This window comes from Spirosoma aerolatum, assembly GCF_002056795.1.
GTDB classification, from domain to species: Bacteria; Bacteroidota; Bacteroidia; order Cytophagales; family Spirosomataceae; genus Spirosoma; species Spirosoma aerolatum.
In genome coordinates this window covers 4,690,880-4,744,765 of sequence record NZ_CP020104.1, presented here as the reverse complement: position 1 = coordinate 4,744,765, position 53,886 = coordinate 4,690,880, and the positions used below count along the sequence as shown (strand labels likewise).

The window sequence follows — 53,886 nt, the reverse complement described above, 5'->3', positions numbered from 1 at the left end:
TTTAACAAATCGCTTAACAAGTACCCTTATGGAGTTGCCGAAAAACAACTCTCAATCAATACCACCCTTCCGACTTTGTAAACTTTACCACTTCGATTACGACACCTCAAAAACATGGCTTTTAGAGTTCTACCAATGGAATGTTAAAACCCAGCAATGTGAACGCCGTTTCTTTAGTCGGCACTTCAATAAACTAAAGAAGAAAGACGACCGATTAAAGGAAGCTCAGAAGTGGGAACGCTTCATCAATCAGCAGTTAGAGAATGGCGCGGTTTACAACCCCGATATTAAGCCGGGAGTGAAAAAGCCTACCTCAGTAACCAAGCCGGATACGCACTTACTGCTAGATGATTTAAAACGGTATTTGGGGGATAAGGAAACGTCGCTTAGTACGCCCGAATCGTATAAGGTTTACCGTAACTTCGGTGATAAGCTGACAGCCTTTGTTCAGAAGAATAAGCTAGGCCAAATAGCTACTGAAGACTTTACGCCCGAACTGTGTGAAAAGTATCGAGACTACATTTTAAAGCTCCACAGCCACCCAACTACACGACGTAAAGAAATAGGGCTGGTAAAATCCTTTTTCCTGTATTACACCAAGAAAGGCCGTAAACGTTTCGATGTTAGCCCGGCTAATGATTTGGAATTAGTGCATAAGCAGGAATCGGAGCTACACGAACCGTACACCGACGAACAGGCAACACAGATTTTTGCAGAGATAGAGAAACGGCAGGATTATACACTACTGCTATTCATCTACTTCGTGCATTACTGCTTTGCCCGGCCCGGTAAAGAAGTCCGACTAATGAAAGTTGGCGATTTGCGCGAACGGTCGGTTATGATCCGGCCCGGTCGGTCGAAAACCAGCATTACCAAAACGCCAACCTTGCCTAAGCCCTTAACTGAGTTAATCGACTTTTTAGAGCTTCGTTCGTTTCCGGCTGAACACTATGTTTTTGGTCAGGATGGTAAACCCGGCCCGGTTCCGGTTGGTAAAAACCACTTTTACCACCGACACAAAAAAATCCTTACAGACTTAAAGATTACGGGCAAATATACCGTCTACGGCTGGAAGCATACCGGCAATATTAAAGCTATCCGGCTAGGTATTAATCCGAAGAAACTGCAATTACAAAACGGCTTTACGGAGTATAGAACGATGGAGATTTATACCCGTCGTTTGGCCGCTTTTGCCGATGATGAGATTTATGAAAAGTTTATTTAATCCGTTCACCATAACCCCCGTTCACTATGAAGTACTTATTAGGCTTATGCCTTGCCACTATTTTATTCTGTTGTGCTGATGACAAACAACAACAAAGGATTGATGATTTAGAAGCTGAAATTAAAGAGCTTAAAGCTGAACGAGTAGAAGCTAAGGCAAGTAAGCAGCCGCATAATTCCCCCAAACTTAAGCAGGACAAGGTTGAAGAGATGACAAGTGATAGCGCGTTGGACTATTCCCCAGAGCGATTACGGGTGCAAAATGAAGTAAGAAAAATAACTGTTACCATTGACGACTATAAATCGGATGGAGTAGGCTATTTAGGAGAAATAACAGTAAAGTTGCAGAACCCTACGAAATATAGATTTGATTTTTTAGCCGCAAATGTCAACTACATTAAGGCAAACGGAGATTTATACAAAACCGAAAAAGTCTATTTCTACAATGTTGAACCTTTCTCTGAGCGAATTGAAAAAGCGCCTGAGAGTAATCGAGGTGTAAATCTTACAGTTCACCTTGTTGATGCAAAGAGTGATGTATTAGAACGAGACCTAAAAAAATAAGCTTTAACTAGCTCGATCACAAAGCCCGACTTTAATGGTTGGGCTTTTTTACATCTTAAAAATAGATTTATTATATTAGCATGAAGAAATAAACAGAATAAACCAATTATTTTAGTATGCCAGTATACGATTTATACTCAAAGAGACAAAAGTTACTTCGCGAAGGGCCAATCGACGTATTTACCTACGATGAAATATCACAAAAATTACGAATGCAAATAATTTTTATTATTCAAGATGTTGTAGGAGAAGCTGAATATTCAAGCGAGTTGGAGTCAGGCGATATATATATATGGGTTCACAATACTCTTTGTCGAGAATATGGATTAGAGTCATTGGTAGGTAATTATAATCTCTCTTATAGCGATAGAATTTTTCTATTTTTTAAGCAAGAATCGAATGTTGATAGAGTTATTGATGTTGTAGAGCTATTTTTTGGACTCATTAATGGGGTCATAAGAGATGATGATGACTATTCCACGAATAATAAAATTAAATGTTCGCCTGACGCTGCAATAAATGAATTGAATTGCAGATTAAAGGAAAGTGGAGTTGGTTATCAATTTGAGGGTAACGAAATTATTAGAGTTGATTCTACTTATGTTCATTCTGAGATAGTTAAACCTGTTTTGGGCTTATTGGCAAATTCAAAATTTGAAGGAGCTAACGAAGAGTATCTCAAGGCACATGAGCATTACAGACATAATAGAAACAAGGAATGTTTAACAGAATGCCTAAAAGCTTTTGAAAGCACAATGAAGATAATTTGTAAAGAAAAAGGTTGGAACTATAAAGAAACAGATACTGCTAGTACTTTAATTAACATATTATTTCAGAATAATCTTGTTCCTGCATTTACACAAAATCAATTTACTGGACTACAAAATATGTTGATTAGTGGTGTGCCAACTATTAGAAATAAAACTAGTGGACATGGACAAGGACAAACGCCAATTGTTGTTAGTGATGATATGACTAGATATGGCTTAAACTTGACAGGTTCTAATATAATTTTTTTAGTTGAACAGAGTGGGATAAAGTAGAATCTGTCTTCATAGTGATTTATCAAACGAAGGGGGCTACTATTTGAAATAGCTCCCTTCGTTTGATAAATATAAGATAAGTAACTATTTACTGTTGCTCATTCAGCTTATTAAAGTCAACGGGCAAGCTAGATACGGCACTGGCTACCGTTCCGGCTGTGAGCAGATACCCGCCAATGGTGGCAATGATCGGAGCTACCGGCGCGGCTATTACGGCGCCACCGACAGCCGCTAACGTTAGCCCGATTGTACGGAGCGTTTTGAAGAATTTAGGCGTAGGAGCCGCAAGCCGTTGGCTTAATGTAATATTGTCTTGAGTAATCATATAGAGGAAAGTTTAAGTGAAACTAAGGAAGCAGAATTAACAGGTTGCCGTCTGTATCGGTCGAGTAGCGCGGCCTTTTACGTTCTTCGATATAGAACACCACACAAGCCAGTAGTAAGCAGTATAGCGCGGCATGCCGCCCAACTTTACCCAGCGCAAACAGGATAAGCAGAATCCCCCCGGCAACAAACAAATAGTACTTTTCGGCATCGCGTAACGCCCGTAACGACATTGGCGCAATAAATCCACTGTACAGGCTTATATGGGTGCTGGTGGCATCCTTATTATCGCCAACTAACAAAGCCGATGGCATTACGACGGTACGGCCTTCGATAGTAATTGGTAAGTACGAATTGTGCCTATCTGCCGAACTGGTACGGTCATAAAACTTTATACCTTGACTATCATAGGCTGTATCACCTGTGTCGGTTACAGGGTGCGTATGGAAGGTAATCGGTAAAGCCCCCGAATTGATGCAATCCGATAAAACAGAGCTTAACGCGGTTTTGCTGGTTGCATAGGCTTTTCGTGGATCGTCTAGCAGGTTCGGTAGTTGTACCCATTTGGTAATCCTGAGCGTTCGGGCCTGAGCATCGGGATAGGCAAACAGAACGCCCCCGGTTTCTGAGCTTTTGGGATAAGCCTTATGTAAAGATTTCAGAACAGCCGGTGTAACGGTAATCAGCAACGGAGCCGCTAAGACCAACGTAGGCCGGTTTTCGGTCGTTATCTGCCGGAATATCCCTGCCTTTTCTAAATCTGCTATCATACGAATAGGTGGTTTAAGAAACAGCCAGAGCAACGCCCCGGCTGTTATCTGCTTCATGGAACACTACCGGACTAATCGAGCCAAACACAGGAGAGCCAGCAGTAAAAAACTTATACCTATCGTTCGGTTGCGTCGGATGTAGAACAGCACGAACACGATACCCGTAAAGATCAATAGTACCCAATCAATGGCCTGTATGCCAGTCGGTGCGTTGGCTACGGCATCGGTACTACTGTCGATCATGGCCGGAACATCTTTAGCCAGATAGGGTATAGATTGGGCAAAAAATGAAGGGGTTAGGCTATCGGCCCATTGTTGGGCAAACAGATCAATCATATACCCGTATAAATGGTCATGGTTGGTAAATAGCCCGTCCCATGCCGAACCGTTAAAATCCGGCCCTTTCCAAACGGCTGGAAAGGTTGCCATAAAATCTTGCTGTGCCTGCGCGGTCGGAATGTCATACAAGGAGCCAGGAACGGCGGTTAACTGTTCTTGTACCATCACAATCGGCAAACGGTCTACTTGCCAATGTTGGCGCACATAGCTAAAGAACTCGTTCAGTTCGCTTAGAAAGGTTTCCCGGCTGGTTCCCCGGTCGTTATATCCATGCTCTACCAGAATGGCACGAACGCCAGTTTTAGGCACGTAGTTGGTTAGAACGGTTTCTAAGGGTGCAAAGGGTTGGCGGCTTTGTGGCCCGGCATAGCCCGGTGGTTCGTGGGTAAGGGGTAAACCGTGAATAACTTCTAAATTCATCTTCAGGTTAGAACCGCCATACGCACAACCGTAGATCAGTACCGGCACGTTGAGCCGTTTTACCAGCAGATCGCCAAATTGTCCCCAAGCATCAGGAGTGCCGTTCATTGGCCCAACCTTTCCGGTTAGCTTACCAAACTGGTAATTGCGGCTTACCATGTCATCGAGCAAGGTAATTACCCGTTCGTCGTTGGCTGGTAGCTGGTGGGTAGCATCATGCCCCCCGTCCATATAGCTGTGTCCGAATTTTATGAACACTTCGCCAACGCCTACCCGACTGATAACTGCCTGTTGACTGCCAGCCGAAACGGTGAGTTTGTACCAGCCGCCCGGAACCGATACGCTGTTAGAAAACGAACCGTCAGCATTTACCGGAATAGTAGCCGTAATCGGAACGGCATTGGCTAACGTCTGAACGTCGCCAACCAGCACAGCCTCAAAGGTTGCTGTTACTTCGCTTGCCCCCGGTGCATTGCCTGTTATCGGAATTAAGGCACTGTTATCGGCATTGCGCTGGTAAACGCATTGTTCATACGGTGCGGTTAGGGTTAGGTTAGTTGCCATGAGTTGCCAGCGTTGCCAGAACGAACAGAATGGAAAAGAACAAACCCAGCAGGAGGGCAAGCCGAACCGTTGGTCCAGCCTGTTTAAAATCGGCGCGAACGTCCTTTAGAATGTACTCGGAAAGGAACGGAGACAATATGGAGTAAGCCAACCATGAACCGCCCAAGGTAATCGTAACGGCATAGAAAATAGATGTTACGGACTTGAGCGCAAAGGACAAAAAACCCTGTTCGACGATAGCACTACCGTAGTCGCCTAGCAAGTAGGTCAGGTAGAAAAACAGAGCTTTACGGAGCAGATCAGTTAACCGATACCGGGTCTTTTTTTGTTTGTCGGTTTCATCATCCTGCAATTGTTCAGGAGTCACTAAACCTAGCTCTTTTCGTAATTCTTGGGCCTGTGTTTCGGCATCATCGGCATAGCGGTAAAGCCGTTGTTTGTCATCGTCGGATAAGGCTTTTACGGCCTGTTGGCGGTAGATTTGGGCCTGTTCTTCATACCCGGCAATCTGGTCTAGTTTCTCTTCCCGTTCGCGTTCGGCCTGTTGGGTTTTCTCTAACGCAAGCCGGGCTAATTCGGCCTTTAATTCGGCTTCTTTATCTTCGATTTCGTAGGTTCTCATGTGTAGGACTGATTAAATAGTGGAAGGAACCAACCGCCGTATCTGGCTCTTTACATCGGCTATGGTAATTAGCCCGTCGCGGTTGGTATCGAGCGTTTTGTTATAGCGGTATCGCCTACGGTCTAAAGCCGTTGGCCCATCAGCGCGGTACAATACTTGCCGGTCAGGTTTACCCAGATAAGCCGGGGCAAATACTACGATATAGCAATCGTAAACGCTGTGCATTTGCCCGGCATAGGGGGCAAAATATCGCTCTACCCAAACAAGCTGTTCGATGGCATCCATCCGGCCTAATTTGCCAACGGTGGTATCTAAACGTCGGATACCGTATTTGGTAAACTGGATCAGACCAACGGCCCCGGAATAGGGATTTTTGATGTTTGCCCGAAACGTTCCCGCCGTTTCAAAGCACATCACAACCATCAGCCATTCGGGTTTAACCTGCAATCGTCCGGCTATTTCCGTTACCTGAGCGACAAACGCGGCCCGGTAGGGAGCTGGTACTCTATCGGCATAGAGCAAGCCGTTAGGGGCATTGGTTGGCGGATGGGCAAATAGAAGGGTAGGTACTGCCAGCAGTACGAATAGAAACGGTTTCATAAAAAGAGGAAGGTTGAACAGAGAAAAGGCCGGGACGGTGGCCCCGGCCTGTGAAGGACTAAGCGGATGAACCGGCCATTAAGCGGCTATCATGTCAGCCGGAACGTAGTGAACCGTTTCAATCAGTATCCGAACGTTTGCAGCCCCGGACGCCGAAGAAGGATGAATGCGCAGGCTTATCTTTTCCTTATAGCCGTAAAGTGAAAAATTAGGGTCGATATTATAGCCAATTGCCGCTGATGCTGCGTCTACTGTCGTGCCTATGGGGACACGTTTATTCGCATTGGTCATGTAGATTTCAGTAAACGCGTTGTTGGCAGTTATGCTATTGGCGGTTAGGAACTTTTGAAATTCCAGTTCTCGCGCCGTTGCAAAAAGAATGGATGCGGTTGATGCATGGTCAACCGTAATATAGACTTCGTCGCCTTGTACATCGAGCGTTTGAGCAACCCCCGGCGCAAGCGTAATGAACTGAAATTGACTGCGTTTTACAAATTGTTTTGTCATGATTTGAACCTGTTAGACAGTGAGAGGAAAGTTGTTGATTAACCTATCGGGTCAGTGCTGGTGCGGCTTAACTTTCAACCAGAAAAACGGCACTGCCACTCCAATCTAAAGTGAGATTGTACGTACCTGCCGCTAGGCTTTTAGCTTCGCCTGGCTTAATGCCATAGAGTGCATTCTTTACGCCTTGTTTGGCTTCGTCGGATAAGCCACTTAACGCCGTATCGGTTTCGGTAGTAGTTAGAAACATATTCCGGCTACCCGTATTGATGAGCGTTGATTTTGCCGCAACGGGTGCCACAACCTGCCCGGATTCAGTAATCGAGGTGAACAATTTTGCCATTTTATGAACGGTTAAAAAAGAGGAAAGAAACTACTATGAGTGCCAGAATTGGCAGGACTTTGTTTTCGGGACTTACGCCCGAATCGACCGTAATAGGAACCCGGTTTCTGATTACCTGTTTGATTTCCCAAATGGTAATGTTTCCGTCTCCATTCGTGTCTAAGGCTTTATTTAACTCATACCGACGTTTACCAATGTCGGTGGTTGCCGATTTCGTATAGACGATAGTTGCATCAGGTTTACCCAGATAAGCCGGGGCAAACACCGCTAGGTACACATCATAGACCGTTGCAAACTTTGACTTGTAGGGCGTTAGATACTTCTCTACATAGTCCAATTGTTGTACGGCGGTCATGGCCTTCAATTGCGCCAGCGTAACCCCTAAACCACTAATGCCGCTTTCGGTAAACTGGATTAAACCAACGGCCCCGGAACCTGAATTGGTTACGGTTGATGTGAATTTGCCCGCACTCTCAAAGTCCATCACGATCATTAGCCAATCTGGATTTATCCCCAGCCTTAAGCAGATCGCCTTAACCTTTTCGACAAATGCCGCCCGGTAAGAAGCCGGTACTTTGCTTTCGTATGCCAGTGCCATAAGTCGTTATTTAATCGAGACTGCGGTTTTAACTATCCAGTGATAGGAGGTAACTAAACCGCCTAATGAGGTTTCGGCATAACGAACAAAGGTGTTTCGGTTGCCTTTGTTGGGTACATCGGGAATGACTTTTTCCGAGACGTATTTACCAAGTACCTGTCCTTTCTTAGCCTGAATGTTTCGGCCTAAGAAGTCTGTTTCTACGGCGTAGGGAGCTTTATCAATTCGGATATTGGCTGTAGTAGTAGCTGTTACCGTTTTGCCCGTTGGGGTAGTGGTTGTGGGTTGGCTGGTGGTCGTGCCGGATGTTGTTCCGGTGCTGGTTCCCCCGGTGGTCGTGGTGGCCTTCGTTCCGTTGATGATTGCCCATAATTGGGCCAAATCTTCCCGGCTCAACTCGTTCGTTAGATCGCTGGTCAGATCGTCACCGTACAACGCCCGGTACGCCTGTGACACATCGGCAAAACTTTTGATTTGTGCCGCCGTTGCCAGAATGGACGCGGTATCGGTTCCGTCAAAGCTCATTAGCCAACCTGAACCGCTTGGGTTCATGGCTTGCCGAAATTGGATAGCCTGTTGGGTAGACAGATCAGAACCGGCATTCTCCGAATATACCTGCGTTTTGCTCTTATCCCAGCCGCGTTTTATCTGCCAGAACAGATAAAGCAGTAGTACCCAGAACAGCACTTTGTTAACGTCGATTTGCGATTTGAACGAGTTAGTTTCCATTACTTTTTGAACGGGTTAAACGATTGCTTGACAGCGTTGCCGATGTCGGGGAAAGCATTGAAGAAGTCGAGAATGCCAACGCCCCCTTTTGCTTGTTTCTCCTGCAAAGATTTCAGAGCGCGTAGGTTGTTTTCGGTCAGAACGGCCTTAATCATGGTCGGGTCTTCTTCGATCATATCCGCCAGATTTTCAATTATTTCAATAGCTTTTACTGAACCTTCGCCCGGTGCATCGGGATTACTAAAGGATTTCTCTAAGGCTTTATAGAGTCGCTTTAATTGACTCAAAACGTATTCCTGGGTAAGTTCGATTTGCTTAGTAGTTTGTTCCATTTTTGAGGTTATAATAGGCTTGTAGGGCTTTGGCTAGATCAGTCACCAAAGACACTTGAGCCGGTGAATACTTTCTTGATTTCGCCAACCTTTTGCACCGTGTCGGCTGCATTTTTAGCGGTCTGGAAAATGTCGGGTGTACCGTCTCCGTCTGCATCTTCTTTAAGGTATTGTTCGATTTTTCGAACTGTTTCCTTTAATTCCCGAACCTCATTGGTTAGCTGTTCGAGCATAAAGTCTTTACGGGCCTGTGCTTCAATTTCCCGCTTTACGTGGTCAGGAATTCCGTAAGCATTGGTAGATGGAGCCTGAAACGAATTTTGTTGCATAGCCGGGCTGTTTTGGCCTTTGGTGAAGGTGGTTTCAAATGCCCCGTTGTACTTATCGGGTTTGTCTGCGGCTTTGAGCTTGTACGTGCCAGCCGGAAGGAAGGTTAAGGCCGTTTGAAAGTCTGCAATCGACTGTTCTAAGTTGTCGTTTGCGGCATACTCGCCAACCTTAGCCGAACCGTTCATTATCCGCCAAAACGGGGTTTTGTAATGGCGTAAGTAGCTGATTGCGTCCTGTGTATTGTCCATCGGCTTAGAGGTTTAGCCCGGCCCCGATGATAGAGCCGGGCTATTGACTTACTTAGAGTGCTTCTTAATCAGCGCGTCTTTTTTTCGCTTGTCCTTATCGAACTGAGCCTTCTTTTCATCATACCGTTCCCAAGACGAAATAGGAGCCGATTTTTTAGGCTTTTTAGGTGCTTTTGCCATTGCTGTAAGAGAGGTTAAAAAATGAATGAGGTTGATATATGGCCGGGTCTTATTGACATTGCCCGGCTCCGTTGTTGGGCCTTATTGACGTTGCCCTTGTTGGTTCTTACCGATAGGAGCGTTTACGCTTTTTACCCATGCCCAACGCTGGAGCAATGATTGGATTCCAGAGCAGGAGCAGAGCCAGAATAACCACTACCCACCAGTAGTTCGATAGGAAGGTCGTTATCTGTTCGCCAATCGTTGCGGCTTGGTAGGTCACAGTTCCGCCCGTATCGGTCGAGCCACCCGAACCCGATGAACCGGAGCCAGACGAACCACTACCCGAACCCGACGAACCGCTACCTGAACCCGACGAACCAGAGCCAGAAGCCCCCCAAGTTGTCGTAATGGTATCTTTAGGGTAGCCAGATGCCCAGCCCGTTGTACGGTCGTAACCTGTAACCATTTGGAAACCATCACCCAGACTAGCAACCGGGAAACGGCTATCTAAATTGGTGGTGTTGCTGGCACTCAGTTTGAGAGCCGCTTTAATATCGGCATCGGCCCCGTCTTCAAACTGGTTTGCCAAAGCCTGAGCATAGCCCATGTTCAGGAGCCATTGCCGGGTTTTAACGAGCATAACCCCGCCACCATCGCAACCGATAACATACTTTCGTCCGGTTGTTGTCAGCACCGCTTCGTAAAAGGGTAAACTAGCGGACTGTTGCCCCATCTGGGAAATCTTTACATCTGCCATTGTATTTGTTGTTTACTGGTAAAAAAGAGGAAAGAGAAGGTGATTAAATAACCCGATTTACGAAGCTGGCCGGGTTAAGCGATTTCCAACCCAGATACGGCAGGAAGTCCGTAACAAAGGCTAGTCCGGTGCCTATTTGCTGATACGGAAACCGGCTATCGTAAAAGGTCTGCGAACCCGTAAAACCCAGCGCCGAAACGATTTCGGTGTTTAGGGAGCGTTCGAGCGTATCGGCGTAAATCGACGAAATTCCAAGACTTCGGATAACTGCCGGGCCTGCAAACTCTACCTGATTCGCGTAGTTCACAATAGCCGCGAATTTGCGCCCATTCAATGCGATTTCGTAGATAGGTCGGTTGGCCCGTACCTGCCCAATCTGAGCAATTCTAACGTTTGCCATTTTTAGATTTTGGTTTAAAAAAGAGGAAGTAAAAGAGCAGGACAACAACCCCGAAAACGATAATCAACGTGGTCGGGCTGGTAAAGTCGATGTTAAAAACGCGGTTGCTGGTATCGGGTGCGTTGTCGGTGTTGGTGGTGTCGGTCGAACTGCTACCGGCCAGATTGCCCAGCGTAGGGTAGGTGCTGGAAAGCTGTTGTTTGCCGATTATCCCGTTTTTCGACAGTACGCCAATCTCGGTATTGATAAAGCCTAAGATTGTGTTGACCGTGTTGATGAGCTTAGAATTGCCCGTTTGTTGCGCGGTCGTTTTGCTTTGTGTAATCGTGGCTTTATCCGAATCACTTAACGCCTTATCTGGGTCGATACCCATGTCGAGCAGATACGCCCGTATGTCTGCATCGGAAATGCCTGAAAGGTCTACTTCTTCATTCATCGTTAGAAAATTTTGGTGAAGTTTTTCAGCAAGTCGCTTTGCAGGTCAAAGGACTGTTTTACAGGGAATTGGAACAGTTCGGCATAAACTAGCCCGTCTAAGGTCAGATTAACTTTTCCGGCCTGTAACGACGCCCAGATAGTACTGGCTGCACTGATAGTGTCCAACAAACCGATGGTAACACTAACAGGCATTACCGTTACGGCTTTTGGCGCGGTTGTAATTGCCTGAGTGACCAACGCCCGGCCAATCACTTTACCCGACGATAACACATCGAAATCAGCCGATTTGATACGGATAGAACCGCTTGAGTTGTTGGTTATCCGAACCGGCAAAATGAACGTCAACGCCCCCGATTGTATGGAAATCTGTTGCGGTACTCCCAAGTCAAAAATGAGTCGTTGGGCTGTGTTGACCTTGTAAAGAATCCAAAGGACTAGTAAAGCGATAGCCGCTATGAGTATGAAACCTTTCTTGTTCATCGCTTACGACGGTTGCGTTTTTTGAGATAGACAAACAGCAGGAACAGGAGCGCGAAACCAGCCAGCCAGTAATAAATAGCGTTCGGGTTTGGTGCGCCAGCTTGTCCGGTAAGGTCTGGTTTGGTGGTTGTCGATGGAGCCGCTTTTAGCTCCTTCACCAGTGCGGCCCGGATTTCCCCGGTTTGGTACAGGTCTGCCGTGTACTCCTTTATAAGTTGCTGTACTTGAAGCTGTTGAATAGCTTGCGCCGTTTGCTGCTTACCGACGAAGTAATTGACCACTTGTCCCACAACCGGAACCGTCGAAACAGCCGCATTAAACGTTTTTAGCAAGGCATCATAGGTAGGATCACCCCAATTCTTTAAACTGTTAAGCAGTTGGTTAACCCGGCCTTTTATGAAGGAAACCCGGTTATCAATAGCCGTAATCCGGTCGGTTAACCACTGGTTTCGTTCGGTCTGAGTCGTACCCGTATAGGCTACCTTAACCGCTTGAATGGTTGAACTAGATGCTTTATTGATTGCATCCAGTTCAGACCAGAACGGCATTTCTTCGAGCCATTTATTAGTACCTTCTGGATTGAAGATATTCCCGTTAAAGTTTGGGACACCACTATCAGCCTTTGGGTCGAAGTATTCCAGTATGCCAGCGTAAACAGTATTAATGTCAGCCATACTAACCTTGCTGTGTTGAACGACACAAGATTAGTATTGATTTTGCTATTGATTTAGGTATAAGTAACTTAGTCGGACAATTCGCCCGAAAACCCTAGTTAGTACCAATATGAGCGAGAAAACCGGAGTTAAGACCCAAGCCAAATTTTGCAAACAGGATTTTTTGACGATGTACGACGGGGTTTCTATCGAAGTATTTGAATCGTGGATTGAGGAGATAAAGCAGGAGATTGGTTGGAAAGCGAAAGGTAAACAGGTATTCCCGCCCAGAGTAGCCCGGCGAATCATTGAACACATCGGCCAACCCATAAGCCTGAAAGTGCTGAATCAATAATATTCTTTAAATACAAACGGTGGCTCATTTGGCCACCGTTTGTATTTTGTATAATTTCCAGACGGGTTTTATAACTAATTTTATGTAAAGGGATATTTTTGATTATTCTAATCTTCTCCTTTTTAAACTTAGTCATGGAAAAAGTCAAATTACTTAAATTTCAAGATTCTCTTGATTATCTTATCAAGACTGGTTTCACTTCATATGTTGAAGAAACATTATTCAATATTCCAATCACAATATTTTCCTTAAATAATGGGAAAGTAATGGCTATGGCGAGTGGATATGGAGATAGCTTGGTTTTTGAAGACATAACTATTTTCAATAAAAATAAAGATGCTATAATAAAGCTATTGAAAATCACAAAAGATGTTCCATTAGACAATAAAATGAAAGATTTAGAGAAGTATGCTCAATATTATATCGATGTCTTAAATAATGCCATTGGCTTTAACATTGACGAAACCGATGAAACTTATTATCAAAACTTACACCAAAAAATAGTGTCATACATTAAAAACAAAGGTTTAATTGACATTGCTAGCGAACTTGGAGTATTGTTAGGGGAGCTTGTGAAAGGAGAGATTAAAGCAGAGTGGCGTTATTTGAAAAAGGGAAACGACGAATATATTGATCTATATGACAAAACTCGAAGGTTACGATACTCCATTTGGAACAGCACCCACGAGTATTTGGAGGCATGTTTGGAAGGCGAACATATAGAAAACGATCTACTGATTCTTGCTATTGAAAAGATAAAGATACCGCGAAATGATTATTGAAGTCATATAGATACGATGTTTAAAATTGTTTTATAAGTGCCGTTATGTTAATCTACTCCTGCCAAGTTTCATTAATTCAAATATAACGCGACTTGAAGCAGCCCAGATTAAAGCATCACAGATCAAACGTGTAAAAATGTATTCTTCAGGCCAAGGCAACAGAGCAGAGGAAGGACAGAGTATACTAGCTATAACAGTCTGCCATTTCGGTGTAGGCCCAAAATTGAAGAACAAAAAAGATAATAATAGAACCGTAAAGAGATGCAGAACGGTGACTACAGCTACCCACAGTAATCGCCGAATCCAAATATTCATGCTTTGTTATATAATCTATTATATGTAAAGCTAGCTAAAAAAGTTGTCGAAAAGTCCTACCCGAAAAACAGCCCTATTGTCGTAAAGTCCTTAGAAAGTCCTCAAAAAGTTGTCGAATAGTAGTACCCGTTTCCCTTTACAGATCGCCCGGTATAGGCCGAATAGATAAACCCCGCTTATAGAAAATTTGGACAACGGATAAGACAGACAAGACAAGCGGATATATATATAAGGGAAAGTTGTCTGTCTTGTCCGTATATAATTCTGATTAATGGCGATATTAGGGTAAGAAAACGGAATAATATTCCGTTTTCGATGTTTTCGTAGCTTCTTATTGGGTAAAATCACAGACAAATACAATTTATAAGTTGTCTATAGTTATGGACAAGACAGACAACTTTCCCTTATATATATAAATTGTCTTGTCTGTCTATATAGGGGTGGGGGGTATCTATCTTGTCTATACCCAAAAAATACAATTCAAAAAATAAGCCCGGCGCGGTGGCCGGGCTGAAAATTCTAATTTCAAAAATTTGTTCTTATCCTAAATTCCAGTTGCCCATTCTATGAGCCTTAACAAATGCAGGAATCAATTCAATAACTTCTTTAATCTCATTCAGTGAGTCTCCAATATCTGACAGGTTGCCATTAATACTAACGCTTTCGGCTTTATCATAGCCTAATGCAATGGCTAATGCTTCTAAGCCAGCAGGTGAACTATCTGAGCGAGATACCACTAAGCCGTTTTCTAATATCTGGTTGCGTTGAATTTGCACCGCAATTGGTAAGGCTTGTTCATTAGTGAGCTTATAATCGACTTGCAAATCCTTTTGTCTTAGCCCCCTATTAACTGGACAGATTTTCTGAAAAGATTGTGTCAAAAACTAACTCTGCTTCCTCCCACTTTTGCTGCGGTGTAATAAAACCGATCGAACGGTGCAATCGATGATGGTTGTAATGGGAAAAATAACGCCCTAACATTTCTTTGGCCTCATAGTAGCTGGCAAACTCATTTCGCTCAATCACATCATGTTCTAGAATACTGTGAAAAGCTTCAATGTACGAGTTCTCTTCAGGGGTGGCTACGTGCGTGAATTCCTGCTTGATCTCTGAGCTTTTCAAAAAGTTACGCACTGAATGAGCAATGAATTGACTGCCATTATCATTGCGCAAAATGACCCCTTTCAGTTCATGACTCCGATTTATTCGTCGAAAAAGATTGATCAAGTCGATTTGGCGAATACTGCCTTGGAATAGCCAATCCAGAATTTTGCGGCTATACACATCAATGACGCTCAACAGATAGTAATTCCGTCGTTCCCCTTGTACCCAGACGTACTTGATATCCCAACATAGGTATTCTAAGGGCTTGGTAGCTACAATTCGTCTGAATTTAACGAACTCCCGCTTACCTGTCGGCCGGAACACTTTGCCCAGAAGTAAATTATGCTCCTGCATGAGCCGATATACCTTTTTTTTATTAATCAAGTACTCTTTTTTCAACTCGTGGGTGATGTATTCGTAGCCAAGGGCATTGAACTCAACATCCAGCAGTTGCCGAATACTGAGCACGACCAGTTGATTGTCCACCCACGATCCATCCAGTTTCATGGTTACCTGGCTGGGCTTTGCCCCAGGCCTACCTGATTGAGGTTGGTAATAAGACACGCTCCGAGGCACGCTAAGCCACTGGCATAACAGGGTACGACTTACTTGATGTTCGAACTGCTTCATTAGTGCTAGTTTCTCCGAGGTTGAATAGTCGTTTTTTTTAGCAGTTCGCTTTTGATCTCCAGTTCCAAAGCTTGTTTTGCTACAATCCGCTTCAGGCGATCATTTTCTTCTTCCAGCACTCGAAGCTGGGGATCGACGCGTGCATAGGAATCTTTGAGGCCTTCTTTGCCTTTGCTTAAATATTTCAATCGCCATTTGCGCAGCAATGAAGGGGATAGATTGTATTTGCGACAGGTGTCAGCATGGCCGTCACGGATTGCTTCCTGGACGATGGAATAGCGGTCTTCGGGAGTAAAACTCCGCCTTAGTTTGCTCATGGTATCTGAATGTAAAAGGACTAAACTGTTTTTGCAATTTTGTCCAGCCATTCAGGGGGTTAAGACACTTTACGATTTTAGAAAGGCTTTCAATTTGGCTAACCATAAAATGTGTGTTTGAAGGTGGAAAATTAATTGTACTATTTTTCATGCTTGCGCTTTGACATACGTATATAGACGATGCTGGCGTTCGCCTGTAACGGTTATTATGCCAGCGTCAACGGCCTGTTTAATGTGATAATCTGCGTTTTTGTCGGAATTTGTACCCGGCGAAAAATGGCATACTTTGGCACGTAACTCCTTAATTGGCAGTTCGGTAAGGTTGCCAAAACATAGGTGCATTAAGCCTTTGGTCTTTTCTTCTTTCTTAGCAGCCGCCGATTGTTTCGCTTCTTCATTAAGTTCTGCCGTTGCTACTGCATCTAGTAAGACCATTCGTTTTTGTTCTTCCGAGAAATGGAAGTAGACCGTTTCAAAATCGTCGCCTATCCGTATCAAACGGCTTTCTATACTATGTATCTTTTTCTCACGGTCTTTCTTGATCGAGATTAGCCCGGCGCATTTGCGCTCAATCTGGCTACCTAAGTGACCACGAACAGAACCGCCCCCTTTGTTTTCGTGAATGACAACCACAACTGCCGTATTATGCCGGGACGCAAGTAAAGACAATTCTTCTATCAGCGCATTCGATTTTTCTTCGTCGTTTACACTGGTTAGAATATCGGCAAGTCCGTCGATAATTAATAGGTGCATTTTGTGTTCCTTAAAAACAAGGTCAATCGTTTCCCGGCGTTCGTCTAACGACATTTCCAGAAGATTATAAATGAATAGATTTTCAGGGGTTTGGCTTAATCCGGCATACTTTAAAACTTTATCCTGTAAATCCTGAGTACTAGATATGTGCTGTTCAAAATCCAAGTAAACCACATCTCTACCATTGGCAAAAGTAGTTTCTATGTCGAGCGATTGCGCTCGGTCGTTGAAGTGGCTAAAGGCGGTAGCAATCATAAAACCTATAACGGTTGTTTTGCCGCTTTTAGGTGGCCCGGTTAAGGCTGAGATCATACCGGCATTGGCGTAGTTAGTGCCAGAAATGCGAATGACCGGCGTAGGAGCCGGGTATTTGGTGGTATTGGTTAACCGCCTGTTTTGTAGGTCTTTTAAGCTTACTTTGGTGGGTTTCGTAGGGGACAACAAAGGTACTATCGGCGTAGTGGTATTATTGCGCTCAATTAGCGCGTCGATGTCGTTAGGCATTGGTGAACTTGGTGGAAGTGGCTTGTTGCTGGATATAGTCACCATAGAGTTTAAAAGCCGTTTCGCCCCATGTGTGGGCTAGTTCGGTTTGTGCGTCGAGTAGTTGGTTTAAGATCAGGTTTTGATGCTTGGCCCTATACCATTCTTCGACAAATCCGGCTGTTTCATCCTGCATAAATTCGGCCATACGGTCAAAGGCTTTTACGAACGCCAACAGCGTAGAAATTTCGCTTTCTACGCTGGTTATCTGTTTATGTAGTTGTTCGTTAAATTCTTCATCCTGCCTTTTTATCAGGTATTCTTTCCGGCTGATTTTGCGGCTAATGAGAGTTAGCACATCGGCCCGGCTTTCGTCGTATAGCGTTCGGGTAATGTGGCTACTGAGCAGGTTTTTAATGGTCGCAAACCGGGCAAATGATTTGCGCCTGTTGAGTTCCGCCCAGATTCCCCCGGCCATTAGGTAGGAGCCATTTTGAATGTCGGTCATTAGTCGAAAAGGCTGGTTTGTTGTTTGGCCGCTTCTTTCTTTACCTGCTTGGAATGGCGTCCAATGGATGCCAGAACATCTTTGGCTTTCTTACGATCTTCGGCCCGGCCACTGGCTAGGAGCCTACGCATTTCACGGAGTTGTTCACGTTGATTCATGCGGCTTGCTCCATTTGAAGGGTTTCTAACATTGAATCCGTTGGCATAGGTTGCCCATCGACATAGCCCAAATACTTACGAGCTAAGTCTAAATAGATCGAAAGCACTTCATAAGGGTTTTCGCAGTACTGGTAATGATCGCGAAACCGTTTTGCATAATCAGTTCCATACTGTTCCTGAGCCTTAAGGAGTTCCGCCCGGAACATAAGTTGTTCAGAGGGTTTAGCCGAATCATATAAACGGCCAATTAAACCTTTGCTTTTTGTTATTTTCTTACGCATAGGGAATGATGTATTTTAAGATAGATTTAAATTTGATATTTGTCGTTTTAGCGGTATATTTTACCGTTATAACGGTGGCAAGTATAGGTAAGATTTATGTTACAATACAACTAAAAACAAACATTTTTTACATACATGGAACACCAAGGAAGAAAACTTAGATCAATGGCGGCAGCTAAAGGCTTTAATATTAAGCAGTTGTCCGAAAGGTTAGATATTACTAGAGTTGCAGTAGAAAGGAACTTTAAGGCAGAATCAATAAGCCGTAAGGTATTAATGAAGTATGCTTCGTTGTTGGATTTTGATATTGATGAGTTCTACGAAGGCACTAATGAAGGTTCTGCTATTATAACTAATGAGCAGAATGATAGTATTGTGATTGAGCTATATAAAAAGCTACTAAAGGAGAAAGACGAACGTATAAAACTACTTGAAAGTCAGGTACGTTTTTTTCCGAACGCGGCACAACTGGTTTAACAAAATAGTTAACAAAAAAGCAGTTACACTTTAAACACTAGAGTAAGAAAGTAGGGTTTAGGGGTGTTTTGGCCTTGAAACGGCCAGTGCCGCGATTATATCGCAATGCTGTGGGAATATCGGCTAGAGTCCGATATTCTCCACTAAGTACACGTTTAAATGCTGTTTCCTAAACCGGAGACAGCATTTTTTTTGGTAGTATTCCCTTCTATATAGCTTATTTACAATTTTCTAGGATCAGCTCATACACGATGGTATAACCGTTGAGGATGAGATACCGTTTTCGATTATGGCAAGCTCGTCCATATTCTCGACCCGAAGGCAATAGCATTAAACTTTGGGTCGAGGATAGAAAGCCAGCTGATTCTGCCAAGTCGTCGTAACCAGGTTACTGGTTTTGATTAACCCAGGTAGTGCAGTTGCTGCTCGTCGAGGTCTTTTTTACAAATGCGTAGTAGTTCGAGTATTTGAGTTGGCCTCCGCAGTTAGCTGCTACGTTAACAATTAGTCGCTGGTACTTACTTACCAAGCTGTCATGTACAACAAAGGTGCTGCCTTCAATCATTTTTATTTTTTCATCCTTCGATGTAAACCCCATAATGCGGCTGGTATCTTTCAGTGCATAAATATCCCAAGTGAAACTTAGAGGGGCATCGCCATACTGACTGGCTGTTAGTCGCAGGCCATTACCCGTATAGCATTCAGAATCGGCCGTTACCTGCTGGGGCTGGCCGCAGGGGGCAGTTGTTTGATTCGTGCAGCTTTCGGTAAGTCCGAAAAGTGCCAGGAAACCTACTGCAAGAAAAGCTGACGTTTTCATAACCTTGTTGATTAGGGTTTGCCTAAAGAGCAAACGCAATGATAAAAGGTTGGAAAGCCTGTGAAGCTACTTGACGGGGGGACTTCGTTTCAAAACAAAAATCCCGCCTATTCATATGAATAGGCGGGATTTTTGTTTTGAAACGAAGCAACTTATTGACCAACCATCTCAGCATCAGCCAGAATGTAGTTCAGTTCGTAAATATTGTCTGCATTCAGTTTAAGGGTGCCCCGGAAGGTCCGACGTTCATCCGTCTTAAACTTCTTGTCCGATTTCTTGAATTTTAGTGATACGACCGATTCCGGGCCAGCACCACCGCAGAAGAAGCAGGCACTATAGGGGAATGCCGAAAGCACATACACGTTCGTTTCCAGATCGACCGGTAGCACATAACCCGTCAGCTCAACCGTTTTGCCATTCAGTTTCTGAATACTCTGGCCAAAGGTAGGGTAGAGCATATACACCGATTCTTCGGCATACCATTTCTTCTTGAACGTCACATCACGCAACACTTCCCACGACAGTTTGACGGGCTCGGCAGCGACGGATGGAGCAGCTTTTGAGGTAGTTAGCTCGACGGGCAACTTAGCAGGCCGAAAAGCCGAGGCTACGAGCGATATGCATAGGAAAGCGATAACGATACGGTTCATGGCGTTGAAAGACTTTAACGATAGAAACTAATGGTAAAACTACAAAAAAGATTACTTTTATAAATCATTTTGACTTGATTACGCTGTTCAGTGGCCGATTTACTTCAGGATAACGCAAAAGACGGTTCGGTAATTCCCGTTCGATTCACTCGTTTATACATAACGATGTTTTTAATTCTGGCCGTTCTACTTACCGTCGGACAGGGGCTGTCGCAATGGCGTTTCGGCGTTATTGAAGATGAAATGGTCGTGGTTCGTCAAACGGCCCTGCAACGGCATCAGAGTCAGCAGATTGTCAAGCAGGTACTTCAGATCACCGACGCCAGCGAACAAGGTAGTTTTGACGAGAATGTAGCCGAGCTTCGGCAACTGTATCCTGTTTTTGAACGGTACCATCTCGAAACCCGCGAAGGCCGTGCGGGTGGCCGAGAAGTAAAAATGGTTTATTCTGATGCCATCAATCAGCTATATGCCGATATAAAGCCACAGTTTGAAGCGTTTCAGCAAAGCGCACATCGAATGATGAAGCTGCAGCATTTTGAAGAGGTACATCAGCCCGATGTGCAGGCTAACCTTCGGCTAATGCTGGCGAACGAAAAGCCATTTCTGGAAAAAATAGACCGGATTGTCGTTGTTTGTAACGCGCAATTACGGGCAAAGCTGACCTTGCTGCGTACCATTGAGTTCTACTCGTATATTTTTACACTGGTTACGTTGGTGGCCATTGGCTTACTAATTTTCAGACCAGCGACCCGAAAACTTAAACAAACGTTTGATCAGTTGGTGGAAGCTGAAAGTCGTACTACGGCAGCTAATAAAAAATTAGTGAATGCCAATAAATCGCTGAAGGAAACCCGTCAAAAACTGTTTGAGGCTACCAAATTGCAATACCAGCAACAAATCGATGATCAGAAACTGAGGACCTCGTACCTGATTGCCGGACAGGAGGAAGAACGGAAACGCCTTTCCCGTGAGCTACATGATGGGCTGGGGCAAATGCTTACGGCTATCAAATTGCAGATTGAAGGACTTGAGGCTGCACTGGCCAAGATGATCGTTGGCGAACAAAATGGGGTAAGCCCGTATGCTAAAAATCTGAAAACGTTAAAAAGTCTGGTAACTCAAACTATTCAGGAAACGCGTACGATTTCTAACAATTTGATGCCCAGTGTGTTAAGTGATTTTGGGATTATACCTGCCATTAAAATGTTAGCCGAGCAAGACCGAAGTGAAACAATTGACGTTACATTTAAGACAAATCTGACGACAGACATGCCTCGTCTGGATAAGAATGTTGAGATCATGCTGTATCGGGTTACGCAGGAGGCTGTTAGTAATGCCGTACGCCATGGCAAACCATCTCACGTGCATATCGAACTAAAGGACCGAGGAAACTCTTTACAATTAGTAGTGAGTGACGATGGAAAAGGATTTGATGTACCCTCTGTGAACCAGCCGAATGGGTTGATGAAGCCTATACAGGAGGGAGAACAAATGCGGATGCTCAAATCCCGCCCGCCATCGCAGGGGCTGCATAACATACTGGAACGTACGAAACTCGTCAACGGTAAACTAAAAATAAATTCAACGCCCGGAAAGGGCACTAAATTACAGATTAGCATTCCCTACCAAACGCATTTTGCTCAACATGACACCTACTAAATTAATGCTGGTGGACGATCATTCAATCGTTCGTGATGGTATCCGACTTTTGTTAGAACAAGCCGAAGGGTTAGACATCATCGATGAAGCCAACGATGGTGAAGAAACACTTGATAAGCTAAAAGCCAACCAGCAAACCCCCGAAAAACTACCCGACCTGATTTTGATGGATATTTCGTTGCCGGGGATGTCGGGTATTCAAACGGCACAGGTTATCAGTCGGTTATATAAAAATGTGCGGGTGCTAATGCTATCCATGCATAATAATGAAGACTATATTTTACGGTCGGTAGAAGCAGGCGCATACGGGTATATTCTGAAAGATTCGTCGTCAGACGAAATGATCAAGGCGATCCGGACTATTGCCAGTGGAGAGAAATACTACAGTTCGCCGGTAGCTTCCATTATTCTGAGTGGCTATATGCAGCAGCTCAAAAAGGGCAGCAAGCAGAATCGGGCCGAACGTCAGTCGAAGCTTTCCAACAAAGAAAAAGAAATTCTACAGTTTCTGGTGGCCGGCATGAGTAGCCGAGAGATTGCTGAAAAACTGCAGCTTAGCGTTCGGACGGTCGATAATCACCGAGCCAATATGATGCGTCGATTGCAGGTTCGTAATGCGGCTGAACTGGTCCGAATGGCGGTCGAAGATAAACTGATCTAAATTTATTAGCGCTGTCATTGCGAACTCATAGCTTATTTTTTAGGTTTGCCCATCAAAACCGGCTCAATGCCGGTTTTAGATTCAATAACTACTATATTAATCAGGTAGAATTTATCAACTAAAACCACCCTTTATTATGTCACTGCGTTTGGGCGATATTGCTCCCGACTTTGAAGCCGATACAACCCAGGGCCACATTCACTTTCATGAATGGCTGGCTAATTCCTGGGGTATGCTGTTTTCGCACCCAGCCGATTTTACTCCGGTTTGTACCACCGAGCTAGGCAGAACTGCATTGCTGAAAGACGAATTTGGTAAGCGTAATGTAAAAGTGATCGCTGTGTCGGTCGACGACCTGGAATCGCATAACCGTTGGACGCCTGATATCAAAGATGTTACGGGTTCGGAAGTGAACTTCCCGATCATTGCTGATCCCGATCGGAACGTGGCTACACTCTACGATATGATCCATCCTAATGCCAGCGAAAAAGCAACCGTACGTTCGGTATTTGTCATTGGACCCGACAAAAAAATTAAGCTGACATTGACCTATCCGGCGTCGACGGGGCGGAATTTCAATGAACTTCTGCGGGTAATCGATTCGCTGCAACTGACTGCCGACTATCAGGTGGCTACCCCTGCCGACTGGAAAAACGGTGAAGATGTAATTGTAACCCCAGCCGTGCCGAACGATCAATTGGAGGCTAAATTCCCGAAAGGTGTCACGTTTGTGAAGCCCTACCTGCGGACTACGCCACAGCCGAATGTGTAAGCGGACCATTCAAACACTTTAATAACCTTATGCTAATACGGTCGGTTGCTGATTTGTAAAGAATCAAAACAATCGAAACGTTATGGCTAAGAACAAGAATGACAATCCTGAGCACTCGGAAGGCCCTGTAGCAACGGCCATTGAGGAACAAACCGCCAAGTTGCCTTCTGATATTTTCCTATGGGCCTCGCTGGGCTCGATGGCTGTATCCCTGGCCTTGCAGGCAACGGGTGAGCGTCATAAGAGTTTATTTGTAGGCCAATGGGCAGCACCCTTTTTGTTGCTGGGCCTCTATAATAAGTTAGTAAAGCTGGAAGGGCACGACTAAGCTTTTCTGCGAACTATTGCCAAAAAAGCTCGCTGCGACTGCATCGGGCTTTTTTTGGTATACGACAGGTTCGGAAAGAAAGCTGTATTTTCGGTGTTGAAAGTGGGTCAAATGGATGCTGATCATTCTTTGGATCTCCATAAACGCAACTGCGAGCTGTTTATTGAATTAAACAGAGCCAGTCATTATCTGAATGAGAGTTCGTGTTCTTTATAAGCTGATCTCGAAGCGCTACGGGTTTTGGATCATAGCCTTTTTTATTCTGTTGGTAGGTATCTGGGTTGTTCGTACAAGGCGGCCCGACGAAATGAACTGGCGATTTGTGCAGGCATTTGGGATTCGATTACCCATGCGCTATACCATTCATGGCATTGATGTGTCAAGGCATAACGATCGTATCAACTGGGCGAGTGTGCGGAAGATGGAAGCGGAAGGAGTTCGGATTCGGTTTGTATTTATCAAAGCAACAGAAGGGGCCACCTTGTCTGATAAACATTTCAGCAAAAACTGGCGGGAAGCTAAAAAGATTGCCTTGCACCGGGGGGCTTATCATTTCTACCACCCAACTCGTGACCCGATAAAGCAAGCTACTAACTTCATTCGCCACGTCGAACTTCAATCAGGCGATTTTGCACCGGTTGTCGATTTCGAAGTGGTCAACGGCCAAACGGATGAAACCATCGTGAATGGACTAAGAACGTGGCTGGAAACCGTCGAAGCGCATTACCAGGTTCGACCGATTATTTATACCAATGGTAATCTGTATCGGCGGTATATTAAAGGAAATCTGGATGATTATCCGCTCTGGATAGCCGACTATTCGACCAAACACCTGCGGAGTTACGATGCCGAAAAGCTGTATTTCTGGCAGCACAATCAGAACGGCTGGGTAAAAGGAATTCGGGGGCAAGTCGACTTCAATGTGTTTGTCATGGATGAAGACCGTATGCAGGAAATCTGTTTATGATAATAAGTTATGTTTCGCAGAACCATTAGGATTGCCATATTTCCCAAGCTTTTTCGGCCTGTAGCTCTAACATCCGCAATCCATTATGAACAGCCGCGCCCTGTTCCAGACCACGTTTCATAAACAGGGTTTCTGTCGGATTATACACCAGGTCATACAGCAAATGCTTATTGGTTAGTTGCTGATAAGGTATATTAGGCGCCTGGTCAATTTTAGGATACATACCGATTGGTGACCCGTTGATTAGCAGATGGTAGTCCGGTAAAAACGCTTCGACTTCGTCGTATGTTAACTGTTCGTCGGTTTTGGTACGTGACACAAATTTGTAGGGAATTCCCAGATCACTTAACGCAACGATTACAGCTTTAGATGCGCCCCCCGTACCTAGTACCAAAGCGTTTAAATTATTAGCCGTGCGTCCAAATGATGTAAGCCAATTGGTCAGGGATTGGCGAAAACCGTAGTAATCTGAATTGTAACCTGTTGTGGAGCCGTCAGCTTCCAGTTTAATGACATTGACCGCACCAATCTTTTCGGCAGAGGTATCCAGCCGATCTAGGTAAGGTAAAACGGCCTGTTTGTGTGGAATCGTTACGTTAAGCCCCCGCAAATTCGGCAAAGTAAGCAATTCAGGTAATGCTGTTATATCGGGCATTTCGAATAAGTCATACTGACTATTGTCGATACCTTCCCGATGAAATTTCTCAGAAAAATAGCGTTGCGAAAATGAGTGGGTGAGGGGGAAGCCAATAAGCCCGTAACGGTTCATAGTGCTGGATTAAAAAATCTGTGGATTTGCGGGGCCTGTCTTATTAACAAAGCCCCGCAAATCCACAGAATCAGAGAAAGCAATAATTAAGCCCGCGATACGCGTTTTTTGAAAAACTCGATAATAATTGGCAAAATGGATAAGCCAACGATACCAAATACAACCAGTTCAAAGTTTTTCTGAACAATCGGGAAATTGCCGAAAAAGTAGCCCAGCAATGAAATACTCGTTACCCACAAAATTGCTCCTGCAATACAGAATCGAATATAGGTGCTGTAGTTCATGCTACCGGCTCCGGCTACGAAGGGGGCAATGGTTCGAACGATGGGAATAAAACGGGCTATAATTACGGTACGTCCGCCATACTTAGCGTAGAATTTTTCGGTTTCGGCAATGTATTCACGCTTAAAGAATAAAATCCGTTCCCTCGATTTAATCCGACTACCCAGGAATTTTCCTACAAAATAATTGACATTATCACCTAGCAATGCGGCCCCGATAAGCAAAGGGATAATGACCCAAACGCTCAGTTCGTTGGTAGGCCGGGCGGCCAATGCACCAGCCGCAAACAATAGCGAATCGCCGGGCAGCAATGGCATGACGATCAGACCGGTTTCTGTAAAAACAATCAGGAATAATATGGCATACAATAATACTCCATATTCGTTGGCCCATAGATCAAGGTAACGATCCAGGTGAAGCAGGAAATCCAGTAGGGACTTGATTAATTCCATAAGACAGGCGTTAGAAATGAAGAACAGAGACCGGGCTGTTGGAGCAACAAGAATGAACAGGGTGCATAGGCTATGATGCCTTTTGCTGCCGGATAGCTTCTTTATGCTTGCTCCTGACTCCTCAGTTCTTGTTTAAAAAGTGCATAAACGTGTCACCACGAAGCCCTAAGCGAATGGTTTCGAGAGGAATAACCTCATGGGGAGCAATATTACCCAGATTGACATTCGCTCCCAGTAATTTGACGAACCAGACCTGCTGTTCTTTCTGGGGAGCTTCCCACAAAATACTTTCAAAAGGAATCTGTGTTAGGATTTCTTCAACCAGGCCCTGACGAACCTCACCGCTTGATCGGAATAAACCGACGGTACCTCCTTCACGGGCTTCACCGATTACTTTCCAGGCACCCGCTTGTAGTTCAGCCTTCATTAACTGAATCCATTTGTAGGGAGGGATAATTTTAGCTTCATCCTTAGATCCTACTTCGGAGAGGACCGTCACCTGAGTAGCCAACTGACGGATGTACTCACATTTTTCGTCCTGGCTCATTTCGATGGAGCCATCGGATACCTCTGCATATTCCATACCGTATTGATCGAGAAGTTTACGGTATTCGTCGAATTGATTTCGAATAACAAAGGCTTCAAACAAGGTACCACCAAAATAGACGGGTATATTGGCTTCCTTATAAATACTTAACTTCTCTTTCAGATTCGGCGTGACGAACGATGTGGCCCAACCTAATTTCACAATATCGGCATAACCGGCAGAGGTCGACAAAAAATCCTCTACTTCTCGCAGGCTCAGCCCCTTATCCATGACCATGGTTAACCCACTCTGGCGGGGTTTGATCGTACGTTCAGGGATCTGCGTAAGCGTATAATTCATACAGGGTAATCGAGTAGGCGAATTGAAAATCGCCCAAAAGTAGTACAAGTCTTGGAAACCTCCCAAGAAAGTCCATAAATAATCGCATCAAATGGGTATATGGCTTAGTTAAGTGCTATTTTTGCCGGATATGGACAATTTATCAAATCCTCGACTAGATTTCCTGCGCTCCCAAATTGGGTGCCCAATGAGTAATGGCCCATCTCCTATGGGGCGGTGGTTAAATGGAACACTGCGGGAAGTGGCTTATGGACGTTTGGTGGCTGATTTCAAGATTCGGGACGATATGACTAATCCCGCTAACGTATTGCACGGGGGAGCCGCATCAGCAATTCTGGATGATATGATTGGTGTGATGGTGTATGCTCTTGGGCGTGAACAAGCCTATACATCCGTCAATCTGGCCGTCGATTTTCTACATGCGGCTAGGCTGGGAGATGTCGTTAGGGTAACTACGGAAGTTATTCGTGCAGGAAAAAATATCGTTCATTGTGAGGGGCGTATAGAGGCAACCGATGGAAAAGTAATTGCAAAATGTGCCACCAATCTGATTCAAACGTCGGTGAAATTGCCTTATTAAAAAAAGGTGTACTAGTCTATTTTGGAAAGATTAAGTTAATGGTATTGCTGTGATTTTATAGCTAACCTATCAAAGCAGAAAAATGACTCCTTGTAGATACATAGAGAGTTATGGTAACAGACCGTATATCGGTGACCGCTATTCTGTAAACAGGAGGAAGAGCCTCCTTCGCATTGATAAAGTAAATAAGTATAAGTTAATTTTTGGGAGAAATTGATGAATAAATAAGACAAATAGGGGAAAAGTTAGTTTCTCTCGGCAGGAAGGAAGTATTTGTTTTATAATCACCTGTTTATTGTTATTATTGGCCGCCGATAAAAAAAGAAAAAGATTTAAACACAATTGGGGCTAATTCGTAGTATTATAAGTCTGGACTTTATTCGAGTTTAGTTGCAAAGCAGATAGACAACAGGCCTCTTGAAAAACTGGATTGTCAGGCCTTATAAATTGAAAAAATATGTAATGGATGAATTGACTTTTGCAATTCAGTCTTAACATTGCAGAAAAAATAAGGATGAGGCCGCTTTGGGGTTAAATATTCGGATGACTTAAGGGGCTAATCGGCGCGTTCGAAATGGGTTTAAGATAAGATCGGACTCAATTGCAACAAAAATTTATATATTATTTGAAGCATTGAGAAACATTTCGTCAAGAAATTAGTCATATGGTGGTACGGTGGGGCTATAGACGTTAGCTCAATTGTAGAAATGGTAAAAAAAACGGTAAAATCCACAAGAAGGCGGCTGTTACCGTTCCCTAAATTTCTATAGTCTTATTTGGAAGATTAAAAGTTTAATAGGAAACATTGCGTCAAATTAACTCAATAAATATGCGAACATTTATCCAACAACACCCTCTGCGGATGCTGGCTGGACTCGTGTTGCTAAGTTTTGCAATACCAACTGTTAGCCTTGCTCAACAGGCTACGACAAGTCCATCATCGACTACTTCCAGTGGAAGTTACGTGCGTGAGAATATCTATCGATTGGGAAAGGGTATTTATACTGACACCTTGCGTAGGGATGATTTCAAAGCACAGGCCAGTGATGTGGCTGAACTAGATGACTGTGATACTACCTTTCAAACGTTCATCTTAGTTAGGCGCTTATCACCCTGGCGTGTTGGTTTATATGCCGGACCTAACTTTGCGTATTGTGGTACATGGGAAAATACGTTTGGGCCTACCAAGCGTGATAATACGCTTTACAATGGTGCTGGATTTAATATTACAGCGAATGCTGATTATTTCCTGACCCCCGCTACCCGACGCCTTCGCTTTGCTGTCGGAGCCGCTTTTGGCTATCAGAATTACATTACTCGTAGTATTTATCGGGATTATCTGTATAGTCTGGCCGCAAGTCGTGGTTTTACTAACAACCAGGTAACCATCAACCAACGAGCTTCCGAGGATATGTTCCTCACCGTAGGGCCGGTGCTTACTTTCACGCTGGGCCGGAGCCGTAAGAACCCGGATGCAACATCCTTCATTGAGTTAGCAGCTCGTGGTGGTCTGTTCCGTACGGAAGCCGCTACTATTGCTGCCTATACGCCATCAACGCTGACCTTACCAGCGGTTCCTTCTTTCGTAGATGGGGGTGGCTTGATCCGATCAGTGAACCCTAGTTCACACTTGTATCATCTAGGCGCACTTGGTTCTGCTGCTGTTTTCTTCCCAATCGGACGTAACAACTGGAACATCGGTGTTCAGGGGCAAGGGTTTATTACTCAATTAAACTACCTGATCATTAACGGTATTGACGATCAGTTGTATGAATTCAAGCGGAAGCACGGTGGATTTAGTGTAGGCCTGGCTGTTCGGAAAGGATTTGTACAGAAGAAGCTTATTCCTAAAGCACCTGTATCCTGCCCAACCTGCGAACAGGTGCCTGAGCTAAATGTACGGTTCAATGGTGCTTCCCTGAAAGGCGCGTCACTCGCTTATGTTGACAATACCAATGCTGCCCAGTCAGCTCCTGTCAACACAGCCGCTACGGCTCCAGTTATTAGCTGGCGCAGCACCACTCCGAATCCGAAAAACGAAACCTTTACAGCTCGTCTGTACTACCGTCCTGATTCGGTCGTAGCCGGTAACACTGATCAGGTAATTGCTCAGTTGGAAAATACTACCGACACCACGCTTGCCTTCCCATCAGCGTATTTTTCAGGTGGTCAATTGACTCCAGGTTTCTATTACGTAACGGTTCACAACAAGCAGACAGCTAAATGTGGTACCTGTATGAGTGAGGTGGCTACTACCAGCTTTGCCAGTATCAAACCAGCCGTTGTTACACCAGAGTGTGAATACAACCACCGCCTGGAGCGCCTGGAAGTATTCTATCGGACTCCTTATACCCGCGAAGTGGCTAACGTCTGTTACTGTAACGGTACAGTTACTTCAGTCGGCGATACGGTTACCCGCCTGCGCTACCGTGGCCTGAACCGCCTGCTGGCAACCGGAGCTGTTGATTTCGACACCAACACGGTTATTCTGAACCTGAACGAGCTGCCAGGTGGTCTGGCTCAGCAACTCCAGGCTGAAAAAGCGAAAATTGAAAGCGGCAACGCGATTCGTTTCAAAGGCCGTCGGGTACGTCCGCAAGTTCAGTACTTCCGCGCTGTGTTCACGGTTACCAAGAAGCCTTGCAACGGCCAGCCTGAACAAACAGTGGGTAGCTTCAGCACTACAATCAGCGATAACAGCTACACAATTACTGACCTGAAACCACTGACCAATGAGCAGAAAGCTAAATTAATGGCTCCTCCAGCACCGAAAAAGCAGGTGCGTCGCCGGGGAGGTAACAGCGGTCGCCGGTCAGATGTAATGTTCGGGGTTGAATAATTCGCTAATACTACGCAAAAACCGGGGGCCAACGCTCCCGGTTTTTTTGTTGATCAGAACTCAAAATGGCAATGCGATATCTCCTGGTCGTTTCCTTTATTTTTTGTGTAACTATGCTAAATGCACAACCTGCTCACACAGATGCTGTCGCATCAGCTACTATGCAGACATACTCATTCAGATTAAGACCTGGACAGGATCTGAAAAAAGAGCTAGAAGCTGTTGTTCAACAACAACGGATCGAAGCCGGGGCCATGATCACTTGCGTTGGAAGCCTTACCCGTGTGGCTCTGCGGTTAGCTAATCAAAGTGAACCCACTGTATGGCAGGGGCATTTTGAAATTGTTTCGTTGGTTGGCACACTGTCGACGGGGGGGGGCCATTTACATCTTTCTGTATCAGATTCGACAGGCCGCACTATCGGAGGACACCTGCTAGATGGCTGTACAATCTACACAACCGCCGAAATTGTTATAGGAGTGATGACAGACCTGACATATGGCCGGGAAGTCGATCCAACCTTTGGTTATCGCGAATTAGTTGTCCGAAAGAAACGAAGAAAATAATAGGTGAATATTATATCACCCTAACTTACTGTAAAGGGAAACCAGTAAGGCTATTCGACAATTTTTTGAGGACTTTCTAAGGGCATTGAGACAATAGGGCCGTTTTTCGGGTAGGACTTTCTGACAACTTTTTTAGTTAGCTTTACATATAACAGATTATAGAACTGGTCAGATCTAGTTTGTGACGAGAGAATGAAGGCAATACTTTTAGCCATTTTAACCTGCTGGTTGGTTGGCGTAGGGACTGCGAAAGCTCAAATTATGGTAGGGAGCATTAATGTTGACAGTCTGGATATTCAGTACATTGAGTTAATTGGCTTTAATCGATCTACCTGGGAAGCTAGTGTCTGGATTGATTTTGGCCGGAATTATACTGCTAATAAATCAAGCGAGTTCTTGAAGCCCGTTAAGGATCATGAAGGGGTACGTTTTGCCTCTGTAGTTGAAGCGCTGAACTATATTTATAAAAACGGTTGGGAGTTAGTAAACGTGTATGTACCCTCCCCTGATGCTTCTCGCCATTATGTTTTACGGCGGAGAAGTAAAGCGGTAAAATGAATTGACTAACTGATGTTATTAGGCCCAGGCTTACGTAATTGCACTTATACAACAACCTTTCCAACAGAATTACTATGAAAAATTTTCTTTGGATAAGCTTGCTTACTCTCACTGTCTTTGTTCAATGTTCGTCGGACAAATCTGTCAGTCCTAAGATGGACAATGATCAAGCTAGTATTCAACTCATGAAAGAATTAGTGCCTCAGCTGACAGGCACGTGGAGCATGAGGCAGCTTCAGATTAAGTATCAAAACAGTACTTTCCAAAATGAGCTTAATATCAAGCGCGATACGACCCTAACCAGCTTTGCTACTCTTACGCTGGCGCGTGCTTTAGTACAAAATAACCTGACTCGTGATCGCTATGAGGGAACTATACAATATGGGGTTAAAACCTATCCAATCCGGTTTGATTTGTTAGCTGGACCTTGGATTTTTAATCAGAAGGGCCCTAAAGCATATTTTCTGCTCGAGTATAATTTCCCAGTCGGCTACTCGGGTCCGACTGAGAAAGAGGCTTATTTCCTGCAACAAATCGGTCTACTCTTAGAAACGTTTGCTCTCGATACTAGACCAGAGGGAATGACTTGGCAGGGTTTGAACCGAGGCATCAACCAAATCGATCTAGTCAAAAAATAGTCTTCTTTCTATAGTGAAGGATTTATTGGAGTAGAGTAATTATTGATTATTCCCTTAACATAGTTCATAGTTATAAACCCCGTCTGGAAATGAGACAAAATGCAAACGGTGGCCAAATGAGCCACCGTTTGCATTTTAAAAATATGATTAGTTTAACACTTTCAGGCTAATCGGTTGGCCGATGTGTTCAATGATTCGCTGGGCTACTCTGGGCGGGAATACCTGTTTACCTTTCGCTTTCCAACCAATCTCCTGCTTTATCTTCTCAATCCACGATTCAAATACCTCGATAGAAACCCTGTCGTACATCGTCAAAAAATCCTGTTTGCAAAATTTGGCTTGTGTCTTAACTCCGGTTTTCTCGCTCATACTGGTACTAACTAGGGTTTTCGGGCGAATTGTCCGACTAGGTCACTTATGTCTAGATCAACACTACTCTTCTAGCGCTCAGCACGTCAAAATTAGTATGCAGGAATATGGCATTTGTTCCGTTCATAGCTTTGATTAGTTCCTAAAGTTTGAAATCTATAAACCTTTGATAAGGCTATATGTGTATGTGATTGAGCAGCATACAAGTTCCAATCCATGACCAATATTTGTATAGGGTCGATTTACTCGTGAGAATAGCGTCTAGCGGAGAAAGAATTCGGAAATGTCTATCTTTACGGTATGCATGAACGGTTCAGATATTGGCTTAAACGAGTTGGCTGGCTGGGGTTTCTCTTCTTTCTGATCAAGGGCCTTTTGTGGCTTATCATCCCTTATCTTATCGCCAAGGGTATTCTTTCTAAATAGGAATCGGAACGTTTTCTATTGATCCATCTTGCTTTCTTTAAAGGTGTAAAATTGCATAAAAGGTATATTTGAAGTTGTATAATGTAGCAGTTAGGTAGCAATTGTGTATTTGAAGTATTCCATATGATAACATATTTAGCCGTTTGATGGGCTATTTTGTTAGTATGCGTACATTCAGTATTCATTGACTACCGGAACGGGTATCGCGAAATCTGCTACAGATGCTATGTGCGATGGAAGAAGAAAGGGCGACTGGCGTCTAGCCTTGTGGTTAGGATTGATGGTGATATGCCAGATGCCCGTAATTGTGTTGGCATCTCATATTATCGGAGGGGATGTTAGTATGCAAGCGATAAGAGGAACACCTGGTTTATTTCGCCTGCAATTGACTCAATATTGGGATGCTACTCAATCGGTTCCCGGTAATCAGGATGAGTCTGTTATCTTACGAATCTACCGGAAACAAAACCCGGTATTAATTCAGAAAGTACAAGTACCGTTACAGGAAACTCTTCCACTTACGTTCGATAATGTGGCCTGTGCTACCTTGCGGCAACTTAGTTTTACTCAGGCCCGCTATTACGCAACCTATCAGTTTAATCCTAGTGTATATAATGATCCCGGTGGTTATTATATGGTTTGGGAACGTTGTTGTCGTAATGATGCACTGACCAATGTGAATACTACCCTGCTGACCGGGGTAGCTATGGCCTTTTACCTGGAGTTTCCACCCATGACTCGTTCAGGGGTTACGGTTACTAATTCGTCACCAGTGTTTAAATTTCCCAATGGTGATTATATCTGTATCAATAATCCGTTTACGTTTGATGTAGGGGCTACAGATGCGGATGGTGACCAGCTTCGGTATTCGCTCGTTACACCACTGAACGGATATACAACGAGTACAGCCCCAACTGATTTCGATGATTCACCCAAGGCCAGTTACCCAACGATAACATGGGCGCCTGGCTATAGTCTGTCGAATATCATACCCGGTAATCCTCCTTTGACCATCAATCCAACAACGGGCCAATTGACTGTGCGTGCCTCGAAAGAAGGCCTATTTCTATTTACGGTGCAATGCGAAGAATTTCGGAATGGAGAACGGATCGGAGTCGTTCGTCGGGATTTTCAACTTCCTGTAGTCGACTGCTCAAAAAATACCCCCCCAGCCGCCGTAGTGCTGGCAAATGGGAAAGAGGCATCCGACCTGGTCTGGTGCGGAAGTCAGCCGCTGGTCTTGTCTGTTGAGGCTAATTCTGATTGGGCGTATCAATGGCAAAAAGATGGTGAAAATATCCGGGGAGCTACATCAGATACGCTGCAAGTACGGGTTCCGGGTATGTATACGGTTGTAAAAAGTCTGGCAAATTCCTGCGCCAATGATACTACGTCGCAGGCCGTGAAGGTTACATATGTAACAGCGCCAGCCGTAAAGATCGGAATAACTTCCCCGGAGCCCTATTGCACAGGTGACACGATCAGGCTGGAAGCGGCAGGGCAGTCAAATTATCAGTACCAGTGGCAGCAGGATGGTAAAGACATAGATGGGGCCAGACAGGCCATTTTAGGCGTTTATCAGTCAGGCGTTTATAGTGTGCTGGCAAAACCGGCCAATGCCGTTTGCGATGGAACTGATACGGCCCGTATTACGATTAATCCCAAGCCCGATGCAACCATCAAAGCACCCAGACTGTCGTTTTGTGCCGATGACTCAACCACGCTAACCGTCAACCGTCAGATTGGAGATCGCTATCTGTGGCAACGAAACGGTGCAAAGCTTTCGGATACTACCGCCTTGCTGACTGTTCGACAATCCGGGACTTATCAGGTTACTGTTATGGCCTCAACTGGCTGTGCTGCACTTTCTGCTCCGATTAATGTGAACCGCTATGAGCGCCCGACTGTGTTATTTGATTCGATTCCGCCGATTTGTGCCAACAGCAGTAATGTGGTCACCCTGCGGGGGCAACCTGTGGGAGGCACCTTCGATGGGCCCGGTGTATCAGGTACTCGGTTTGATCCGAAATCGGTTGGTGCCGGTACGTATCAACTTACGTACACCGTCGTTTCAGATACGGTTTGCCAGACGCGGACGAGCCAACGGGTAGAGGTCGTTGCCAGTCCGAACGTATCAGGCCAGACGCGCTATACCATGACTCGGGGAGGCAGTGTTCAGTTGTTGACTCAAGCTGATCAGCCAATCAGAACCTACCAATGGGAACCACCTACTTCGCTTGATCAGCCGACTGTTGCCAGTCCTACGGCCAGCCCTGCCGAAACCACAACCTATCAGGTAACGGTAACCAGTGCAGAAGGATGTACAACAATCTTTTCGGTACTAGTCGATGTGTCGACCCCGCTTTACATTCCAACCGCCTTTTCACCCAATGCCGATGGGAATAACGACGTGTGGCTGCTTTCCAATATCAGTGCGTTTCCTCAGTGTGAAGTGTCTGTTTTTAATCGATGGGGCGAGCTGATTTTCTACTCGAAAGGATATGCCCAGCCCTGGGATGGTACCTACAAACAGCAATTGGTACAAACAGGAGTATACACCTATCAGATCAAAACGGGTAATGATCCGCTTGCTCATATATACCGAGGGCAACTGACCGTGCTCCACTGAACTGATTCGCCAGTAATGAATTAGTTGGCCATTGTAATGGCTAAACTTTGTAAATCCTGATTGATCGATCGTATAGACGACTGTAGCTGATTGAGCATATTGGCCCGGTTGTGTAAATCATCAGCCTGATAATTACCGCCCTCACCAAAGTATAGTTGCTCCTGGTCTGGAGAAAGCTGGCTGAGGACGTAATTTTTCCAGCGTTCGCGAATGGTATAATGGATCGAAACCTGATGGGTATTGCTAAACGATTTTTCATTTAGTATATACCAGATCATGGGCGGATACACGGAAGACGTATCGGCTTGCTGCCAGATGTCGGTTAAAAGATTACGTTGGTGGCAGAATGTGACGGTTCGATTGGAGGAAAAGGCTGCCAAACCGCCAAAGCCAGCTCCCGCAATACCGCCACTAATACCAATTGCTTTGCTGGTGTTATCGGAGGTTAGCAAAGTGGTTGCAACGGTAGTGGCAGCCCCTATTACGATTGAAAGAATAGTTAACCGTCGAATGCGCCGGGTGTCTCGCTGGTCCAGGTAGGTAGCGATCTGATCGGCGCGTTCGCCTTCACAATCCAGCTCAGCCGCCAGGCTGGCAATTTGCGTTGAGGCTAATAGAAACCGATTGAGGATTTTTTGCCGTATACTAAGCATGGCTAGCCGATTGTCTGATACCGGGTTTTTCTCCAGCAAAACCAACTGTTGCAGAAGTGGTAAAACGCCAATGGCATTGGCTAACAGCAAATCATGTTGTGAATACCGCTTACTCAGTAGCGTATCTGTTTGCAAAATAGCCTGGATATTCGGCTTGGGGAGGTATGTTGTATCATAGGCATACTGTACGGATGGCACACAATAACTGGTCGTTAAGGCCGGTATGGGTTGAGGCCGGAACGAGCTACAGGAAGCCAGTGTGAGTATACTGCACAAGGCAAATACCCATCTACACATACGAAAAGCCATCAGAAAGCGATAAAATGTATAACCATCAACTCCGCACCACCTTAGCGAAGGTAGGTATCCAGCCAGCTAAAAATAGCCTGACGATTATATTCACTATCGAACATAACACCGTAATGGGGGGCTCCGGGCACGACGATCAGTTGATTTTTTACATGAGCAAGGGTTAGCCAGGAACTTAGTAAGACCGATTGGGCTGCGGGCACCGACTCATCTTTCTCTCCCTGAATGATTAGAAAAGGTGGGTCGTTTTTGTCGATGTAGGTGACAGGGCTGGCCCGCTTAGCCAGATCAGGACGAAGGAGAGGAGAAGCACCCAATAAACGGCTTTCCGGTGTCGCAATGGCGGTATCCGACAGGGGGACATCCCGGCGAGTCATAGCCAGTAAATCGGCAGGGCCGTAAAAATCAATAACTGTTTTGATACGAAACGACGGCTTTTTTCGGTTGGGGTAAAAGTCGGCAATAGCGTTGTTACTGGCTAAGGCAAGTAAAGAAGCCAGATGACCACCTGCCGAAAAGCCCATCAGGGCAATGCGATTACGGTCGTAGCCGTATTGGGCTGCGTTCTGATACAAAAATTCAAGCGCCTGATTGCAATCATGAATCTGAGCTGGAAACGGTGCTGTGGTGCTATGCCGGTAGTCGATGGAGGCAAACGCATAGCCCTTTTCCAAAATGGACCGAACCGTGTTTTTCATATAACTCATGTCGGCATACTTATCGTTGACCATCCAGCCTCCCCCATGTACCCACACGACCAATGGGGCATTGGCGGCCATCTTCGCTGGTAGATAGATATCCAGCAGGTGCTTTTTCAGGGTATCGCCTGCATAGGCTACGTTCGGAACAAACCGGGTGTCGGCCGGAAAAATCGCTTTAACAGGATTCGTCGGTTGGGCCTGACTCATGGAAGATGCCAGGAGGTGCCAGCTCAAGTAGCTGTATAGGATGTAACGGAGAAGTTTGTAAGCCATAAATAAGGAGAAGGATACGAAAATAACGTCGCAAGATATGGATACAAACCATTGATCAGATTAGACGGTGATTAACCTGACCGATATTCCTTTTCGAAGGGTGTTGTGTACTTCTGCGATTTGATCGGTATGTCGAATCAACGCGTCGATTTCGGCAGCAGACGCATTGGATGTGACATGAGCTTTATAGGTGAAGTTGAAACCAGGCTCGCCATCGGCACCAAATTCGCCCGAAACGGTAACGTCTACGGCCGAAATGGCTATGTTTCGCTTACTGGCTTCCCGATAAATGTCATTGCAGAAGCAGGTAGCCAGCGAGAGCAGGAGTAGTTCGCCCCCGTTAACAACTGAGCCAAACCCAGTCGACTTGGTTGACATGGACAATGTCTTTGCCGAGTGGTTGGTTTGCACGACGATATGATGCTGGTTGAAGGCGCTCTTGATACTAGCTGATAGGTGCATGGTTCAGAAGGGTTTCAAAAGAGGTTGAGAATAATTATCAGGATCATTTCATGGCGGCTATCCTCCCAAAAGAATGCCATCATAAGCCTGAAACTACAAACAATTTTTATTTATTTTTAAGAGATTTTGAGCGATCAGATGCTTGTCGGCCTGTGTTTTAGCCAATGGTAGAGCTTGTTCAAAATTCGCGCTGGCCTTTTTGGGGTCGATGCTTTTATATAGCTCACCGAGCAGCGTAAAGTAATACGGGTTGTTTGTCAGTTGAAGTTTTTCGGCTTCGCGGATGGCTTCTTCGTTGCTGTTGGCTTTTGATAGCGCATAGGTGCGGTTGAGAGCGGCAATGGGTGAATACGAAATTTGCAACAGGTTGTTATAAAGCTGTAGAATGGCTTCCCATTTTTCGGTCGTATCGGTTTTGATGGTATGCCAGTACGCAATGCTGGCTTCCAGATGGTATTTGGAAAGCGTATGGCCCTGCGAAGCCTGTTGCAGGTAATAAGCGCCTTTTGAAATTAAGGTGTAATCCCATTGGGTTTCATCCTGGTCCTGATACAGAATGAGTTCGCCCTGCGCAGTCTTTCGGGCTGGGAACCGTGATGCATGGAAACACATCAACGCAAGCAGCGCGTTGACAGAGGGGAGATTGGTTCGCTTATTCTCTGTTAGTAGCTGAGTCAGGCGCATCGCTTCGGCGCATAGGTCTTCACGAAGTACAGCACCCTTACTTTCGGAATAATAACCTTCGTTGAAAAGGAGGTATAGGGTTGTCAGGACGGTTTCCAGACGCTCGCCAATAGCCGATTCGGATGGAAGTTCGATGCGTACCTGTTCGAGTCGTAATTTTTCTTTCGCTCTAAACAGACGTTTATTGATGGTTTCTTTATTAGTCAGGAATGCATTGGCTATTTCGTCAATCCCGAACCCGCAAAGAATACGCAGAGCCAGACCGATCTGGGATTCAGCCGGGATGGACGGATGGCAGATGGCGAACAACATTTGTAGCTGGCTATCCTGTATGTTGTCGTCCGATAAGTCAATGTCGGGCAGGTAGCTCTGTTCGGTATCAACCGAAGGCAAAACCTTATCCTGGAACGATTTGGAGCGGGCACAGAAGTTGGTCGCTTTGTGTTTGGCTACTGTATAAAGCCAGGCGGTTGGATTATCGGGTATCCCTTTATAGGTCCATACGTTGATGGCCGCAAGAAACGTATCACTAGCAATATCTTCAGCTGTTTCGATGTGATCAATCCCAAAATGTTTGCACAGAACCGTTACTATTTTTCGGAATTCAGTTCGAAATAAATGGGGTATTATTTCCTGATTCATTGGGTAATAGAGTGGGTGACGTTGTCTATTGAAAGGAGTTTAGAAGGACTTACGCCACCCACTCCGCGTACCGGGCTTACCGACTGGCCACCCTTCGAACTTCGACACTATTGCCTTCGCCCTGTAAAACGGGGCACCCTTTGGCAAATTCAACGGCTTCATCGACCGATTCGGCTCTGACGGTAATGAACCCGCCAATGGTTTCCTTGATGTCGCCAAAAGGGCCGTTTGTCACGATATTGTTGGGATGTACTACACGAGCATCTTCGAACGGAAGCCCTGTACCCGATACAAATTTGTTTTGGGCAGCAATACCGCCGATCCAGTCCATCGTTTGTTTCATCCAGATTTGCATCTGTTCGGGCGAAACCAGGTTTTTTCCATCCTCATTTCGCATCACTAAAACATATTCGTCCATTTGTGCTTGATTTTATTGGTTATCAACTGGATTAAACTACACCTATACGACAAATGAGAACGTATAAATTGGACAAAACGAAAGAAAAAATTAACTGAAAGGGAGCAGATCGGGTTCGATGTAGGTACGTTTCGCCAGATCGGAGTTGTAAATATCAAGCTGATAATGAGTCGCCAACAACGCTCTAAAATCGGATTTGAGCCGTGGAAACTGATGAATAAAATCATAAAAGCTGTCGGTGTCGGATCGGTTTATGAAATGGCTGACGGCCCGTACGGCAGCAACGGTCAGCGTCTGGTTATATTTGTCGCGGGCCCCCAATGAATTTACATAGTGAATCAACTGTCGACACACGTTTCCCACGGCCTGATCAGTGCCGTATTTTCTGATATGTATCCAGGCTAGCCGGAGGTGCGCTTCGTGATTAAAGATGGCTGGTGGTAAGGTACAGGCTTCTAATTGTTGTTCAAACGCTTCGTCGCTCAAATCAGAATGAGTTTCCATGTGTAAAGGTATTTGATTGGATAAAGGAGCTGTTTACTTTTTCATAATCAGGAGATTACCTCTTGACTTGTCGCCATAGTTCTCCTTTTGCCCGATTTCCTGAAACCCGTTTCTCTGGTAAAAACGGATGCCCTTTTCGTTGCTGGCCAGTACCTCCAACCTGATTTCGCTCAGGTTAAGCTGTTGTCGGACCGAATCAATAAAGGCTATGCATTGGGTTCCTAAGCGTTGGCCAACGACCTTTTGCAAAAAATACATTTTGCTCAGAAACAGCGTATCGTTGTCTACCGTAAATTTAAAATAACCTACAGGCTCATCGGCCAATTGCACTAGATAAAACTCGGTATCCGGGTCCGCTAACTGATCGGCAATGACACCTGTGGCAAAGGATTTGTCGATGTAGTTGGCTAGCCCTTGCTGGTCAGGCCAGGTATGCGCAAATGCCTGGATATATGTTTCTTTCGCTAAAAAGCTCAATAATGCTACATCGTTCAGGTTTGCTTTTCGAAATAAATTCATGGTTTAGGAGTGAAAACGGAGTCTCTTCTCTTTGGCTTTCAGACGCCTATAAACGATCTGGATTGGTAAAATAAAACCCGTTTATGAATAAGACAATACGACCGGGGGATTCCGAAAGCGTATTTAGCTCAAAGCGCCTTTACATTTAGAAACAATACGGCGGGTGGTGGGTTAGAAAGGAAAGGCATTGTCCGATACGAAAAATGAGGTTGTTATGGAAAATCAAGAGAAGGACGACATTATTCGGGCCAAGCAGGCCATTTCGCCAGCAGGTCTGGCCAATCAGTCAGTAGAAGGAACCAGTGGACCAGGCAGTGAGATTGACCCCGACGAGCTAGCTCCCGATGAACTGGAAGATGAGTATATGGATGGGGATAAACCAGCCGCTAACATACGCATGAAACACCCCAATCGAAATCCCAATCCAAAACCAGATATTGACAAACCTGCATACAGCTAAATCAGAAAGGGCAATTCGAAAAGCGAGTTGCCCTTTTTTCGTTAATGACGGATACCATAAACAATAACCAACGACTCGGTTAGGTCGTTATGTAGTTATAGACCATTCATACCATTACAGCATGGAAAAGCAGAAGAAAATTATCATAGGCGTAGCGATAGGGGTAGGAATAATTATCCTTTTTTTTGTTGGGCGATGGTGGAATACCCGAAAGGCCGACCGTGAACAGGCTGCGCGTGTGGAACAAAAGCGAAAGCAGGACGAAAAGGTTGTCAGACAGGCCGCTTTGACCCTGCATCAATTGTGTTTATATGCCGATTCGATCGGTATTGATACCAGTCGATTCAGTACACCTAAAATGCTTGATAAAGCTGAAATTGATGCCAACTTAACGCAGTTACTGTTAGAAGCCCGGTACGGAAAGAAACCGTCGCAACTGGCGTTCAATGGCCTGAAAGAAGCCGTCGATTCGGCCTGGGCCGAAAAGACAGATGCGATTCAGGTGGGGCAGGTCAAAACATCGTTGATGGCCTTTGAACCCTACGCGAAGCTGGTCGGGCACTATAACCGACTGCGTAAACGAGCCGCAGGAAAGGCTACAAGTTCGGATTCTCTGCGATTGATTCGGCAAACGCTTAATTTCTATCGGTATGTCAATCGGTTCAATCCTGATCAGTTTGTGATCGTCAATATCCCGGCGGGCGAGCTGAATGTATTTAATCGGTCAGGGAAACGCTTACTACCCATGCAGGTCATTACGGGGAAACCCGATCGACGAACTCCCTGCATGACGACCTACATTCAGGATATTATAGCCTATCCGTACTGGAACGTTCCCCAGAATATTGCTCTTGACGAGATTGTTCCCCACGTAAAGCGTGATGTAGCGTACCTGTACAACCAGAATTTTCAGGTCCTGGACGAGCGTAACCGTGAAGTTGACCCGGAAGAGGTTGACTGGGACGGCATTACGGAAACCAATTTCCCCTATCGGATTCGGCAGGCTTCAGGCTGCGAAAACTCACTGGGGTTATTGAAGTTCGATCTGGCTAACCCGCTTGCGATCTATCTGCACGATACCAATAGCCGCGACTTATTCAAGCTCACCAGCGACCGCTGGCGGAGTCATGGCTGTGTGCGTGTGCAAAAACCCGTTGAACTCGCCAACCTGATATTGGGCGAACAAACCTTCGACGATGATTTCATGAATAAATGCCTGATTGACCAGAAGCCCCGCGTTCTGAAAATTCCAAAGCCATTTCCGGTATTTATCACCTATAATCTTGCCGATGTAGATGCCACAGGAAAACTTCGGTTTTATAAAGACGTGTATGGCTGGGCTAAGTAAGTCGACTGAGCCAGATAGTCTGAATTGGGCGCATAGACGAATAGGCAGGAACCACCTTTGACCGCCTGTATAATGCCTTTCGAGTCGGCATAGGGAACGGCTGGGCAACCCTGACTGCGGCCTAAACGCCCAGTTTTTCGAATAATGTCTTCACAAACATAATCGGCTCCGTGAAGGACAATATTTCGATTGTAGACATTGTCGTTAAAGCCTTTCTCCAGTCCTTTCAGTTGGAGCGACAAACCGTGTTTACCCATGTAGGTGCTCAGGGTCTGATAAAAGCCCAGGCTCGACTGAAACGAGGACTGCGTATTAGAGAATTGATTAGCCACCAGATCGCCTGAGTTTCGTCCATGCGCAACATAGGTGTTGAAAAGCAGCTTTTTGTTGAACAAATCCACCACATAGAGTCGTTTACGATTCGAGGGTTGGCTCAGATCGACTATCGTCAGCATGGATTTGGCCGTGTCCATTTTCTGCCAGCCACGGAGGGCATATTCAAAAACACTACGCTGTAAACCGGTCTGTGCTAAGTTAAGTTGGTCATAAATAGCGAGATGCCCCGTTGAATTAAGTTTTAATGTCGTTGCCGCCTTAGGCGCTGCGGCTGCTAGAGTAACGTTACGAGTGGATTTGTATCCGGTGGTAGCCAAATAAACTATGGACAAACCTACCAAAAGCAAAAAAACATTCTTCATGCCAATAAATAAGTAATTGTTTATGGGTTTATGAGGATGTACAAACTTACAACAGCCTGACCACAGGTTTAATTCGCTCAAGATATTACTTTTTAGTTAAAAATAACAGTATGATTGCTTACGAACGAGCGGTTCGAAACGAATTGATCCGCTGGCAACAGGCCATGCAGAAGCCGCCATCCGCCTTTGGCAAGCTCTCAACGTCGTTGCAGCGCCGAATAAATCGCATCATTCCCGATCGGGTCCATGCCATTATTACAGGGACGATTAAGCAGATGACACGGGCGGTTTTATTTGGGGCTGAGTTTCTGAACAAGCCCCCAGTAGAAGGACAGACACTTACACAACGCGACGCGGCTGTAGCAAAACGGATCGATTTTTATCGGAAAACCAGCGCGGCTGAAGGTGGGGTAACCGGGGCAGGTGGGTTTTGGCTCGGACTGGCCGATTTTCCCATTCTGTTGGCGTTAAAAATGAAAATGCTGTTCGAAATTGCCAGCCTGTATGGTTTTTCGGTGAGCGACTACCGCGAGCGGGTTTTTATTCTGTATGTCTTTCAACTGGCCTTTTCGAGCCAGGAGCGTCGGCAGGTGGTATATGAGTACATCGCCAACTGGCCCGAACACAGCCGTCAATTACCGGAAGATATCAATCAGTTCGACTGGCTAACCTTTCAGCAGGAGTATCGCGACTATATCGACCTGGCGAAGATGGCCCAACTGATTCCTGGTATCGGAGCAGCGGTGGGCATTGTTGTCAATTATCGGCTGATTAATCAACTAGGCCGGACCGCCATGAATGCGTACCGGATGCGACTAATAGCGGCTGATAAATCTTCATTGTTAACCGAGTAGTCAGGCTAAAAAATAACCTGTTTATGGCTTTCTAGGGGTTTGGTAGCCCAGGAAGCCAGACGTTGCCGGATCGTAGCCCATTACCTGTTTGGTGATGTCGCTGATTAATCGTAGGCCAGTGGCTGAATTGGTAAAGTATACAACGGCATCTTTGCGGCTACGACTGCCAACTAGATAACATTTGAACGCTCCATTGTCGCCCCAGTGCCAGAAATAGGTATCGTTGGGTGTGCGTTCCAGCCCGAAGCCGAGTCCCCAGTACAACCGGGTCGATAAGGAATCGCCCGAAAAGCGGGTTGGGAGCTGCGTTTGCTGACTGAGTATCTGATCAACAGTTGACGCTTTCAGGCCCTTTGGTGTAAGAATGGCCAGTATGAATTTGGCGTAGTCGTTGGCCGAGGTTTGTAAGGAGTAGGCCATATTCGCCTGATCGGGTTTATATTTTTCGCCAACGTTATCGCCTTCGTAATGGGGTAGGGCAACGTGTGAATCGAATGTGGGCTTCCAGACATAACCGCTGTTGGTCATGCCCAGTGGGTTTAGTACCCGCTCTTCCATGAATTCGTTGATGGGCTTGCCCGTAATTTTTTCAACCACTTTTTGCAGATACACAAAACCTTCGCCCGAATACCCGAATCGTTCGCCGGGCGTACGCAGCATAGCAAGCTCAGAAGAACGTCGGTTTTTACGCCAGTTCGGTAAGCCACTTCGGTGGCTCAGAACCAGTCGGGCCGTGATTTTTTTATAACGCTCATCAGTCGCTACATCAGAGTAGGGAAGGTACTCACACAAGGGTTTGTCCAGGTCAAGCAATCCTTGGTCCACCAGTTGCAGAACAGCGTAGGCAAACGTAGGTTTAGTAAGCGAAGCAGCTTCGAAAATGGTTTCGGAGGTTACTTTCTGGGTCGAATCGGAGCGGGTAAGACCATAACCTTTGTGATACACTAGCTTATTCTGCCGGATGATGGCGATGGACAGACCCGGTATGCTATCCCGTTTCATCAGTTGGTCGATGAAGGCGTCGAACTGAGCTGGATTCCTTTCCAGTTCCTTAGTTTGCGCAGGGAGTAAGGTAGGTGTAAGCGACAACACCAGTATAAACAGAAGCCAGCAGGTAGGTGTAAAACGTGTTAGCATGGACAAAGGCTAGAAGTTTATGTAAAGATGCCGTATGTCGGGCTGGGGTTGCACCCGCTGTTAACGTTTTCAAAATGCGTAGGCCGCGTGCATCAACAGGCTGACTTCAAATGAGTTGTCGTGCGTGTTAGCTCCGCCTAATTGCCCAAAGTTATAACTCCATACGGGTTGGGCTGATAATGTATACCGATCGGTCAGTTTATAGCGAGCCCCTGCACCCAGTAACCCCAGAAAGATAGGTCGCGGTTTATCGAGTAGCCGTAAATATTGGGTCGATTCACCCGTTCGCTTTACGACCACCCGCGAGGTTATGGGGAGATCGACCAGGAAACCCATTGAGAAAAAGGGGGACAATCGTTTGAGCGATGAGTAATAATTGAGTTGGATTGGAAATCGGACGACCCGTTTGTGAAGCGCGATGGTGCCTTCGCCTGCTGTGGGTTGCCGTTCCTGCCGTATGGTAAGCTGCTGAAACCAGATACCCGATGAGTATGACCAGCCGGGGGCATAGTCCCGAATGACGGATACCCCAGCCGAAAAGCCGGTTGCCCAGCGGCTGCCGTTCAGGAAAACAGGCTCCACAATCTGCCCATCGCTTTCTGGGTAGAGATACCGGAATTTGTATACTGTATGAGAAAAAGTAGGGGAGATCGCTGCCGAAAGAGACAGCTTTTTCTGACCGAAAGCCAATGCGATTGGAGAAATGAGTAAGGCAAGCAAAAGACACAACGTCCTGTTCATACTGAAACCGCTGAGTTCGGGCAGGAAAGATACACCGACAACCGATTGGACCCGTTAACTTAGCCCCAAAATTACCAATCTTACGTTCGCTCATGCTCTTTTTAGCCCTTAGCATCCTGCTTTCGGTGCTGTTGCTGCTGAATTTTCGGATATTTCCCCGCTACCAGGTCGATACGTTTCAGGCCATTGTGTTCAACTACCCGGTTTGCTTTCTCACTGGATTGCTGCTCTTACCCGCCGGGCAGTCGTTTACCATTGATTTTTCGCAGACCTGGACCTGGCTGGCATTTGGCCTGGGGGTTGGCTTCATCCTTACATTCATGCTGTCGGGGGCATCGACACAGCGGATGGGTATTACGGCGACGTCGCTGGCGAACAATCTTTCGCTGGTGGTACCGGTGTGCTTCAGCCTGTTTGTCTTTAAAACAGGAGGGAAGGTGTTCGATGCCCTGAACTACTTTGGTCTTGTCCTGGCCGTTGTGGCGGTTGGGTTAAGTACGTATAAGCCTGAATCGGCATCTGACCCCAGCGCAAAGCGTGGCCGATTGGGAGCCAATGTCCTGCTGCCAATAGGCGTATTCCTATTTTATGGTGCCACCAACACCATGATCAACTACATGAACCTGCACTATATTCCTTCGACCGATAAAACCATTCAGGTAACCCTGACTATGGTGATCGGGGCAATCGTCGCAGGTTTGTTGATGCTGATCATCCGACTCATTCAGGGAAAAGAGCGGATTCATCCCCGTAATCTGGTTGGAGCTGTTTCGCTGGGTATTCCCAATTTTCTGAGTTTCTATACGCTGGTTATGGCCCTGTCGGCATTTGGCGGAAATGGCGCCTTTGTGTATCCACTCTACAACATCGGTGTTATTCTGCTGGCTGCCCTTATGGCCGCTCTGTTCCTTAAAGAATCGCTCTCGACGGCCAATAAACTTGGCCTGGGCTTAGCTATTGTAGCAATTAGCCTGATTTCCTGGCAGGAGTTAGCCTCGCTTCGGGTATAATCCCGTTTGTTTTCTTGCCGGACTAACAGGTGTATGGCGGAGAGAAATTGGCGTTACAATCGGACGATTCATTACAGGTGGTGGCGCAACGGATCGGCTATTTACCCAGCGCTGAGGTTAAATTCCGGAAATAAACGACTTTTGTTCTAATAAACCCTTCGAGTGTATGACATTGAAACTGATGGCTAAGTCCGTGGCAGGGCTGGCTGCTTTGGGCACCTTGCTGTTTGTCGCCCCCGGTTATTTACCTGAAAAATCGGCTACTGTTCAGAAACCCGCCCGTCCGAACATTATTTTTATTTTCTCCGACGACCATACGCATCAGGCCATCAGCGCGTATGGAAGCAAACTGGCTAAAACACCCAATATCGACCGGATTGCCAGCGAGGGCGCTATTTTGCATACTAACATTGTGACCAATTCCATTTGTGGCCCCAGCCGGGCTACGCTACTTACGGGCCAGTTTAGCCACGTGAATGGGTACAAACTCAATGAGAAGGTGTTCGATATCCGGCAGTCGGTATTTCCCGAAGAGTTGCAGAAGAATGGCTATCAGACGGCCTGGGTTGGGAAAATGCACCTGGGTGCACTACCGCATGGTTTCGATTACCTGAACGTACTACCCGGACATGGCCATTACTACAATTCCGATTTTGTGAATTCTAAGAATGAAACGGTACGGTATCCGGGCTATGTGACCAACGTCATTACGAAACTGTCGCTCGACTGGCTGAAGCAGCGCGACGAATCGAAGCCATTTTTCCTGGTCGTCGGTCACAAAGCTACCCACCGCGAGTGGCTGCCCGATATTCCTGATCTGGGGGCGTATGATAACCGCACCTTTCCCATTCCGCCAACCTTTTATGACGATTATGCAGGACGCTTAGCGGCTCAGGATCAGGATATGACCATCGATAAAACGATGCGGCTTAAAGAGGATCTGAAAGTTCATCTCGATTATGACAATAAGGGCGCCTTCAATGGCTACAATCGGTTTACCCCCGAACAACGTAAACCTTTTCAGGCCTACTATGATAAAATTAGCCGGGAGTTTGACGAGAAAAAGTTAACAGGTAAAGCCCTGGTCGAGTGGAAGTACCAGCGCTATCTGAAAGATTATCTGTCAGTAGCCAATTCATTGGATCGAAACATTGGCGAATTGCTGGATTATCTGGATAAAACAGGCCTGGCGAAAAACACCGTAGTGGTGTATGCATCCGACCAGGGATTTTACATGGGCGAGCATGGCTGGTTCGACAAACGCTGGATTTACGAAGAATCGCTGAAAACGCCCTTTGTAATTCGGTATCCGGGAGTGATCAAACCCCATACGCACATCAACCAACTGGTATCGAATATCGACTGGGCTCCGACGATCCTCAACCTGACTGGTACGGCTATTCCAAGCTATATTCAGGGCGAATCGTTTCTGCCATTACTGAAAGGCGAAAAGACAAATTGGCGAAAGGAAGCGTATTATCATTATTATGAGTTCCCGCAGCCGCACCACGTATCCCCCCATTTTGGCATCCGAACCGAGCAATACACATTGGCACGTTTTTACGGTCCGAAGGATTTCTGGGAACTGTACGACATCAAAAAAGACCCGCACAACCTGCATAATTTGTACGGCCAGAAAGGCTACGAAGCCATTACGGCCGATTTGAAAAAGAAACTGACGGAGCAGATAAAGAAATATAAGGACGATGAGGCTCTTAAACTGGTTGACACCAAATCGTAATAAAATCACCTCACCGACAGGGAGGCCCGGCCTTATAGCAGATGAGGGGGACGAAGGTTTACTTGTCTCAGCTTTAGTAAATAAAAATAAGATGGGCTTCTTTTTAGCCCTTCCCCTGAAAACAGGGGAGGGGTTGGGTTGTGGTAGCCTGCTGTTCTCAGCGATTTTCATCACTCTGGCAGGGTGCTCGTCTTCCAGCCAGAATGATGAAGAAAAGGCACAGGCTAAAGCTGATTCGGCCGCGGCCTGTATCGCGGAAGGGATGCCTTCGCGGGCGGCTGCTATTCGGCAGGGGGCTTCCGGTCCAGAGTCGGGAACGGGCACTACGGCTGGTATGGTCTGGATACCCGGTGGTAATTTTCTAATGGGGGCCGATGAGTTTGTGGATGCCCGTCCGGTTCATCCAGTCGCCGTAAAAGGATTCTGGATGGATGAGCATGAGGTGACCAATGCCGAGTTTGCCCGATTCGTTACCGCTACGGGTTATAAAACCATTGCCGAACGCCCACTCAACCCGGCCGATTATCCGAGTGTTCCAGCTGAACAACTTGTGCCGGGTTCTGCCGTGTTTACGCCCCCTTCCCAGAAAGTAACGCTCGAAAACCCCTTACGCTGGTGGCAGTATGTGAAAGGAGCCAGCTGGCAGCATCCTACTGGCCCATCGAGCACCCTAAAAGGGCATGAGAACGAGCCCGTTGTGCATGTTAGTTATGAGGATGCACTCGCCTATGCCAACTGGGCTGGGAAACGATTACCCACCGAAGCCGAATGGGAATTTGCGGCCCAGGGGGGGAAAGGAAATCAGACCTATTATTGGGGAACGGAACTGAAACCGGCTGGGAAATGGGTAGCCAACATCTACCAGGGCAGTTTTCCCGACCATAATACCTCCGAAGATGGCTTTGCTGGTGTAGCGCCGGTAAAATCGTTTTCACCTAACCCGTATGGGTTGTATGATATGGATGGCAACGTGTGGGAGTGGTGTCAGGATTTTTACCGGCCCGACTATTACGCAACGTTGGTGAAAGACAATCCAAAAGGCCCCTCGGACAGTTACGACCCTGACGAACCCGGTGCGGTGAAGCGGGTGCAGCGGGGTGGTTCCTTTTTATGCAGCGATGAGTATTGCATTCGCTACAAAGCGGGTAGCCGGGGCAAGGGTGAAGTGACCAGTGGAAGTAATAACCTCGGTTTCCGTTGTGTACGGGATAAGTAATCGAACACAGATCGGTATGATTCTTAGGATTTACACGGGTAAAAATCTTGCTCGTTCAAACGAATCACACCGATCTGTGTTCGATCATTCGTCCTAAATCCCGGTAAAAATGCGTACCTTTACGGTTCAATTGAACAGATAATCAGGACATGCTATCGGTACAAAACGTCTCACTGCGCTATGGTAAGCGGGTGTTATTCGACGATGTAAATATAAAATTCACCTCTGGCAACTGCTACGGCGTCATCGGTGCCAACGGAGCTGGTAAATCAACGTTTTTAAAAATTCTGTCCGGTGAAATCGAGCCGCAGACGGGTGGCGTATCCATCACACCTGGTGAGCGGATGTCGGTGCTGAAACAGAACCAGTCCGCTTATGATGAATTTCCGGTGTTGCAGACGGTAATCATGGGTAACCAGCGCCTGTACGACATCATGCAGGAAAAAGACGTACTCTACGCCAAGACCGACTTCACCGATGCTGACGGCGAAAAAGCCGCTGAACTCGAAGCCGAATTTGCCGAAATGAACGGTTGGGATGCCGAATCAGATGCTGCACAACTGTTATCGGGCCTGGGCATTAAAGAAAGTATGCACTACGCCCAGATGGCGGATTTGAATGGTTCGGAAAAAGTGCGGGTGCTGTTGGCGCAGGCCCTGTTTGGAAATCCCGACATTTTGTTGCTCGACGAACCGACCAACAACCTCGACGTAGAATCGAGCATCTGGCTCGAGAACTTCCTGGCTAATTTCGACAATACCGTGATTGTTGTATCGCACGACCGGCACTTTCTGGATCAGGTGTGTACACAAATCGTCGATATTGATTTCAGTAAAGTGAAGCTCTTTGCTGGAAACTATTCGTTCTGGTACGAATCGAGTCAACTGGCACTGAAACAACGGCAGGATCAGAACAAGAAAACCGAAGATAAGCGGAAAGAACTGGAAGAGTTTATCCGTCGGTTCTCGGCTAATGCCTCGAAGTCCAAACAGGCTACCAGCCGGGCCAAGCTGCTGGAAAAGCTTACGATTGAGGATATTCAACCCTCGTCGCGGAAGTATCCGTATGTGAACTTCAAATCGGAACGGGAGCCCGGCGATCAGATTCTGACGGTCGAAAATCTGACGTATACAGCCGAAGATGGCACCAAACTGTTCGAAAACCTGTCGTTTACGGTCAATCGGAAAGACAAAATTTTTCTCTATAGCCGCGATGGCCTGGCTGTTTCGGCCCTGATGGATATTCTGGCGGGCGAACGCAAGGCCGATTCGGGTACGTTTAAGTGGGGTATTACGATCACCATGTCGTATTTCCCGACGGATGCGGAAAAAGATAAATTCTTCCAGACAGACCTTAATCTGGTTGACTGGCTACGGCAGTACTCAACGGAAAAGGATGAAAGCTTTATCCGGGGATTTCTGGGCCGGATGTTGTTTTCGGGCGAAGAGTCGCTGAAAAAAGCCAGTGTATTGAGCGGGGGGGAAAAAGTGCGGTGTATGCTATCGAAAATGATGCTGTCGGGGGCTAACGTGCTGCTGCTCGACGAACCGACCAACCACCTCGACCTTGAATCCATCGAGTCGCTCAACAATGGGTTGATCGACTTTAAAGGCCCAGTGCTGTTTACCTCACACGACCACCAGTTTGTACAGACCATTGCCAACCGGATCATCGAAATCACCCCGGCAGGTATTATCGACAAACTAATGACCTACGATGAGTTTATTGCCGATGAGCGCGTAAAAGCGCAGCGTGAAGGGCTATATGAAGCAGTGGCCTAGCTTTTGGCTAGTTGCTTATAGAACGGGGCTGACGCATGCATCAGCCCCGTTTTTATATAAAACAGCATGGACACAATCGATTATTTATAGCCGGGTATGGGTCAGTTTATTGGACCGAATCCTCACTATATTTCTCCTGCTCCATGGCAAATTTGCGCGTGATTCGGGCGCGTTCCCGCATGAATGCTGCTTTCTCAAGGAATTGCTCAGCAGCGTCTTCGTTTCCCCCTTCAGCAAATTGTTTTCCCGAATTCTCCAACAATAGGACGGTTTCTTCCAGGCTACGGACGGCTTTCCAGTATGACTCTTCTACTACTTTCGTCGTTTCGGCGAGGAGAGAACTTGCCGTAAACGCGTGGCCCGTATGGCAGCGGTATCGAATGAGTTTGCCTTCTTTGATACTAATTAAAGCGCCATTACATTCTGGGCAGGTCAGTGGAGTCAACTCTCCCATATTCAGGATACCCAGATCGAATGCACTGTCCTGAGCTGCAATGTTAACTTCCGTTTCCAGTCGTTTTTCTTCTTCCTTAGAAAGCGCCGGTTTTTCCATCACCGTCTCTTTAGTCAACCGGATTAATAGAAGAGCCATGTCAGCTACGGGCAGCGAATAATCTACATCGACATAATTCAGAACACTACTGGGCATGCTGGCATACATGGCCTCTTCTGGTTCCTGGATGATACAGGTGCCACCCAGTCGTTTAATCGACCACATACCTGATGTGCCATCATCGAGCATTCCGGTTAATACGATGCCGATAACCCTGGGACCATATGTATAAGCGGCCGAGCGAAACAGGGCATCGATTGACGGTCGAAAACGGTTTTCTTTAGGACCTTTTTTAACAATAACCTGATCATATTCGACCAGTAGGTGATGATCGGGCGGGGCGATATAAATGTGCCCTGGCTGAATCAATTCACCATCCAGTGGATGCGTTGCTATCAAATGTCCTGCTGTTGTCAAAATATCGGGTAAATAACTTGGTGCATGAGGGGATACATGCTGAACAACAAACAGAGCGGGCTGAAAGTCAGATGGTAATGCAGCGACTAATTCTTTCAGGGCATATACGCCCCCTGCTGATGCGCCAATAACAATTATATCCCGCTTTGTCATATTGGTGGGAAGGTTTAACTTTATTAGGGTTTAATTAAAACGTACTCACTTCAGGAAGGGAGGCACTAAGCGCAGACACTAATCTAGTTAACTACAGAAATACTGCTTGGTTAGAAGCGGTCTACAAAATATGGCAAAGAAGAAAGCTACTTCTACTACTGCCCAACCAGCCTCTGTTTCTAATGTTCCGATTGTAGCGATTGGCGCTTCGGCTGGTGGTCTGGAAGCGTTGGTCGAACTATTGAAAAATTTATCGCCCACGACCGGGTTGGCCTACGTCTATATTCAACACCTCGACCCTTCCCAGGAAACGCATCTGGTAGACATACTAAGCAGGGCCACGGTAATGACCGTACTGGAAGCTGAGCACCAGATGCGGGTAGAACCGAATCAGCTTTACATTATTCCGCCCGACCGGGATATGGAGGTAGCAGATGGCATACTCACCCTACAGCTTCGACCAACTCGTTCGTCGATCCATATGCCCATCGACCAGTTTTTTCTATCATTGGCAGAGCGGCAGAGAGAAGGGGCAATTGCCGTGATTCTGTCCGGAACGGCTTCTGATGGAACACTTGGCCTGCGGGCGATTAAGGCGGCAGGAGGGATTACATTTGCCCAGGACGACTCCGCCCGGTTTCTGAGTATGCCCCGGTCGGCCATTGCGGAAGGAGTCGTTGACCGGGTATTATCGCCCGTCGAAATTGCCAGAGAGCTGGAGCGATTGAGTGGCCAGATTTCGTTGTTTCAGCAAACAAAGGTGATTGAGAATCAGGAGAATGAGCATCAGGGATCATTCAAAGAAGAATCGGTCGAAGGCTCCAACGAAGACCTGAGAAGTATTATTCAGCTATTACGCCGGGCTACCGGGGTAGATTTTAGCCATTATAAAGTAACGACCATACGTCGTCGGATTATTCGCCGAACCTTGCTTTATAAACTTGACTCGCTGCGAGCCTACGCCGAATACCTGCGCCAGCATCCCGAGGAAGCGATGTTGCTCTATGATGATCTGCTGATCAACGTGACGACCTTCTTCCGGGATACCGATACCATGGACTATATCCAGAAAGTGCTGTTGCCGCAACTGGTTCGGGAAAAAGCATCGGCCGAGCCGATTCGTATCTGGGTACCGGCCTGCTCGACTGGGC

The 53,886-nt window shown here is 46.0% G+C and carries 66 protein-coding genes (1 of these 66 running past the window's edge); 25 read left to right on the top strand and 41 right to left on the bottom strand.

From position 1 onward, the window contains the following. Nucleotides 1-28 precede the first annotated feature (28 nt). The 3 genes from B5M13_RS19685 (at nt 29) to B5M13_RS19675 (ending at nt 2,831) form a co-directional block, all read left to right on the top strand. Nucleotides 29-1,225: a tyrosine-type recombinase/integrase gene (locus B5M13_RS19685; RefSeq protein WP_245859400.1), complete on the top strand. Its 1,197-nt coding sequence runs from the start codon at nt 29-31 to the stop codon at nt 1,223-1,225. A gap of 26 nt (nt 1,226-1,251) precedes the next feature. Beyond that, nucleotides 1,252-1,788, top strand: coding sequence for a hypothetical protein (locus tag B5M13_RS19680; RefSeq protein WP_080057288.1), 537 nt, complete (start codon nt 1,252-1,254; stop codon nt 1,786-1,788). Between the two features lie 116 nt (nt 1,789-1,904). Next, on the top strand, nt 1,905-2,831 hold the full coding sequence (locus B5M13_RS19675; RefSeq protein WP_080057287.1) for an STM4504/CBY_0614 family protein: 927 nt from the start codon (nt 1,905-1,907) through the stop codon (nt 2,829-2,831). A gap of 88 nt (nt 2,832-2,919) precedes the next feature. Here B5M13_RS19675 and B5M13_RS19670 read toward each other — a convergent pair whose 3' ends face one another. The 17 genes from B5M13_RS19670 to B5M13_RS19595 all read right to left on the bottom strand — a co-directional run bounded on the left by B5M13_RS19670 (nt 2,920) and on the right by B5M13_RS19595 (nt 12,465). Continuing rightward, complete coding sequence (locus tag B5M13_RS19670; protein ID WP_080057286.1) at nt 2,920-3,156, bottom strand: hypothetical protein; 237 nt, start codon at nt 3,154-3,156, stop codon at nt 2,920-2,922. A gap of 22 nt (nt 3,157-3,178) precedes the next feature. Further along, the gene (locus B5M13_RS19665) at nt 3,179-3,925 is read right to left on the bottom strand and encodes a hypothetical protein (RefSeq protein ID WP_080057285.1); all 747 of its coding nucleotides are present in this window, start codon (nt 3,923-3,925) and stop codon (nt 3,179-3,181) included. A gap of 63 nt (nt 3,926-3,988) precedes the next feature. Continuing rightward, a complete protein-coding gene (locus tag B5M13_RS19660) occupies nt 3,989-5,248 on the bottom strand; it encodes a hypothetical protein (protein ID WP_080057284.1) in 1,260 nt (419 codons plus the stop codon). Beyond that, nucleotides 5,238-5,870: a hypothetical protein gene (locus B5M13_RS19655; protein ID WP_080057283.1), complete on the bottom strand. Its 633-nt coding sequence runs from the start codon at nt 5,868-5,870 to the stop codon at nt 5,238-5,240. Before B5M13_RS19655 ends, B5M13_RS19660 begins: the two co-directional genes overlap by 11 nt. 12 nt (nt 5,871-5,882) lie before the next feature. Further along, nucleotides 5,883-6,470 carry a hypothetical protein gene (locus B5M13_RS19650; protein WP_080057282.1) on the bottom strand — a complete coding sequence of 196 codons (588 nt, stop codon included), beginning with the start codon at nt 6,468-6,470 and terminating at the stop codon, nt 5,883-5,885. Between the two features lie 78 nt (nt 6,471-6,548). After that, nucleotides 6,549-6,977 carry a hypothetical protein gene (locus B5M13_RS19645; RefSeq protein WP_080057281.1) on the bottom strand — a complete coding sequence of 143 codons (429 nt, stop codon included), beginning with the start codon at nt 6,975-6,977 and terminating at the stop codon, nt 6,549-6,551. 67 nt (nt 6,978-7,044) lie between these two features. Continuing rightward, the gene (locus B5M13_RS19640; RefSeq protein ID WP_080057280.1) at nt 7,045-7,317 is read right to left on the bottom strand and encodes a hypothetical protein; all 273 of its coding nucleotides are present in this window, start codon (nt 7,315-7,317) and stop codon (nt 7,045-7,047) included. A 1-nt stretch (nt 7,318) separates the two neighbouring features. Continuing rightward, a complete protein-coding gene (locus B5M13_RS19635) occupies nt 7,319-7,915 on the bottom strand; it encodes a hypothetical protein (protein ID WP_080057279.1) in 597 nt (198 codons plus the stop codon). Nucleotides 7,916-7,921: 6 nt separating this feature from the next. After that, a complete protein-coding gene (locus tag B5M13_RS19630; RefSeq protein WP_080057278.1) occupies nt 7,922-8,644 on the bottom strand; it encodes a hypothetical protein in 723 nt (240 codons plus the stop codon). Then, nucleotides 8,644-8,976 carry a hypothetical protein gene (locus tag B5M13_RS19625; protein ID WP_080057277.1) on the bottom strand — a complete coding sequence of 111 codons (333 nt, stop codon included), beginning with the start codon at nt 8,974-8,976 and terminating at the stop codon, nt 8,644-8,646. Before B5M13_RS19625 ends, B5M13_RS19630 begins: the two co-directional genes overlap by 1 nt. Nucleotides 8,977-9,014: 38 nt before the next feature. Next, nucleotides 9,015-9,554: a hypothetical protein gene (locus B5M13_RS19620; protein WP_080057276.1), complete on the bottom strand. Its 540-nt coding sequence runs from the start codon at nt 9,552-9,554 to the stop codon at nt 9,015-9,017. 48 nt (nt 9,555-9,602) lie between these two features. Next, nucleotides 9,603-9,734 carry a hypothetical protein gene (locus tag B5M13_RS34455; protein WP_262508050.1) on the bottom strand — a complete coding sequence of 44 codons (132 nt, stop codon included), beginning with the start codon at nt 9,732-9,734 and terminating at the stop codon, nt 9,603-9,605. A gap of 106 nt (nt 9,735-9,840) precedes the next feature. Beyond that, on the bottom strand, nt 9,841-10,473 hold the full coding sequence (locus B5M13_RS33515) for a hypothetical protein (RefSeq protein ID WP_155297300.1): 633 nt from the start codon (nt 10,471-10,473) through the stop codon (nt 9,841-9,843). Between the two features lie 43 nt (nt 10,474-10,516). Further along, nucleotides 10,517-10,873, bottom strand: a complete 357-nt coding sequence (locus B5M13_RS19610; protein ID WP_080057275.1) for a hypothetical protein — start codon at nt 10,871-10,873, stop codon at nt 10,517-10,519. Then, entirely contained in the window at nt 10,860-11,309 is a 450-nt protein-coding gene (locus tag B5M13_RS19605; protein WP_080057274.1) for a hypothetical protein, read from the bottom strand. Before B5M13_RS19605 ends, B5M13_RS19610 begins: the two co-directional genes overlap by 14 nt. 2 nt (nt 11,310-11,311) lie before the next feature. Beyond that, complete coding sequence (locus tag B5M13_RS19600; RefSeq protein ID WP_080057273.1) at nt 11,312-11,791, bottom strand: NDR1/HIN1-like protein; 480 nt, start codon at nt 11,789-11,791, stop codon at nt 11,312-11,314. Next, nucleotides 11,788-12,465, bottom strand: coding sequence for a hypothetical protein (locus B5M13_RS19595; protein WP_080057272.1), 678 nt, complete (start codon nt 12,463-12,465; stop codon nt 11,788-11,790). The genes B5M13_RS19600 and B5M13_RS19595 overlap by 4 nt, the downstream gene beginning before the upstream one ends. A gap of 109 nt (nt 12,466-12,574) precedes the next feature. Between B5M13_RS19595 and B5M13_RS19590 the strand changes: the two genes are divergently transcribed. Together B5M13_RS19590 and B5M13_RS19585 are read left to right on the top strand one after the other, a co-directional pair. Further along, nucleotides 12,575-12,799 carry a hypothetical protein gene (locus B5M13_RS19590; protein ID WP_080057271.1) on the top strand — a complete coding sequence of 75 codons (225 nt, stop codon included), beginning with the start codon at nt 12,575-12,577 and terminating at the stop codon, nt 12,797-12,799. Between the two features lie 134 nt (nt 12,800-12,933). Next, entirely contained in the window at nt 12,934-13,581 is a 648-nt protein-coding gene (locus B5M13_RS19585; RefSeq protein WP_080057270.1) for a hypothetical protein, read from the top strand. A gap of 854 nt (nt 13,582-14,435) precedes the next feature. Here the strand turns inward: B5M13_RS19585 and B5M13_RS33825 are convergent. From B5M13_RS33825 to B5M13_RS19555, 7 genes are all read right to left on the bottom strand, one after another. Further along, nucleotides 14,436-14,720, bottom strand: coding sequence for a hypothetical protein (locus tag B5M13_RS33825; protein ID WP_179950456.1), 285 nt, complete (start codon nt 14,718-14,720; stop codon nt 14,436-14,438). Nucleotides 14,721-14,742: 22 nt separating this feature from the next. Beyond that, on the bottom strand, nt 14,743-15,630 hold the full coding sequence (locus B5M13_RS19575; protein WP_012931202.1) for an IS3 family transposase: 888 nt from the start codon (nt 15,628-15,630) through the stop codon (nt 14,743-14,745). A gap of 5 nt (nt 15,631-15,635) precedes the next feature. Continuing rightward, on the bottom strand, nt 15,636-15,947 hold the full coding sequence (locus B5M13_RS19570) for a transposase (RefSeq protein ID WP_012931201.1): 312 nt from the start codon (nt 15,945-15,947) through the stop codon (nt 15,636-15,638). A 147-nt stretch (nt 15,948-16,094) separates the two neighbouring features. Next, complete coding sequence (locus B5M13_RS19565) at nt 16,095-17,204, bottom strand: AAA family ATPase (RefSeq protein ID WP_170061159.1); 1,110 nt, start codon at nt 17,202-17,204, stop codon at nt 16,095-16,097. Further along, nucleotides 17,197-17,691 (bottom strand): hypothetical protein, encoded by a 495-nt coding sequence (locus B5M13_RS19560; protein ID WP_080057268.1) that lies wholly within the window; start codon nt 17,689-17,691, stop codon nt 17,197-17,199. Before B5M13_RS19560 ends, B5M13_RS19565 begins: the two co-directional genes overlap by 8 nt. Continuing rightward, nucleotides 17,691-17,849 (bottom strand): hypothetical protein, encoded by a 159-nt coding sequence (locus B5M13_RS33510; RefSeq protein WP_155297299.1) that lies wholly within the window; start codon nt 17,847-17,849, stop codon nt 17,691-17,693. The genes B5M13_RS19560 and B5M13_RS33510 overlap by 1 nt, the downstream gene beginning before the upstream one ends. After that, nucleotides 17,846-18,130 carry a hypothetical protein gene (locus tag B5M13_RS19555; protein ID WP_080057267.1) on the bottom strand — a complete coding sequence of 95 codons (285 nt, stop codon included), beginning with the start codon at nt 18,128-18,130 and terminating at the stop codon, nt 17,846-17,848. The genes B5M13_RS33510 and B5M13_RS19555 overlap by 4 nt, the downstream gene beginning before the upstream one ends. 135 nt (nt 18,131-18,265) lie before the next feature. Here B5M13_RS19555 and B5M13_RS19550 point away from each other — a divergent pair, with 135 nt between their 5' ends. Beyond that, nucleotides 18,266-18,607, top strand: coding sequence for a helix-turn-helix domain-containing protein (locus tag B5M13_RS19550; RefSeq protein WP_080057266.1), 342 nt, complete (start codon nt 18,266-18,268; stop codon nt 18,605-18,607). Nucleotides 18,608-18,995: 388 nt separating this feature from the next. On the opposite strand, the gene B5M13_RS19545 is transcribed toward B5M13_RS19550, so the two are convergent. Further along, on the bottom strand, nt 18,996-19,427 hold the full coding sequence (locus B5M13_RS19545; RefSeq protein ID WP_080057265.1) for a hypothetical protein: 432 nt from the start codon (nt 19,425-19,427) through the stop codon (nt 18,996-18,998). A 152-nt stretch (nt 19,428-19,579) separates the two neighbouring features. Continuing rightward, nucleotides 19,580-20,077, bottom strand: a complete 498-nt coding sequence (locus B5M13_RS19540) for a DUF3299 domain-containing protein (RefSeq protein ID WP_080057264.1) — start codon at nt 20,075-20,077, stop codon at nt 19,580-19,582. Between the two features lie 90 nt (nt 20,078-20,167). On the opposite strand from B5M13_RS19540, the gene B5M13_RS19535 reads away from it, so the two are divergent. The 5 genes from B5M13_RS19535 to B5M13_RS19515 all read left to right on the top strand — a co-directional run bounded on the left by B5M13_RS19535 (nt 20,168) and on the right by B5M13_RS19515 (nt 24,467). After that, nucleotides 20,168-21,739: a sensor histidine kinase gene (locus B5M13_RS19535; protein WP_080057263.1), complete on the top strand. Its 1,572-nt coding sequence runs from the start codon at nt 20,168-20,170 to the stop codon at nt 21,737-21,739. 4 nt (nt 21,740-21,743) lie between these two features. Continuing rightward, nucleotides 21,744-22,400 carry a response regulator transcription factor gene (locus B5M13_RS19530; RefSeq protein ID WP_080057262.1) on the top strand — a complete coding sequence of 219 codons (657 nt, stop codon included), beginning with the start codon at nt 21,744-21,746 and terminating at the stop codon, nt 22,398-22,400. A gap of 136 nt (nt 22,401-22,536) precedes the next feature. Further along, on the top strand, nt 22,537-23,172 hold the full coding sequence (locus B5M13_RS19525; RefSeq protein ID WP_080057261.1) for a peroxiredoxin: 636 nt from the start codon (nt 22,537-22,539) through the stop codon (nt 23,170-23,172). A gap of 82 nt (nt 23,173-23,254) precedes the next feature. After that, complete coding sequence (locus B5M13_RS19520; protein WP_080057260.1) at nt 23,255-23,500, top strand: hypothetical protein; 246 nt, start codon at nt 23,255-23,257, stop codon at nt 23,498-23,500. Between the two features lie 193 nt (nt 23,501-23,693). Beyond that, nucleotides 23,694-24,467: a glycoside hydrolase family 25 protein gene (locus tag B5M13_RS19515; RefSeq protein ID WP_179950455.1), complete on the top strand. Its 774-nt coding sequence runs from the start codon at nt 23,694-23,696 to the stop codon at nt 24,465-24,467. Between the two features lie 25 nt (nt 24,468-24,492). Here B5M13_RS19515 and B5M13_RS19510 read toward each other — a convergent pair whose 3' ends face one another. The 3 genes from B5M13_RS19510 to B5M13_RS19500 all read right to left on the bottom strand — a co-directional run bounded on the left by B5M13_RS19510 (nt 24,493) and on the right by B5M13_RS19500 (nt 26,856). Then, a complete protein-coding gene (locus B5M13_RS19510; protein WP_080057259.1) occupies nt 24,493-25,236 on the bottom strand; it encodes a shikimate dehydrogenase family protein in 744 nt (247 codons plus the stop codon). 86 nt (nt 25,237-25,322) lie between these two features. Then, nucleotides 25,323-25,970, bottom strand: coding sequence for a DedA family protein (locus B5M13_RS19505; protein WP_080057258.1), 648 nt, complete (start codon nt 25,968-25,970; stop codon nt 25,323-25,325). A gap of 121 nt (nt 25,971-26,091) precedes the next feature. Then, entirely contained in the window at nt 26,092-26,856 is a 765-nt protein-coding gene (locus B5M13_RS19500) for a phosphosulfolactate synthase (RefSeq protein WP_080057257.1), read from the bottom strand. A 208-nt stretch (nt 26,857-27,064) separates the two neighbouring features. Here B5M13_RS19500 and B5M13_RS19495 point away from each other — a divergent pair, with 208 nt between their 5' ends. The 5 genes from B5M13_RS19495 to B5M13_RS19475 all read left to right on the top strand — a co-directional run bounded on the left by B5M13_RS19495 (nt 27,065) and on the right by B5M13_RS19475 (nt 32,037). Further along, entirely contained in the window at nt 27,065-27,436 is a 372-nt protein-coding gene (locus tag B5M13_RS19495) for a PaaI family thioesterase (protein ID WP_317046934.1), read from the top strand. 862 nt (nt 27,437-28,298) lie between these two features. Further along, nucleotides 28,299-30,275 carry a hypothetical protein gene (locus B5M13_RS19490; RefSeq protein WP_080057255.1) on the top strand — a complete coding sequence of 659 codons (1,977 nt, stop codon included), beginning with the start codon at nt 28,299-28,301 and terminating at the stop codon, nt 30,273-30,275. 113 nt (nt 30,276-30,388) lie between these two features. Further along, nucleotides 30,389-30,841, top strand: coding sequence for a PPC domain-containing DNA-binding protein (locus tag B5M13_RS19485; RefSeq protein WP_245859398.1), 453 nt, complete (start codon nt 30,389-30,391; stop codon nt 30,839-30,841). 192 nt (nt 30,842-31,033) lie between these two features. Further along, nucleotides 31,034-31,399 (top strand): hypothetical protein, encoded by a 366-nt coding sequence (locus B5M13_RS19480; protein WP_080057253.1) that lies wholly within the window; start codon nt 31,034-31,036, stop codon nt 31,397-31,399. A gap of 74 nt (nt 31,400-31,473) precedes the next feature. Beyond that, nucleotides 31,474-32,037, top strand: a complete 564-nt coding sequence (locus B5M13_RS19475) for a hypothetical protein (protein WP_080057252.1) — start codon at nt 31,474-31,476, stop codon at nt 32,035-32,037. A 147-nt stretch (nt 32,038-32,184) separates the two neighbouring features. Here the strand turns inward: B5M13_RS19475 and B5M13_RS19470 are convergent, their stop codons facing one another. Beyond that, nucleotides 32,185-32,406, bottom strand: coding sequence for a hypothetical protein (locus B5M13_RS19470; protein WP_080057251.1), 222 nt, complete (start codon nt 32,404-32,406; stop codon nt 32,185-32,187). Nucleotides 32,407-33,175: 769 nt separating this feature from the next. Here B5M13_RS19470 and B5M13_RS19465 point away from each other — a divergent pair. Continuing rightward, on the top strand, nt 33,176-35,461 hold the full coding sequence (locus B5M13_RS19465) for a gliding motility-associated C-terminal domain-containing protein (protein WP_080059995.1): 2,286 nt from the start codon (nt 33,176-33,178) through the stop codon (nt 35,459-35,461). Between the two features lie 20 nt (nt 35,462-35,481). Here the strand turns inward: B5M13_RS19465 and B5M13_RS19460 are convergent, their stop codons facing one another. From B5M13_RS19460 to B5M13_RS19430, 7 genes are all read right to left on the bottom strand, one after another. Then, nucleotides 35,482-36,411 (bottom strand): hypothetical protein, encoded by a 930-nt coding sequence (locus B5M13_RS19460; RefSeq protein WP_245859396.1) that lies wholly within the window; start codon nt 36,409-36,411, stop codon nt 35,482-35,484. A gap of 53 nt (nt 36,412-36,464) precedes the next feature. Next, nucleotides 36,465-37,397: an alpha/beta hydrolase gene (locus B5M13_RS19455; protein WP_080057249.1), complete on the bottom strand. Its 933-nt coding sequence runs from the start codon at nt 37,395-37,397 to the stop codon at nt 36,465-36,467. A gap of 60 nt (nt 37,398-37,457) precedes the next feature. Further along, nucleotides 37,458-37,859 (bottom strand): OsmC family protein, encoded by a 402-nt coding sequence (locus B5M13_RS19450; protein ID WP_080057248.1) that lies wholly within the window; start codon nt 37,857-37,859, stop codon nt 37,458-37,460. 93 nt (nt 37,860-37,952) lie between these two features. Beyond that, entirely contained in the window at nt 37,953-39,185 is a 1,233-nt protein-coding gene (locus tag B5M13_RS19445; protein ID WP_080057247.1) for an RNA polymerase sigma factor, read from the bottom strand. Nucleotides 39,186-39,261: 76 nt separating this feature from the next. Further along, nucleotides 39,262-39,603 carry a YciI family protein gene (locus tag B5M13_RS19440; protein ID WP_080057246.1) on the bottom strand — a complete coding sequence of 114 codons (342 nt, stop codon included), beginning with the start codon at nt 39,601-39,603 and terminating at the stop codon, nt 39,262-39,264. 90 nt (nt 39,604-39,693) lie between these two features. Continuing rightward, nucleotides 39,694-40,107: a hypothetical protein gene (locus B5M13_RS19435; protein WP_080057245.1), complete on the bottom strand. Its 414-nt coding sequence runs from the start codon at nt 40,105-40,107 to the stop codon at nt 39,694-39,696. Between the two features lie 33 nt (nt 40,108-40,140). Next, on the bottom strand, nt 40,141-40,626 hold the full coding sequence (locus tag B5M13_RS19430) for a GNAT family N-acetyltransferase (RefSeq protein ID WP_080057244.1): 486 nt from the start codon (nt 40,624-40,626) through the stop codon (nt 40,141-40,143). A 214-nt stretch (nt 40,627-40,840) separates the two neighbouring features. Between B5M13_RS19430 and B5M13_RS19425 the strand changes: the two genes are divergently transcribed. Both B5M13_RS19425 and B5M13_RS19420 read left to right on the top strand, forming a co-directional pair. Beyond that, nucleotides 40,841-41,086: a hypothetical protein gene (locus tag B5M13_RS19425; RefSeq protein WP_080059994.1), complete on the top strand. Its 246-nt coding sequence runs from the start codon at nt 40,841-40,843 to the stop codon at nt 41,084-41,086. A 121-nt stretch (nt 41,087-41,207) separates the two neighbouring features. Continuing rightward, a complete protein-coding gene (locus B5M13_RS19420; RefSeq protein WP_080057243.1) occupies nt 41,208-42,434 on the top strand; it encodes a L,D-transpeptidase family protein in 1,227 nt (408 codons plus the stop codon). Here the strand turns inward: B5M13_RS19420 and B5M13_RS19415 are convergent. Further along, nucleotides 42,404-43,132 carry a murein L,D-transpeptidase catalytic domain family protein gene (locus B5M13_RS19415; protein WP_080057242.1) on the bottom strand — a complete coding sequence of 243 codons (729 nt, stop codon included), beginning with the start codon at nt 43,130-43,132 and terminating at the stop codon, nt 42,404-42,406. The genes B5M13_RS19420 and B5M13_RS19415 overlap by 31 nt on opposite strands. Before the next feature lie 110 nt (nt 43,133-43,242). Between B5M13_RS19415 and B5M13_RS19410 the strand changes: the two genes are divergently transcribed. Further along, on the top strand, nt 43,243-43,986 hold the full coding sequence (locus B5M13_RS19410) for an EcsC family protein (RefSeq protein WP_080057241.1): 744 nt from the start codon (nt 43,243-43,245) through the stop codon (nt 43,984-43,986). Nucleotides 43,987-44,007: 21 nt separating this feature from the next. Here B5M13_RS19410 and B5M13_RS19405 read toward each other — a convergent pair whose 3' ends face one another. Then, nucleotides 44,008-45,123, bottom strand: coding sequence for a serine hydrolase domain-containing protein (locus B5M13_RS19405; RefSeq protein WP_080057240.1), 1,116 nt, complete (start codon nt 45,121-45,123; stop codon nt 44,008-44,010). A 69-nt stretch (nt 45,124-45,192) separates the two neighbouring features. Then, a complete protein-coding gene (locus B5M13_RS19400; RefSeq protein WP_080057239.1) occupies nt 45,193-45,864 on the bottom strand; it encodes a hypothetical protein in 672 nt (223 codons plus the stop codon). 92 nt (nt 45,865-45,956) lie between these two features. On the opposite strand from B5M13_RS19400, the gene B5M13_RS19395 reads away from it, so the two are divergent. From B5M13_RS19395 to B5M13_RS19380, 4 genes are all read left to right on the top strand, one after another. Continuing rightward, nucleotides 45,957-46,874: a hypothetical protein gene (locus tag B5M13_RS19395; protein WP_080057238.1), complete on the top strand. Its 918-nt coding sequence runs from the start codon at nt 45,957-45,959 to the stop codon at nt 46,872-46,874. 166 nt (nt 46,875-47,040) lie between these two features. Next, a complete protein-coding gene (locus B5M13_RS19390) occupies nt 47,041-48,615 on the top strand; it encodes a sulfatase family protein (protein WP_080057237.1) in 1,575 nt (524 codons plus the stop codon). A gap of 91 nt (nt 48,616-48,706) precedes the next feature. Further along, nucleotides 48,707-49,831 (top strand): formylglycine-generating enzyme family protein, encoded by a 1,125-nt coding sequence (locus B5M13_RS19385; protein ID WP_245859395.1) that lies wholly within the window; start codon nt 48,707-48,709, stop codon nt 49,829-49,831. Between the two features lie 149 nt (nt 49,832-49,980). After that, nucleotides 49,981-51,612, top strand: a complete 1,632-nt coding sequence (locus B5M13_RS19380; protein ID WP_080057236.1) for an ABC-F family ATP-binding cassette domain-containing protein — start codon at nt 49,981-49,983, stop codon at nt 51,610-51,612. 106 nt (nt 51,613-51,718) lie between these two features. Here B5M13_RS19380 and B5M13_RS19375 read toward each other — a convergent pair whose 3' ends face one another. Beyond that, nucleotides 51,719-52,735 carry a chemotaxis protein CheB gene (locus B5M13_RS19375; RefSeq protein WP_080057235.1) on the bottom strand — a complete coding sequence of 339 codons (1,017 nt, stop codon included), beginning with the start codon at nt 52,733-52,735 and terminating at the stop codon, nt 51,719-51,721. A 130-nt stretch (nt 52,736-52,865) separates the two neighbouring features. Between B5M13_RS19375 and B5M13_RS19370 the strand changes: the two genes are divergently transcribed. Further along, on the top strand, nt 52,866-53,886 hold the beginning of the coding sequence (locus B5M13_RS19370) for a CheR family methyltransferase (protein WP_080057234.1). It continues 3,497 nt past the right edge of the window; only the first 1,021 of its 4,518 coding nucleotides appear in the window; the start codon lies at nt 52,866-52,868; its stop codon lies beyond the right edge, outside the window.

What these genes read in the sequence shown, in the direction of transcription:
- B5M13_RS19640 (WP_080057280.1), bottom strand. Translation starts at nt 7,317, where the DNA reads ATGGCAAAATTGTTCACCTCGATTACTGAATCCGGGCAGGTTGTGGCA.
- B5M13_RS19670 (WP_080057286.1), bottom strand. Translation starts at nt 3,156, where the DNA reads ATGATTACTCAAGACAATATTACATTAAGCCAACGGCTTGCGGCTCCT.
- B5M13_RS19475 (WP_080057252.1), top strand. Translation starts at nt 31,474, where the DNA reads ATGAAAAATTTTCTTTGGATAAGCTTGCTTACTCTCACTGTCTTTGTT.
- B5M13_RS19440 (WP_080057246.1), bottom strand. Translation starts at nt 39,603, where the DNA reads ATGGACGAATATGTTTTAGTGATGCGAAATGAGGATGGAAAAAACCTG.
- B5M13_RS19480 (WP_080057253.1), top strand. Translation starts at nt 31,034, where the DNA reads ATGAAGGCAATACTTTTAGCCATTTTAACCTGCTGGTTGGTTGGCGTA.
- B5M13_RS19445 (WP_080057247.1), bottom strand. Translation starts at nt 39,185, where the DNA reads ATGAATCAGGAAATAATACCCCATTTATTTCGAACTGAATTCCGAAAA.
- B5M13_RS19565 (WP_170061159.1), bottom strand. Translation starts at nt 17,204, where the DNA reads ATGCCTAACGACATCGACGCGCTAATTGAGCGCAATAATACCACTACG.
- B5M13_RS19390 (WP_080057237.1), top strand. Translation starts at nt 47,041, where the DNA reads ATGACATTGAAACTGATGGCTAAGTCCGTGGCAGGGCTGGCTGCTTTG.
- B5M13_RS19625 (WP_080057277.1), bottom strand. Translation starts at nt 8,976, where the DNA reads ATGGAACAAACTACTAAGCAAATCGAACTTACCCAGGAATACGTTTTG.
- B5M13_RS19410 (WP_080057241.1), top strand. Translation starts at nt 43,243, where the DNA reads ATGATTGCTTACGAACGAGCGGTTCGAAACGAATTGATCCGCTGGCAA.
- B5M13_RS19540 (WP_080057264.1), bottom strand. Translation starts at nt 20,077, where the DNA reads ATGAACCGTATCGTTATCGCTTTCCTATGCATATCGCTCGTAGCCTCG.
- B5M13_RS19465 (WP_080059995.1), top strand. Translation starts at nt 33,176, where the DNA reads ATGCAAGCGATAAGAGGAACACCTGGTTTATTTCGCCTGCAATTGACT.
- B5M13_RS34455 (WP_262508050.1), bottom strand. Translation starts at nt 9,734, where the DNA reads ATGGCAAAAGCACCTAAAAAGCCTAAAAAATCGGCTCCTATTTCGTCT.
- B5M13_RS19380 (WP_080057236.1), top strand. Translation starts at nt 49,981, where the DNA reads ATGCTATCGGTACAAAACGTCTCACTGCGCTATGGTAAGCGGGTGTTA.
- B5M13_RS19555 (WP_080057267.1), bottom strand. Translation starts at nt 18,130, where the DNA reads ATGCGTAAGAAAATAACAAAAAGCAAAGGTTTAATTGGCCGTTTATAT.
- B5M13_RS19610 (WP_080057275.1), bottom strand. Translation starts at nt 10,873, where the DNA reads ATGGCAAACGTTAGAATTGCTCAGATTGGGCAGGTACGGGCCAACCGA.
- B5M13_RS19455 (WP_080057249.1), bottom strand. Translation starts at nt 37,397, where the DNA reads ATGGCTTACAAACTTCTCCGTTACATCCTATACAGCTACTTGAGCTGG.
- B5M13_RS19560 (WP_080057268.1), bottom strand. Translation starts at nt 17,691, where the DNA reads ATGACCGACATTCAAAATGGCTCCTACCTAATGGCCGGGGGAATCTGG.
- B5M13_RS19645 (WP_080057281.1), bottom strand. Translation starts at nt 6,977, where the DNA reads ATGACAAAACAATTTGTAAAACGCAGTCAATTTCAGTTCATTACGCTT.
- B5M13_RS19570 (WP_012931201.1), bottom strand. Translation starts at nt 15,947, where the DNA reads ATGAGCAAACTAAGGCGGAGTTTTACTCCCGAAGACCGCTATTCCATC.
- B5M13_RS19430 (WP_080057244.1), bottom strand. Translation starts at nt 40,626, where the DNA reads ATGAATTTATTTCGAAAAGCAAACCTGAACGATGTAGCATTATTGAGC.
- B5M13_RS19425 (WP_080059994.1), top strand. Translation starts at nt 40,841, where the DNA reads ATGGAAAATCAAGAGAAGGACGACATTATTCGGGCCAAGCAGGCCATT.
- B5M13_RS19420 (WP_080057243.1), top strand. Translation starts at nt 41,208, where the DNA reads ATGGAAAAGCAGAAGAAAATTATCATAGGCGTAGCGATAGGGGTAGGA.
- B5M13_RS19450 (WP_080057248.1), bottom strand. Translation starts at nt 37,859, where the DNA reads ATGCACCTATCAGCTAGTATCAAGAGCGCCTTCAACCAGCATCATATC.
- B5M13_RS19525 (WP_080057261.1), top strand. Translation starts at nt 22,537, where the DNA reads ATGTCACTGCGTTTGGGCGATATTGCTCCCGACTTTGAAGCCGATACA.
- B5M13_RS19590 (WP_080057271.1), top strand. Translation starts at nt 12,575, where the DNA reads ATGAGCGAGAAAACCGGAGTTAAGACCCAAGCCAAATTTTGCAAACAG.
- B5M13_RS19470 (WP_080057251.1), bottom strand. Translation starts at nt 32,406, where the DNA reads ATGAGCGAGAAAACCGGAGTTAAGACACAAGCCAAATTTTGCAAACAG.
- B5M13_RS19515 (WP_179950455.1), top strand. Translation starts at nt 23,694, where the DNA reads ATGAGAGTTCGTGTTCTTTATAAGCTGATCTCGAAGCGCTACGGGTTT.
- B5M13_RS19510 (WP_080057259.1), bottom strand. Translation starts at nt 25,236, where the DNA reads ATGAACCGTTACGGGCTTATTGGCTTCCCCCTCACCCACTCATTTTCG.
- B5M13_RS19415 (WP_080057242.1), bottom strand. Translation starts at nt 43,132, where the DNA reads ATGAAGAATGTTTTTTTGCTTTTGGTAGGTTTGTCCATAGTTTATTTG.
- B5M13_RS19505 (WP_080057258.1), bottom strand. Translation starts at nt 25,970, where the DNA reads ATGGAATTAATCAAGTCCCTACTGGATTTCCTGCTTCACCTGGATCGT.
- B5M13_RS19595 (WP_080057272.1), bottom strand. Translation starts at nt 12,465, where the DNA reads ATGGCTGACATTAATACTGTTTACGCTGGCATACTGGAATACTTCGAC.
- B5M13_RS19575 (WP_012931202.1), bottom strand. Translation starts at nt 15,630, where the DNA reads ATGAAGCAGTTCGAACATCAAGTAAGTCGTACCCTGTTATGCCAGTGG.
- B5M13_RS19400 (WP_080057239.1), bottom strand. Translation starts at nt 45,864, where the DNA reads ATGAACAGGACGTTGTGTCTTTTGCTTGCCTTACTCATTTCTCCAATC.
- B5M13_RS19665 (WP_080057285.1), bottom strand. Translation starts at nt 3,925, where the DNA reads ATGATAGCAGATTTAGAAAAGGCAGGGATATTCCGGCAGATAACGACC.
- B5M13_RS19485 (WP_245859398.1), top strand. Translation starts at nt 30,389, where the DNA reads ATGCTAAATGCACAACCTGCTCACACAGATGCTGTCGCATCAGCTACT.
- B5M13_RS19385 (WP_245859395.1), top strand. Translation starts at nt 48,707, where the DNA reads ATGGGCTTCTTTTTAGCCCTTCCCCTGAAAACAGGGGAGGGGTTGGGT.
- B5M13_RS19500 (WP_080057257.1), bottom strand. Translation starts at nt 26,856, where the DNA reads ATGAATTATACGCTTACGCAGATCCCTGAACGTACGATCAAACCCCGC.
- B5M13_RS19395 (WP_080057238.1), top strand. Translation starts at nt 45,957, where the DNA reads ATGCTCTTTTTAGCCCTTAGCATCCTGCTTTCGGTGCTGTTGCTGCTG.
- B5M13_RS19680 (WP_080057288.1), top strand. Translation starts at nt 1,252, where the DNA reads ATGAAGTACTTATTAGGCTTATGCCTTGCCACTATTTTATTCTGTTGT.
- B5M13_RS33510 (WP_155297299.1), bottom strand. Translation starts at nt 17,849, where the DNA reads ATGAATCAACGTGAACAACTCCGTGAAATGCGTAGGCTCCTAGCCAGT.
- B5M13_RS19650 (WP_080057282.1), bottom strand. Translation starts at nt 6,470, where the DNA reads ATGAAACCGTTTCTATTCGTACTGCTGGCAGTACCTACCCTTCTATTT.
- B5M13_RS19520 (WP_080057260.1), top strand. Translation starts at nt 23,255, where the DNA reads ATGGCTAAGAACAAGAATGACAATCCTGAGCACTCGGAAGGCCCTGTA.
- B5M13_RS19490 (WP_080057255.1), top strand. Translation starts at nt 28,299, where the DNA reads ATGCTGGCTGGACTCGTGTTGCTAAGTTTTGCAATACCAACTGTTAGC.
- B5M13_RS19545 (WP_080057265.1), bottom strand. Translation starts at nt 19,427, where the DNA reads ATGAAAACGTCAGCTTTTCTTGCAGTAGGTTTCCTGGCACTTTTCGGA.
- B5M13_RS19605 (WP_080057274.1), bottom strand. Translation starts at nt 11,309, where the DNA reads ATGAATGAAGAAGTAGACCTTTCAGGCATTTCCGATGCAGACATACGG.
- B5M13_RS19550 (WP_080057266.1), top strand. Translation starts at nt 18,266, where the DNA reads ATGGAACACCAAGGAAGAAAACTTAGATCAATGGCGGCAGCTAAAGGC.
- B5M13_RS19375 (WP_080057235.1), bottom strand. Translation starts at nt 52,735, where the DNA reads ATGACAAAGCGGGATATAATTGTTATTGGCGCATCAGCAGGGGGCGTA.
- B5M13_RS19585 (WP_080057270.1), top strand. Translation starts at nt 12,934, where the DNA reads ATGGAAAAAGTCAAATTACTTAAATTTCAAGATTCTCTTGATTATCTT.
- B5M13_RS19630 (WP_080057278.1), bottom strand. Translation starts at nt 8,644, where the DNA reads ATGGAAACTAACTCGTTCAAATCGCAAATCGACGTTAACAAAGTGCTG.
- B5M13_RS19600 (WP_080057273.1), bottom strand. Translation starts at nt 11,791, where the DNA reads ATGAACAAGAAAGGTTTCATACTCATAGCGGCTATCGCTTTACTAGTC.
- B5M13_RS19660 (WP_080057284.1), bottom strand. Translation starts at nt 5,248, where the DNA reads ATGGCAACTAACCTAACCCTAACCGCACCGTATGAACAATGCGTTTAC.
- B5M13_RS19620 (WP_080057276.1), bottom strand. Translation starts at nt 9,554, where the DNA reads ATGGACAATACACAGGACGCAATCAGCTACTTACGCCATTACAAAACC.
- B5M13_RS19495 (WP_317046934.1), top strand. Translation starts at nt 27,065, where the DNA reads ATGGGGCGGTGGTTAAATGGAACACTGCGGGAAGTGGCTTATGGACGT.
- B5M13_RS33515 (WP_155297300.1), bottom strand. Translation starts at nt 10,473, where the DNA reads ATGGCAGATGTAAAGATTTCCCAGATGGGGCAACAGTCCGCTAGTTTA.
- B5M13_RS19685 (WP_245859400.1), top strand. Translation starts at nt 29, where the DNA reads ATGGAGTTGCCGAAAAACAACTCTCAATCAATACCACCCTTCCGACTT.
- B5M13_RS19675 (WP_080057287.1), top strand. Translation starts at nt 1,905, where the DNA reads ATGCCAGTATACGATTTATACTCAAAGAGACAAAAGTTACTTCGCGAA.
- B5M13_RS19405 (WP_080057240.1), bottom strand. Translation starts at nt 45,123, where the DNA reads ATGCTAACACGTTTTACACCTACCTGCTGGCTTCTGTTTATACTGGTG.
- B5M13_RS19435 (WP_080057245.1), bottom strand. Translation starts at nt 40,107, where the DNA reads ATGGAAACTCATTCTGATTTGAGCGACGAAGCGTTTGAACAACAATTA.
- B5M13_RS19530 (WP_080057262.1), top strand. Translation starts at nt 21,744, where the DNA reads ATGCTGGTGGACGATCATTCAATCGTTCGTGATGGTATCCGACTTTTG.
- B5M13_RS19460 (WP_245859396.1), bottom strand. Translation starts at nt 36,411, where the DNA reads ATGTGTAGATGGGTATTTGCCTTGTGCAGTATACTCACACTGGCTTCC.
- B5M13_RS19655 (WP_080057283.1), bottom strand. Translation starts at nt 5,870, where the DNA reads ATGAGAACCTACGAAATCGAAGATAAAGAAGCCGAATTAAAGGCCGAA.
- B5M13_RS19635 (WP_080057279.1), bottom strand. Translation starts at nt 7,915, where the DNA reads ATGGCACTGGCATACGAAAGCAAAGTACCGGCTTCTTACCGGGCGGCA.